The 54,460-nt window shown below is 64.1% G+C and carries 60 protein-coding genes and 1 tRNA gene (1 of these 61 cut by a window edge); 27 read left to right on the top strand and 34 right to left on the bottom strand.

Features of this window, described 5'->3' with window-relative positions:
* On the top strand, positions 1-2,111 hold a 2,111-nt coding region (locus tag KBY93_RS05095; RefSeq protein ID WP_255093168.1), incomplete at its 5' end, for a cation-transporting P-type ATPase.
* Between the two features lie 4 nt (positions 2,112-2,115).
* Entirely contained in the window at positions 2,116-2,796 is a 681-nt protein-coding gene (locus KBY93_RS05100; protein ID WP_399222651.1) for a DedA family protein, read from the top strand.
* Positions 2,797-3,286: 490 nt separating this feature from the next.
* Here the strand turns inward: KBY93_RS05100 and KBY93_RS05105 are convergent, their stop codons facing one another.
* Both KBY93_RS05105 and KBY93_RS05110 read right to left on the bottom strand, forming a co-directional pair.
* Positions 3,287-4,582 carry a hemolysin family protein gene (locus KBY93_RS05105; RefSeq protein WP_255093170.1) on the bottom strand — a complete coding sequence of 432 codons (1,296 nt, stop codon included), beginning with the start codon at positions 4,580-4,582 and terminating at the stop codon, positions 3,287-3,289.
* Positions 4,583-4,689: 107 nt separating this feature from the next.
* Positions 4,690-5,181 (bottom strand): 6-carboxytetrahydropterin synthase, encoded by a 492-nt coding sequence (locus KBY93_RS05110; RefSeq protein ID WP_399222597.1) that lies wholly within the window; start codon positions 5,179-5,181, stop codon positions 4,690-4,692.
* A gap of 48 nt (positions 5,182-5,229) precedes the next feature.
* Here KBY93_RS05110 and hisIE point away from each other — a divergent pair, with 48 nt between their 5' ends.
* Together hisIE and KBY93_RS16255 are read left to right on the top strand one after the other, a co-directional pair.
* On the top strand, positions 5,230-5,910 hold the full coding sequence (gene hisIE, locus KBY93_RS05115) for a bifunctional phosphoribosyl-AMP cyclohydrolase/phosphoribosyl-ATP diphosphatase HisIE (RefSeq protein ID WP_255093274.1): 681 nt from the start codon (positions 5,230-5,232) through the stop codon (positions 5,908-5,910).
* 131 nt (positions 5,911-6,041) lie between these two features.
* Positions 6,042-6,293: a hypothetical protein gene (locus tag KBY93_RS16255; protein ID WP_399222599.1), complete on the top strand. Its 252-nt coding sequence runs from the start codon at positions 6,042-6,044 to the stop codon at positions 6,291-6,293.
* Here the strand turns inward: KBY93_RS16255 and KBY93_RS05125 are convergent.
* Together KBY93_RS05125 and KBY93_RS05130 are read right to left on the bottom strand one after the other, a co-directional pair.
* Entirely contained in the window at positions 6,290-7,051 is a 762-nt protein-coding gene (locus tag KBY93_RS05125) for a matrixin family metalloprotease (protein ID WP_255093171.1), read from the bottom strand. The genes KBY93_RS16255 and KBY93_RS05125 overlap by 4 nt on opposite strands.
* A gap of 9 nt (positions 7,052-7,060) precedes the next feature.
* Positions 7,061-7,567, bottom strand: a complete 507-nt coding sequence (locus KBY93_RS05130) for a DUF2214 family protein (RefSeq protein WP_255093172.1) — start codon at positions 7,565-7,567, stop codon at positions 7,061-7,063.
* A gap of 211 nt (positions 7,568-7,778) precedes the next feature.
* Here KBY93_RS05130 and KBY93_RS05135 point away from each other — a divergent pair, with 211 nt between their 5' ends.
* From KBY93_RS05135 to KBY93_RS05155, 5 genes are all read left to right on the top strand, one after another.
* The gene (locus tag KBY93_RS05135; protein WP_255093173.1) at positions 7,779-8,702 is read left to right on the top strand and encodes a sigma-70 family RNA polymerase sigma factor; all 924 of its coding nucleotides are present in this window, start codon (positions 7,779-7,781) and stop codon (positions 8,700-8,702) included.
* A gap of 95 nt (positions 8,703-8,797) precedes the next feature.
* Complete coding sequence (locus tag KBY93_RS05140; protein ID WP_255093174.1) at positions 8,798-9,220, top strand: YkvA family protein; 423 nt, start codon at positions 8,798-8,800, stop codon at positions 9,218-9,220.
* Positions 9,220-9,582, top strand: a complete 363-nt coding sequence (locus KBY93_RS05145) for a hypothetical protein (protein ID WP_255093175.1) — start codon at positions 9,220-9,222, stop codon at positions 9,580-9,582. Before KBY93_RS05140 ends, KBY93_RS05145 begins: the two co-directional genes overlap by 1 nt.
* Before the next feature lie 117 nt (positions 9,583-9,699).
* Entirely contained in the window at positions 9,700-9,912 is a 213-nt protein-coding gene (locus tag KBY93_RS05150) for a hypothetical protein (protein ID WP_255093176.1), read from the top strand.
* A complete protein-coding gene (locus tag KBY93_RS05155; RefSeq protein ID WP_255093177.1) occupies positions 9,912-10,403 on the top strand; it encodes a phosphate-starvation-inducible PsiE family protein in 492 nt (163 codons plus the stop codon). Before KBY93_RS05150 ends, KBY93_RS05155 begins: the two co-directional genes overlap by 1 nt.
* Here the strand turns inward: KBY93_RS05155 and KBY93_RS05160 are convergent.
* Both KBY93_RS05160 and KBY93_RS05165 read right to left on the bottom strand, forming a co-directional pair.
* Positions 10,294-10,878 (bottom strand): Nif11 domain/cupin domain-containing protein, encoded by a 585-nt coding sequence (locus tag KBY93_RS05160; RefSeq protein WP_255093178.1) that lies wholly within the window; start codon positions 10,876-10,878, stop codon positions 10,294-10,296. The genes KBY93_RS05155 and KBY93_RS05160 overlap by 110 nt on opposite strands.
* Positions 10,879-10,888: 10 nt before the next feature.
* The gene (locus KBY93_RS05165) at positions 10,889-11,368 is read right to left on the bottom strand and encodes a GNAT family N-acetyltransferase (RefSeq protein ID WP_255093179.1); all 480 of its coding nucleotides are present in this window, start codon (positions 11,366-11,368) and stop codon (positions 10,889-10,891) included.
* A 165-nt stretch (positions 11,369-11,533) separates the two neighbouring features.
* Between KBY93_RS05165 and KBY93_RS05170 the strand changes: the two genes are divergently transcribed.
* Positions 11,534-11,767, top strand: a complete 234-nt coding sequence (locus KBY93_RS05170; RefSeq protein ID WP_255093180.1) for a DUF3136 domain-containing protein — start codon at positions 11,534-11,536, stop codon at positions 11,765-11,767.
* A 160-nt stretch (positions 11,768-11,927) separates the two neighbouring features.
* Positions 11,928-12,215 (top strand): c-type cytochrome, encoded by a 288-nt coding sequence (locus tag KBY93_RS05175; RefSeq protein ID WP_399222604.1) that lies wholly within the window; start codon positions 11,928-11,930, stop codon positions 12,213-12,215.
* Here the strand turns inward: KBY93_RS05175 and KBY93_RS05180 are convergent.
* Together KBY93_RS05180 and KBY93_RS05185 are read right to left on the bottom strand one after the other, a co-directional pair.
* Positions 12,212-12,481 (bottom strand): YciI family protein, encoded by a 270-nt coding sequence (locus tag KBY93_RS05180; RefSeq protein ID WP_255093181.1) that lies wholly within the window; start codon positions 12,479-12,481, stop codon positions 12,212-12,214. The genes KBY93_RS05175 and KBY93_RS05180 overlap by 4 nt on opposite strands.
* Positions 12,482-12,572: 91 nt before the next feature.
* On the bottom strand, positions 12,573-13,001 hold the full coding sequence (locus KBY93_RS05185) for a hypothetical protein (RefSeq protein WP_255093182.1): 429 nt from the start codon (positions 12,999-13,001) through the stop codon (positions 12,573-12,575).
* 251 nt (positions 13,002-13,252) lie between these two features.
* On the opposite strand from KBY93_RS05185, the gene KBY93_RS05190 reads away from it, so the two are divergent.
* Entirely contained in the window at positions 13,253-13,438 is a 186-nt protein-coding gene (locus tag KBY93_RS05190; RefSeq protein WP_094554496.1) for a hypothetical protein, read from the top strand.
* A 241-nt stretch (positions 13,439-13,679) separates the two neighbouring features.
* A complete protein-coding gene (locus KBY93_RS05195) occupies positions 13,680-13,907 on the top strand; it encodes a FeoA family protein (RefSeq protein WP_255093183.1) in 228 nt (75 codons plus the stop codon).
* On the opposite strand, the gene feoB is transcribed toward KBY93_RS05195, so the two are convergent.
* Genes feoB through KBY93_RS05220 form a run of 5 tightly spaced genes read right to left on the bottom strand, consistent with a single transcriptional unit; the run spans position 13,900 to position 17,809 of the window.
* Positions 13,900-15,708, bottom strand: a complete 1,809-nt coding sequence (gene feoB / locus KBY93_RS05200) for a ferrous iron transport protein B (RefSeq protein WP_255093184.1) — start codon at positions 15,706-15,708, stop codon at positions 13,900-13,902. The two genes, KBY93_RS05195 and feoB, sit on opposite strands and share 8 nt — an antisense overlap.
* Positions 15,705-16,358 carry a DUF938 domain-containing protein gene (locus KBY93_RS05205; RefSeq protein ID WP_255093185.1) on the bottom strand — a complete coding sequence of 218 codons (654 nt, stop codon included), beginning with the start codon at positions 16,356-16,358 and terminating at the stop codon, positions 15,705-15,707. Before KBY93_RS05205 ends, feoB begins: the two co-directional genes overlap by 4 nt.
* Positions 16,359-16,366: 8 nt before the next feature.
* A complete protein-coding gene (gene trpA, locus KBY93_RS05210) occupies positions 16,367-17,197 on the bottom strand; it encodes a tryptophan synthase subunit alpha (RefSeq protein ID WP_255093186.1) in 831 nt (276 codons plus the stop codon).
* Between the two features lie 43 nt (positions 17,198-17,240).
* Entirely contained in the window at positions 17,241-17,576 is a 336-nt protein-coding gene (locus KBY93_RS05215) for a DUF3007 family protein (protein WP_255093187.1), read from the bottom strand.
* Positions 17,573-17,809 carry an NAD(P)H-quinone oxidoreductase subunit L gene (locus KBY93_RS05220; protein WP_255093276.1) on the bottom strand — a complete coding sequence of 79 codons (237 nt, stop codon included), beginning with the start codon at positions 17,807-17,809 and terminating at the stop codon, positions 17,573-17,575. Before KBY93_RS05220 ends, KBY93_RS05215 begins: the two co-directional genes overlap by 4 nt.
* Before the next feature lie 75 nt (positions 17,810-17,884).
* Here KBY93_RS05220 and KBY93_RS05225 point away from each other — a divergent pair.
* Positions 17,885-17,968: transfer RNA gene (locus KBY93_RS05225), tRNA-Leu, on the top strand.
* 142 nt (positions 17,969-18,110) lie between these two features.
* Here KBY93_RS05225 and KBY93_RS05230 read toward each other — a convergent pair.
* Complete coding sequence (locus tag KBY93_RS05230; protein ID WP_255093188.1) at positions 18,111-18,755, bottom strand: hypothetical protein; 645 nt, start codon at positions 18,753-18,755, stop codon at positions 18,111-18,113.
* A 75-nt stretch (positions 18,756-18,830) separates the two neighbouring features.
* Positions 18,831-19,070 (bottom strand): DUF3136 domain-containing protein, encoded by a 240-nt coding sequence (locus tag KBY93_RS05235; RefSeq protein WP_255093189.1) that lies wholly within the window; start codon positions 19,068-19,070, stop codon positions 18,831-18,833.
* Between the two features lie 354 nt (positions 19,071-19,424).
* Between KBY93_RS05235 and KBY93_RS05240 the strand changes: the two genes are divergently transcribed.
* Entirely contained in the window at positions 19,425-19,832 is a 408-nt protein-coding gene (locus tag KBY93_RS05240; RefSeq protein WP_255093278.1) for a 4a-hydroxytetrahydrobiopterin dehydratase, read from the top strand.
* On the opposite strand, the gene KBY93_RS05245 is transcribed toward KBY93_RS05240, so the two are convergent.
* From KBY93_RS05245 to KBY93_RS05255, 3 genes are all read right to left on the bottom strand, one after another.
* The gene (locus KBY93_RS05245; RefSeq protein WP_255093190.1) at positions 19,772-20,668 is read right to left on the bottom strand and encodes a transglutaminase family protein; all 897 of its coding nucleotides are present in this window, start codon (positions 20,666-20,668) and stop codon (positions 19,772-19,774) included. The two genes, KBY93_RS05240 and KBY93_RS05245, sit on opposite strands and share 61 nt — an antisense overlap.
* A 475-nt stretch (positions 20,669-21,143) precedes the next feature.
* On the bottom strand, positions 21,144-22,157 hold the full coding sequence (locus KBY93_RS05250; RefSeq protein WP_255093191.1) for a sensor domain-containing diguanylate cyclase: 1,014 nt from the start codon (positions 22,155-22,157) through the stop codon (positions 21,144-21,146).
* Between the two features lie 79 nt (positions 22,158-22,236).
* Positions 22,237-23,439, bottom strand: coding sequence for a PQQ-dependent sugar dehydrogenase (locus tag KBY93_RS05255; RefSeq protein ID WP_255093192.1), 1,203 nt, complete (start codon positions 23,437-23,439; stop codon positions 22,237-22,239).
* Between the two features lie 4 nt (positions 23,440-23,443).
* Between KBY93_RS05255 and KBY93_RS05260 the strand changes: the two genes are divergently transcribed.
* Genes KBY93_RS05260 through KBY93_RS05270 form a run of 3 tightly spaced genes read left to right on the top strand, consistent with a single transcriptional unit; the run spans position 23,444 to position 26,729 of the window.
* Complete coding sequence (locus tag KBY93_RS05260) at positions 23,444-24,076, top strand: succinate dehydrogenase cytochrome b subunit (RefSeq protein WP_255093193.1); 633 nt, start codon at positions 23,444-23,446, stop codon at positions 24,074-24,076.
* Entirely contained in the window at positions 24,076-25,986 is a 1,911-nt protein-coding gene (locus KBY93_RS05265) for a fumarate reductase/succinate dehydrogenase flavoprotein subunit (protein ID WP_255093194.1), read from the top strand. Before KBY93_RS05260 ends, KBY93_RS05265 begins: the two co-directional genes overlap by 1 nt.
* Positions 25,983-26,729 (top strand): succinate dehydrogenase/fumarate reductase iron-sulfur subunit, encoded by a 747-nt coding sequence (locus KBY93_RS05270; RefSeq protein ID WP_255093195.1) that lies wholly within the window; start codon positions 25,983-25,985, stop codon positions 26,727-26,729. The genes KBY93_RS05265 and KBY93_RS05270 overlap by 4 nt, the downstream gene beginning before the upstream one ends.
* Here the strand turns inward: KBY93_RS05270 and KBY93_RS05275 are convergent.
* Positions 26,698-27,129 carry a DUF3479 domain-containing protein gene (locus KBY93_RS05275; RefSeq protein WP_255093196.1) on the bottom strand — a complete coding sequence of 144 codons (432 nt, stop codon included), beginning with the start codon at positions 27,127-27,129 and terminating at the stop codon, positions 26,698-26,700. The two genes, KBY93_RS05270 and KBY93_RS05275, sit on opposite strands and share 32 nt — an antisense overlap.
* Before the next feature lie 27 nt (positions 27,130-27,156).
* The gene (locus tag KBY93_RS05280) at positions 27,157-27,969 is read right to left on the bottom strand and encodes a transglutaminase family protein (protein WP_255093197.1); all 813 of its coding nucleotides are present in this window, start codon (positions 27,967-27,969) and stop codon (positions 27,157-27,159) included.
* 530 nt (positions 27,970-28,499) lie between these two features.
* On the opposite strand from KBY93_RS05280, the gene KBY93_RS05285 reads away from it, so the two are divergent.
* On the top strand, positions 28,500-30,053 hold the full coding sequence (locus KBY93_RS05285) for a bifunctional orotidine-5'-phosphate decarboxylase/orotate phosphoribosyltransferase (protein WP_255093198.1): 1,554 nt from the start codon (positions 28,500-28,502) through the stop codon (positions 30,051-30,053).
* 125 nt (positions 30,054-30,178) lie between these two features.
* Entirely contained in the window at positions 30,179-31,462 is a 1,284-nt protein-coding gene (locus tag KBY93_RS05290) for a cation:proton antiporter (RefSeq protein ID WP_255093199.1), read from the top strand.
* On the opposite strand, the gene pyrC is transcribed toward KBY93_RS05290, so the two are convergent.
* Both pyrC and KBY93_RS05300 read right to left on the bottom strand, forming a co-directional pair.
* Positions 31,459-32,529, bottom strand: coding sequence for a dihydroorotase (gene pyrC, locus KBY93_RS05295; RefSeq protein ID WP_255093200.1), 1,071 nt, complete (start codon positions 32,527-32,529; stop codon positions 31,459-31,461). The two genes, KBY93_RS05290 and pyrC, sit on opposite strands and share 4 nt — an antisense overlap.
* Positions 32,530-32,582: 53 nt before the next feature.
* Positions 32,583-33,920, bottom strand: a complete 1,338-nt coding sequence (locus KBY93_RS05300; protein WP_255093279.1) for a potassium transporter TrkG — start codon at positions 33,918-33,920, stop codon at positions 32,583-32,585.
* A 199-nt stretch (positions 33,921-34,119) separates the two neighbouring features.
* Here KBY93_RS05300 and KBY93_RS05305 point away from each other — a divergent pair, with 199 nt between their 5' ends.
* Genes KBY93_RS05305 through KBY93_RS05320 form a run of 4 tightly spaced genes read left to right on the top strand, consistent with a single transcriptional unit; the run spans position 34,120 to position 38,211 of the window.
* Entirely contained in the window at positions 34,120-35,190 is a 1,071-nt protein-coding gene (locus KBY93_RS05305; RefSeq protein ID WP_255093201.1) for an amino acid ABC transporter substrate-binding protein, read from the top strand.
* Positions 35,187-36,176 (top strand): ABC transporter permease subunit, encoded by a 990-nt coding sequence (locus tag KBY93_RS05310; protein WP_255093202.1) that lies wholly within the window; start codon positions 35,187-35,189, stop codon positions 36,174-36,176. The genes KBY93_RS05305 and KBY93_RS05310 overlap by 4 nt, the downstream gene beginning before the upstream one ends.
* A gap of 4 nt (positions 36,177-36,180) precedes the next feature.
* On the top strand, positions 36,181-37,464 hold the full coding sequence (locus tag KBY93_RS05315) for an amino acid ABC transporter permease (RefSeq protein WP_255093203.1): 1,284 nt from the start codon (positions 36,181-36,183) through the stop codon (positions 37,462-37,464).
* Between the two features lie 3 nt (positions 37,465-37,467).
* Positions 37,468-38,211, top strand: a complete 744-nt coding sequence (locus tag KBY93_RS05320) for an amino acid ABC transporter ATP-binding protein (RefSeq protein ID WP_315856387.1) — start codon at positions 37,468-37,470, stop codon at positions 38,209-38,211.
* A gap of 67 nt (positions 38,212-38,278) precedes the next feature.
* Here the strand turns inward: KBY93_RS05320 and KBY93_RS05325 are convergent, their stop codons facing one another.
* On the bottom strand, positions 38,279-39,856 hold the full coding sequence (locus KBY93_RS05325) for a glycine betaine ABC transporter substrate-binding protein (RefSeq protein WP_255093204.1): 1,578 nt from the start codon (positions 39,854-39,856) through the stop codon (positions 38,279-38,281).
* Positions 39,857-40,103: 247 nt separating this feature from the next.
* Here KBY93_RS05325 and KBY93_RS05330 point away from each other — a divergent pair, with 247 nt between their 5' ends.
* Both KBY93_RS05330 and KBY93_RS05335 read left to right on the top strand, forming a co-directional pair.
* A complete protein-coding gene (locus KBY93_RS05330) occupies positions 40,104-40,442 on the top strand; it encodes a P-II family nitrogen regulator (RefSeq protein ID WP_255093281.1) in 339 nt (112 codons plus the stop codon).
* Positions 40,443-40,506: 64 nt separating this feature from the next.
* Positions 40,507-41,256 carry a GAP family protein gene (locus KBY93_RS05335; protein WP_255093205.1) on the top strand — a complete coding sequence of 250 codons (750 nt, stop codon included), beginning with the start codon at positions 40,507-40,509 and terminating at the stop codon, positions 41,254-41,256.
* Between the two features lie 10 nt (positions 41,257-41,266).
* Here KBY93_RS05335 and KBY93_RS05340 read toward each other — a convergent pair whose 3' ends face one another.
* The 6 genes from KBY93_RS05340 to KBY93_RS05365 form a co-directional block, all read right to left on the bottom strand.
* The gene (locus KBY93_RS05340) at positions 41,267-41,668 is read right to left on the bottom strand and encodes a fasciclin domain-containing protein (protein WP_255093206.1); all 402 of its coding nucleotides are present in this window, start codon (positions 41,666-41,668) and stop codon (positions 41,267-41,269) included.
* A gap of 32 nt (positions 41,669-41,700) precedes the next feature.
* Positions 41,701-42,993 carry a CO2 hydration protein gene (locus tag KBY93_RS05345; RefSeq protein ID WP_255093207.1) on the bottom strand — a complete coding sequence of 431 codons (1,293 nt, stop codon included), beginning with the start codon at positions 42,991-42,993 and terminating at the stop codon, positions 41,701-41,703.
* Positions 42,990-44,426: an NADH-quinone oxidoreductase subunit M gene (locus KBY93_RS05350; protein ID WP_399222617.1), complete on the bottom strand. Its 1,437-nt coding sequence runs from the start codon at positions 44,424-44,426 to the stop codon at positions 42,990-42,992. The genes KBY93_RS05345 and KBY93_RS05350 overlap by 4 nt, the downstream gene beginning before the upstream one ends.
* A gap of 72 nt (positions 44,427-44,498) precedes the next feature.
* Entirely contained in the window at positions 44,499-46,325 is a 1,827-nt protein-coding gene (locus tag KBY93_RS05355) for an NAD(P)H-quinone oxidoreductase subunit F (protein WP_255093209.1), read from the bottom strand.
* 169 nt (positions 46,326-46,494) lie between these two features.
* Positions 46,495-48,921 carry a phosphoenolpyruvate synthase gene (ppsA, locus tag KBY93_RS05360; protein ID WP_255093210.1) on the bottom strand — a complete coding sequence of 809 codons (2,427 nt, stop codon included), beginning with the start codon at positions 48,919-48,921 and terminating at the stop codon, positions 46,495-46,497.
* A 27-nt stretch (positions 48,922-48,948) separates the two neighbouring features.
* Entirely contained in the window at positions 48,949-50,142 is a 1,194-nt protein-coding gene (locus KBY93_RS05365; RefSeq protein WP_255093211.1) for an ABC transporter substrate-binding protein, read from the bottom strand.
* Positions 50,143-50,215: 73 nt separating this feature from the next.
* Between KBY93_RS05365 and KBY93_RS05370 the strand changes: the two genes are divergently transcribed.
* Positions 50,216-51,022, top strand: a complete 807-nt coding sequence (locus KBY93_RS05370; protein WP_255093212.1) for a Tic22 family protein — start codon at positions 50,216-50,218, stop codon at positions 51,020-51,022.
* 30 nt (positions 51,023-51,052) lie between these two features.
* Here KBY93_RS05370 and KBY93_RS05375 read toward each other — a convergent pair whose 3' ends face one another.
* The 5 genes from KBY93_RS05375 to hemH all read right to left on the bottom strand — a co-directional run.
* Entirely contained in the window at positions 51,053-51,268 is a 216-nt protein-coding gene (locus KBY93_RS05375; RefSeq protein ID WP_255093213.1) for a GIVxVP protein, read from the bottom strand.
* Positions 51,265-51,651 carry a hypothetical protein gene (locus KBY93_RS05380; protein ID WP_255093214.1) on the bottom strand — a complete coding sequence of 129 codons (387 nt, stop codon included), beginning with the start codon at positions 51,649-51,651 and terminating at the stop codon, positions 51,265-51,267. Before KBY93_RS05380 ends, KBY93_RS05375 begins: the two co-directional genes overlap by 4 nt.
* 23 nt (positions 51,652-51,674) lie before the next feature.
* Positions 51,675-53,447: a biosynthetic-type acetolactate synthase large subunit gene (gene ilvB, locus KBY93_RS05385; RefSeq protein WP_399222655.1), complete on the bottom strand. Its 1,773-nt coding sequence runs from the start codon at positions 53,445-53,447 to the stop codon at positions 51,675-51,677.
* A 184-nt stretch (positions 53,448-53,631) separates the two neighbouring features.
* On the bottom strand, positions 53,632-54,141 hold the full coding sequence (locus KBY93_RS05390) for a M23 family metallopeptidase (RefSeq protein ID WP_255093215.1): 510 nt from the start codon (positions 54,139-54,141) through the stop codon (positions 53,632-53,634).
* Positions 54,122-54,460: the 3' portion of a ferrochelatase gene (gene hemH / locus KBY93_RS05395; RefSeq protein ID WP_255093216.1), read on the bottom strand. 837 nt of this gene lie beyond the right edge of the window; 339 of the gene's 1,176 nt are visible here — the last part of the coding sequence; its start codon lies off the right edge, out of view; it ends in the stop codon at positions 54,122-54,124. Before hemH ends, KBY93_RS05390 begins: the two co-directional genes overlap by 20 nt.

Here is a 54,460-nt window from a genome sequence, read left to right on the forward strand (position 1 = left end):
TGACCGCCACCGGCATGGGCACGGAGCTGGGCCAGATCGCCGAGCTGATCAACACTGCCGGGGGCGAAACCACGCCTCTGCAGGAACGGCTCGATGGGCTGGCCAACGTGCTGGTGGTCTCGGCGCTTGTGCTGGTGGCGCTGGTGGTGTTTGGTGGCTGGCTGCTGGGTCAGCCGTTGCTGGGCCTGCTGGAGGTGGCGCTCAGCATGGCCGTGGCGATAGTGCCGGAGGGCCTGCCCGCGGTGATCACCGTGACCCTGGCGATCGGCACCCAGCGCATGGTGCAGCGCGCTGCACTGATTCGCCGTCTGCCGGCGGTGGAGGCCCTCGGCTCAGTCACGGTGATCTGCACCGACAAGACCGGCACTCTCACCCTCAATCGCCAGGTCGTTGAGGAGCTGCGCTGCGGCAGTCAATCGATCGCCGTCAGCGGCCAGGGCTACAACCCCCATGGCTCCTTCACTGCGGCCGAGCTCCCCGTCCCCGAGGGTGCCGCAGCAGGCATCACCCCTGGAGCTAGGGATCTGCTGCTTTCGGCTGGTGTGCTCTGCAGCGACGCCGAGCTCAAGAAGGCAGAGGACGGCAGCTGGGATGTGCTGGGCGATCCCACCGAAGGAGCGCTGGTGGTGGCCGCCGGCAAGGCCAAGCTGGATGGCTTCGCCCTGCGCAGCCGCTACGAGCGGACGGCGGAGATTCCCTTCAACTCAGAGCGCCAGCTGATGGCTGTTTGGGTGCAGGACAGAGAAGGCACGCTCCAGGCACCGCTCGGAGATGTGGCGGCCGGCTCCAGCATCCTGGCGATCAGCAAAGGTGCTCCGGAGGTGATCATCGGCAGCTGCGACCGCTGGATCTCAGGCTCGGGTGTCAGCGCTCTGTCTGATCCGCAGAAACAGTGGTGGGCAGACCAGGCGCGCGATCTGGCCGCTTCCGGCCTGCGGGTGCTTGCCTTCGCCTGCGCGCCACACCATCACAGCCCCGAGCTTGAGCTCGACCATCTTGTGCTGCTGGGGCTGATGGCCCAGCTCGATCCGGCCCGCCCGGAAGTGGCCCAGGCCGTGTCCCGCTGCCGGGAGGCCGGCATCCGGCCGGTGATGATCACCGGCGACCATCCCCTCACAGCCCGCGCCATCGGCCAGGGCATAGGCCTGGTGGATGGTGATGCCGAGGTGGTGCTGGGCCGGGAGCTCGAACAATTCAACGACATCCAGCTTCAGGAGGCCGTAAGCCGCTGCAGCGTCTATGCCCGTGTGCCGCCCGAGCAGAAGCTGCGCATCGTCAAGGCCCTGCAGGCCAATGGCCAGGTGGTGGCCATGACCGGTGACGGCGTCAACGACGCCCCGGCGCTCAAGCAGGCCCACATCGGCGTGGCGATGGGCATCACCGGCACGGAGGTGAGCAAGGAGGCCTCCGACATGGTTCTGCTCGATGACAACTTCGCCACGATCGTCAATGCAGTCGAGGAAGGAAGGCTGGTTTACGCAAACATCCGCCGCTTCGTGAAGTACATCCTCGGTAGCAACGTGGGTGAGCTGATCACGATCGCCTCGGCGCCTCTGCTGGGCCTGGTGGGCTCTCCCCTCTCCCCCCTCCAGATCCTCTGGATGAACCTGGTGACCGATGGGGTCCCCGCTCTGGCGCTGGCACTGGAGCCTGGGGAGGAGGGTCTGATGCAGCGGCCTCCGGCTGAACCGGGCGAGTCGATCTTTGCGCGCGGAATCGGTAGCTACATCCTGCGCATCGGTGTGGTCTTCGCTGCGATCACTATCGTGCTGATGGTCTACGCCTTCAGGTCTGGGGCCCCCTGGCAGACGATGGTGTTCACGACCCTCTGTCTGGCCCAGATGGGCCATGCCCTGGCCGCACGCAGTGATCTGCCACTGGTGCAGGTGAATCCGTTCTCCAACCCCTGGCTGATCGGAGCCGTTGTGCTCACCTCCGCCCTGCAGATGGCATTGCTCTACGTGCCTGTCCTTTCAAACTTCTTCGAGACGACGCCACTGAGCCTTCAGGATCTGGCCATCTGCGTGGGGTTCAGCTTCCTGTTCTTCCTCTACCTGGAGCTTGAGAAGGTCTGGCGGCTGTGGCGTCGCCGCGCCCATGCCGACGCCTGAGCTGATGGTCGGCTCCCTGGTCCCGGCGGAAAGGTTGCAGCAGTGGGCTGAAGCAATTCTCACGCTGATCGGTGACACGGTCGAGACCAACCCCCTGCAGGGCTATGTCCTGATCGGCCTGGCGCTGCTTCTCGAGAACGTGATCCCACCGATTCCGTCGGAGCTGGTGATGCCCCTGAGCGGCTTTCTGGTTCAGCAGGGCAAGCTCCAGTTCGCTCCCGTCGTGGCTGCCGCTTTGATCGGCACTGTCCTCGGGGCCTGGTTCTGGTACGGGATCGGTCGCCTGGTGAATGAGCAACGGCTGGAGCATCTGATTGGTCGCCATGGCCGTTTCATCGGCCTCAAGGCTGCTGATCTGGCTGTCAGCCGGCGCTGGTTTGCCCGCCATGGAGCGGCGGTGGTGTTCTGGGGCCGGCTGGTACCAGGCATCAGACCCTTCGTTTCGATACCGGCCGGTATTGAACTGATGCCACAGCGCCCGTTTCTGTTCTGGACCAGTGCCGGAAGCCTGGTCTGGATCCTGGCACTCGTCAATGCTGGCCTCCTGCTGGGGGATAACTACCGACAGATCCTGGTCTGGATTGCTCCCTTGACCAGCCTCATGATCCGCCTGCTGCTCGTGCTCATCGCTGTGGTTGCGATCTGGCTCGGGGTCCGTGCCCTTCAGCGAAGGACTAAATCCTGAAAGTTCCTCCAGGACAATCCTCTCCTGGTGAGCTCCGAATCATTCCGCCCCTGGCTGTGCCTTCGACGGACGACCATCATGGTCGCTGAATGTATTGCTTGGGGCGAGGAGGGCTGTAAGCCCAGCAATCACTATCAGAACGAGAAGCAAGGTGATTGCGATCAGCATTTTGCCAACTCCCGTGTTTTGCGGGACGTCATCCACAGGCTGACCACAATCCACACAGATCATCTGGCCCTTTCCTGAGCTGGCTCTGGTGATCATGCGGCAGCCGCAACGTTGACAGGGCACGACAGGTGGATGCACTAACACCCTCAGATTATTGCAACCTAGCCGTGGTATCTGCTGCTTCAACCGCGACCAATAAACGCGGCCAATAAACGCGGCCAATAAAATGGAAGTCTGATGGCCTGTATGCAGCTATCGACGACTTATTGCTGGCTAGACGGGTAGTTGCAGGTTTCGTTGTGATGCAACATGCCTAGCTTGATCACTTCAGGGCAGGAGGGATTACAAGAATCTTGTCGACGCGCTTGCCATCCATATCCATCACCTCGAAGCGATATCCATGCCAATTGAAATGGTCAGATGCCTTGGGGATGCACTCCAATGCATGAATCACGAATCCAGCCATGGTGTGGTACTGCCGCTGTTCTTCTAAGCCGAGTAGTTTGCTGCCGATCCGATCATCGAAGTCATTGATGTCTAGGCTGCCGTCCACCAGCCAACTGCCATCATCGCGGATCACGAATGTAGGCTCCTCCTCGTCTTCCAGCGCTGGCAGGTCACCGACGATGCCCTCCATCAGATCGTTGAGCGTCACGAGACCCTCCACCCCACCGAACTCGTCGGTGACCAGGGCGATGTGGATGCCGGTGCGTTTGAACTGCTCCAACACCGTGAGGGAGCGGACCGATTCCGCCACATAGAGCGGCGGCTGGCAAAGCGCTTCCAGATCAAGGGGGTCGCTGCCCAGTTGGGCTGTGAGCAGGCTGCGAACTCGCACGATACCAATGCAGTCGTCAAGGCTGCCTCGCCCTACCGGGAAACGGGAGTGGTTCGACTCCTTAACTTCCGTGAGATTCTCCTCCAGGGATGACTCCAGATTCAGCCAACTGATCTCAGTGCGTGGCGTCATCATTGTCTTGATCGTGCGATCTCCCAGCCGCAGCACCCGCTGCACCATGTCGTGCTCACTTTCCTCGAAGACACCGGAATCAGCTCCCTGACGGATCAGGGCCTTGATTTCCTCCTCGGTGATGTCCGGTTCAGCGGAGGGGTCCACGTTCAGGAGCCTCAGCAGAGCATCGGTGGAGATGCCGAGCAGGTGAACAGCCGGGGCACTTATTCGTGAGAGCGAGCGCATGGCGGGGGCGATGCGGCAGGCGATCCGCTCCGGATTGGCCAGGGCAATGCGCTTGGGCACCAACTCGCCGATCACCAGGGAGAGGTAGGTGATCAGGGCCACCACCAAAGTGACACTCAATCCTTCGCTGTAGGGCTGCAGCGCCTTGATGCCATCAAAGACGGGTCTGAGATGCTGCGCCACCGTGGCCCCGGCAACGGCACCGCTGAGGATGCCGATCAGGGTGATGCCGATCTGCACCGTCGAGAGAAAGTCGTTAGGCGATTCCGCCAGGCGAAGGGCCGCTTGAGCAGATCGATTCCCTTTCTCGGCCAACTGCTGAAGCCGCAGCTTCCGGGCAGAAACAACGGCGATTTCAGAGCCTGAGAAGATCCCGTTGGCGATGATCAACAACAGGATGAAAAAGATCTCGAACGCCAAGCAGGGATGAAGACCCAGTCAGGGTATCCAATCTACTGCTCTGATCAGGTTGTCTACTCGTTGTTGTGGTGGCAGCCCAGTTGGCCCATCTGGCCACTCCACACCCATCACGGCCGCTCCAGTTCGAACCACTCGGGGGATGCCTCATAGCAGGCAGCGTTGCGTTCGTTCTCGCGCGCCTCCACTTTCCAGCAGCAGCTGCGGCCGTCGCCCTGGTCGTGGAGGAGCTCGTTGGCCCAGCCCCAGACCAGCTCGGCGCTGCTCTCCATCCCCACGTTGGCCATCACGCGCAGGTCGAGGGCTCCTTGATCATGCAGCGAGCGCCACTGCTCCAGCAGCGGGTCATCGGCATTCACCAGGAAGGTGTGGTCGAACTGGCCGGCCAGCCGGGCCTCCAGCTCCTTGAGACCCGAGAAATCCACCACGAAGCCGTTGGCATCGAGCTGGCGGGCGCGGAACCAGCAGGTGAAGCTGCGGCTGTAGCCGTGCACGAAGCGGCAGTGCCCCCGGTGCCGCCATTGGCGGTGGCAGCAGGGGTATCCGCTGAATTGTTTCGAGCAGGTGAACAGGGCCATCGCCGGGATGGGAGAGGATCGCATCAGCCGGACTCCTCTTCCTTGGAGGCATCATTTCAGCCCCCCAGACCGATCGCTGCCGATTCCGCCCCCTGGCTGGATCAGCTGCGCTTCGATGGGGCCGGTCTGATCCCCGCTATCGCCCAGGACTGGCTCGATGGAGCGGTGCTGATGCTGGCCTGGATGAACCGGGAGTCGATCCAGCAGACCCTGAACACGGGGGAGGTGCACTATTGGAGCCGCTCCCGGGCCGAGTTGTGGCACAAGGGCGCCACCAGCGGCCATCTGCAGCGCCTGAAGGGGCTCCGCTACGACTGCGACAGCGATGTGCTACTGCTGACGGTGGAGCAGGTGGGTGATGTGGCCTGCCACACAGGTACGCGCAGTTGCTTCTTCACCGCAGCTTCCGGCCAGGGGAGCACCGATACAGGTCGTGCTGATCCACCGGCCGACGCCTGCAGCGAACTGGCGCGGCAGATCCAGGACCGCCGCGATCAGCCGGTGGAGGGGAGCTACACCAATCGCCTGCTGGAAGGGGGTGACAACCAGATCCTCAAGAAGATCGGTGAGGAGAGCGTCGAATTCGTGATGGCCTGCAAGGACGACGAGGCCGATGGCATCGCCGGGGAAGCGGCCGATCTGATCTTTCATCTCCAGGTGGCCCTGGCCCACCACGGGGTCGACTGGCGCAGGGTGCTGGAGGTGCTTGCCGCCCGACGCGGCGCTCCGCGCCGGAGCCAAGGGCACGAATAGGGTCACAGAATTCGAGTCAGTACACCTTGCCTGCTTCGCCCGAGGACCCCTCCGTCAACTGTGGAGGCCGCCCACCGCTAATCGCCACCGGTGTAGCCCCCCTGGGGATCATCTCGATCGGAATCGTTCCCATGGGCGTGGTGGCCATCGGCGTGGTGCCGATGGGGGTGATCAGCGTCGGAGCCGTCTCGATGGGTCTCGTGTCGGCCGCGGTGGTGAACATGGGGGTGCTCACCGCAGGAGTGACCACCATGGGTGTGTGGTGGGCCGGCCTCGCGGGCCATGGACTGGTGCAGCTGAACAAACCGGCTACGCCGCCGATCTCCTTGCCGGTGGACCCTGCCAGGGATCCTGACCACCAACACCACCAGCACACGCCCTAAGGCGGTTTCCCGAAGCGGCTGGGCTGCTGGTACAGCCAGCGCACTGTGGCGCGGTCGCGCGCAGTGAGGCTGAGCACTGGCCTGGCACCGGGAACTGCCGCCATGGCATCGGCAGGCTCATCGCTGTGGCCCCAGAGCCCGATGGCGTGGCCGAACTCATGCAGGGCAGTGGCTTGCAGAGCTTCAAGACGCTGATCGGGGCTCAGCAGCACGAGCACGCGGGGTTCAAGCCGCCAGACAGCCTGGCGCTGAACCTCCAGCACCTCGAGCAGGGCCCGGCCATGGCTGGCCCGGCGGCGGCCCTGGGCATCCAGGAGCGGCGGACGTCGGCGCTGGACCAGGATGTGGGCCTGGTCGGGATGGCTCACCATCACCAGGGAGAGTTCGGAGCCCCAGCTGGCCAGGGCGCCAGTGACGGCCTGCTGCCAGCGTTCCTCGAAACGGGAGCCGGGGCTGGACTCCCCCAGAGGCTCAACCCACACGCACCAGTGATCAAGCCGAGGCCAGCCCCAGGGTGTGGTCTCCAGCAGGTGGCTGTAGTCGAGGCCGCTGGGAGCTGGAGCTGAGGCCGCTGCAAGCGCCGCTGGGGAAGACAGTCTGACGGGAGGACGGCTGGCGCTGGCCACCGGGCAGATCTGCTGACTCTCGGGTTCCGCAGCGGCAGGGGCTGCTCCAGCAAACGGAACAGCCAGGAAGATCCAGATCAGGCTCAGAACAAGCCTTTGTGGATTACGCCTGAGGGAAAAGATGGCTTGCACGCAGCAGCCTCAGCCCGGCAAGCCGACGCCGCGGGCCATCAGGGTCGCAAGCAGAGGAATGGTGGCGAAGCCCACGAGCTCAATGTTGAGAATCCAGCCCAGACGGCTGGCCAGACCCTGGCTGACCTTCGGCAGCTCCCCCTTGCGCAGAGGCAGGGCCCAGAGGATGTAAGTGACCGTGGGGTAGAGCGAAAGGGCCCCCACCGAGAGGTATACCCCAACCTTCCACCAGAACAGGGGATTCTGGGTGTAGAAGCTGCTGCCCTGGCCGTAATGCAGCACCCGCAGGATGCCGCTCAGCAGCACCAGCAGGGCAGCGATCCCGTAAACGATGTCGGTGATAACCATCGTGATGGCCACCGAACGATCCGGATCCGGTCGGATCAGGCGGCGCTCCAGGACCAGGGCCCCGAAGCAGACCATGAAACTGAGGTAATGGACATAGGCCACGGCCGCACTGGGCAGCACACCGGTGGGAAGCACCAGAGCGGCGGGCAGATGAACCAGTGCTGACATGGCCAGGGCTGTGCTCGGTTGACGCCATGACGGTAGCGAGACAGGGGAAGCATTGAGCCACCAGCCGAGCTGATGATTTCAACGGAATGTCCCGGAGCCAGAATCTGAATGAATTCCGAATACCGAAGCAAGTTGGAAGTCGGAAGCCTTTGTGATGATTTTGAGCGAATTGAGTTTTTGCTCTAAATTAAATAAGGTTACGAGGAAGGTCATGGCCAGTTCGTTGAGCGCCTTCCTCGGAGAGATCGGACGCCATCAACTGCTTACCCCATCCCAGGAGCTCACGCTCGGGCGAAAGGTACAGGCGATGATCGCACTCAACGAGCGGTGTGCTGAAGCCGGCGGCAGCGGCAAAGCCTGTGATTACAGCGATGTGGAGCGTCGCACGATCCGTACGGGTGAGCGGGCCAAGGATCTGATGATCACAGCGAATCTGCGCTTAGTGGTTAACCTGGCCAAGCGTTATCAGGGCAAGGGCCTGGATCTGCTCGACCTTATCCAGGAAGGAAGCTTGGGGCTGGTGCGAGCCGTCGAAAAGTACGACCCCACCCGGGGACATCGCTTCAGCACCTACGCCTACTGGTGGATCCGCCAGGGTCTGAACCGTGCGCTGTCCACCCAGAGCCGCACGATCCGCATTCCGGTGAATGTCAACGAAAAGCTCACCAAATTGCGCGCCGCTAAGGCACGGCTGCTGCAGGCCAATGGCCTTTCTGCCTCGCCAAGAGAGCTGGCCACCAGCATGAATCTTCCGCTCACGGAGGTGGAAGACCTGCTGGGCTGCGAATTGCGCAGTGTCACGGTCAGCTTGCAGGGAGTGGTCAAATCAAAGTCGGATCCCACCGAGCTGGTGGATGTGCTGGCCAGCGATGAAATGCCACCTATGGAGCGGGCCGAGCTGGCCGAGCGCAGCGCGTCGGTGTGGCGATTGCTCGACGGCTCAAATCTCACCCCACGCGAACGCACAGTGGTGATCCTGCGCTTCGGACTTGATGGCAGCCATGAATGGCGCACTCTGGCCGAGGTGGCCCGCCAGTTGGGCTGCAGCCGGGAGTATTGCCGCCAGGTGGTGCAGCGTGCCTTGCGCAAACTGCGTAAGGCAGGCGTCCAGAGCGGCCTCGTGGAAGCGGGCTAGGGCTGGATCACCGTCCTAAATCGGCCTGAAACCGTCCTTGTCTGGTCAGACTCAACTGATGATGATGACTCTGTCAATTGCTCCCAGAGCGAGCCATGGCTCCAATCGACGCCAGCCCCTCATATGCCTCCGATGGATCCTCTTTCCAGGGGGACTCAGAAGGGGCTGACCAGACCACCGTTGAAGCGGAAGTGCTGGAGAGCACAGTCGTCGATGAAGGGCTTCTGCAGCGGCTGTTGCGCAGAGCGGGCCGTGCCATCGCCTTACCCGCTCTGGAATGTCTGGAACTGCTGCTGGATGGCAGCACCCCGAACCAGGTGCGGCTGACGATGCTCGCCGCCCTCACCTATCTGCTGCTGCCCTTCGATCTCATCCCCGATTTCATCCCCGCTGCCGGCTTCAGCGATGATCTGGTGGCGCTCACGGCACTCCTGGGCCTGACAGGGCGCCATCTGACCCCAGACATCCGCACCAGGGCCCGGCGCAAGCTGGACCGCTGGTTTCCCCCCGGCCGTTGATGCCAGACCACAGCAGCTCACCAGTCAGCACGGCATCGGCCAGTGATGCATCCCTGAGCAGCGACCAGTTGGAAAATCTCCAGGCCTTCCTCAAAGACTGGCTTCGCCATCAGGGACGCACCCAGGCCGATCTCCGCCTGGCTCTGCGGGCTGAGTCGATCCGGATGCCGGTTCTGCTGGATACACTCCAGCAGCTCCATGCTCAAGGCGGACTCAGCGCCCTGGCGGACCGCCTCTGTGGCATTGAGGAGCTCTGGCAGCGGGAGGAGGGAGAACCTGGGCATGGGATCGAGTTCGGTGATGACCCACTCGGTCAGTTGGATCTTCTGCTTGAGGAGATCCGACAGGACAGGCGGATCTAGCTCCTGGAAGGCAGAGTGTCAGTAGCCACACTGCTCTCCATGGCACCCATCCCAACCAAGACTCTGGCGAGCCCAGGGCCAATGCCACCCTTTGCTGCCCCACTGGCTACGGCGGCCGTGGCCCTGATCTTGCTCGCCCCCTCGGATCTGCGGGCCCAGAGCCTGCGCTACAACCTCGGCCCAGGCAGCAACGTGGGTGAGCCGACCCAGGTGGAGTCCACCGATTGCGTCACCGATCCCAAGGATGGATCGGTGACTTGTAAAACCAAGCTCAAGAACCCTCCAGGGGACAGCCCAGCCCGACCCCAGTTCGAGCCCTTCAACAATTGATGGCCAGATTCTCCGGCCTGTTCGATGACAAGACGTTCCTTGCGCTTGTCGATCGTTTTGAGCGTCAACTGGCCAAGGCGCTCTCAGTTCTGCTCTGCGTGGTGCTGATCGCCGCCACCACCCAGCTGATCATTCAGGTGTGGCAGGAGTTTTTCAACCCCGACACCGGCTGGCTGGGTAACGATCTGATCCGGATCCTCGGTGATGTGCTCACCGTGCTGATCGCCCTTGAGGTGCTGCAGAACGTCACGGCCTACCTGCGCCACCATGTGGTCCAGATCGAGCTGGTGCTGCTCACCGCCCTCACCGCCGTGGCGCGGAAGGTGATCGTGCTTCCCCCCGGCGCGGAGGACAAACCCCTTCTGCTGCTGGGCTTGGGGATCACGGTGGTGAGTCTGTCAGCGGGCTACTGGCTGGTGCGCTCCTCCACCCTGATGGAGGAGGCGTCCAGAAGCAGGCGAGCCAGAGTGTTCCGGGATCCGGATCAGTAGCCACCACCCGGTGACGGCGCCCGGGCGTGATCAGGAGGCTGTCACCGACGGCCAGATCCCTCGCTTCGTCCTCATCCTCGAAGCGAAGCCTGGCGCTGCCGCGAAGCAGAAGCACCCATTCGGCCTCCGGCTGGTCGTACCACTGGCCTGGTGCTGTGCAGTGGGCACATGAGTGAATCCGCTCCAGGCGCAGGCAGGGGCTTTCCAGCAGCAGATCCAGCCTCTCCTGCCCCGCCGGCGGGCAGGGGCTTTGGAGCAGGTTGTCCGCTCCAGCGCGGCCCCCCTGAGCGGGGTCCGGTTCTCCCCAGCGCTTACCGATCTCATAGCCCTGCTCCCGGGCCAGGGCCACCACCTCGTGATGGTTGGAGCAGGCCGCGAGGGCGTCCCGCAGCTTGGGCCGGGCTTCGCTCAGGGCCACGAAGGCGTTGAGCTGGCGCACTTTCTCGAGAAAGGCCTGCAGCTGCTCCTCGGCCATGACGGAATGCTCAGTTTTGGAGCAGATCCTTGACCATACGGAAGCGACGAAAGGGCACCGAGGCGATCGTGAGTTCCTCGATCCAGGCGACGCTCCAGCCCTCCCGCTCGAACAGGGGGCGCGAGAGGAAGCTGGCTTCGGTGCGCAGCCGCTGGCTGCCGTAGCCACGGGCCAGGGCCTCCAGGGCACGCAGCAAGCTGGTGGCATGCCCCTGGCGGCTGGCCCGTCCGCGGCAGTAGAGCAAGGAAATGCGATCTAGGGGCTCCAGCACCGCGAATGCCTCGATCACCTCACCTGCGCCGGAGCAGCTGGCCAGGCCCACACCCTTCGCCAGGATCTCCTCGAACGGTGAGCTCTCCTGCACCACATCCGCCCAGGCCCTGACCTGCTCCGGGGTGTAGAGCTGTGGGGCCTGGCTGAGCACCGCGTCACGGTATACCTCACGCACCTCTTCGAGGTCTTGGTGAACGAGGGGTCGCAGGCTGTGCATCGGCTTGCCCCTGGCTGGTTGCTGGGACGGTATCGGGGCGGCCCAACCATTGAGACAACTTTGTTGCGGCCCCTTGGGTGTGGCCCAGAGCCGTACAACTGCTGCATAGCGTGGATCCAGGTTCAGCGTTTGGCCGTGCCGCCACGGCGAGCGCCGGAGATCCCCATGGCCGACTCACGTCCACTCAGCATCGGTGAACTGGAGGCGGGCTTTTCGGCCTACTGCCAGGCCCTGAGACGGCTTGTGGCCGACGGACACAGCATCGAGCGCATCGAGCGCACTCACTGCTGGCACAACCTCAGCGCCCTGCACAGCTCACTGCCCCAGCGCTACCGCTCACCAGAGGATCTCTATCGCCGCTACCTGCGGGCCCGTGCGGCTGAAAGCACGCCAGAGTGACCGTCTTGGCAAGGAGCGAGAGCGGGTGTCTTTGATCCAACCCTCATCGCCCAGCCATCCAACCTGGCGCCGGTGGCTGGGGATTCTGGCGTTGCTCGGTTTGCTACTGCTGGTCTGGTGGCCCCGACCGGTGTGGGGTGACTCCCTGGCTACTCCTGGCATGGCCTCAGGCGAAAGCCTGTTCGCGAACCATTGCGCAGGGTGCCACATCAACGGTGGTAACATCCTGCGCCGCGGCAAGACCCTCAAACTCAAGGCCCTGGAGCGCAACGGCATCACAGGCCCGGAAGCCATCGCCGCCATCGCCTCTGCTGGCCTGGGTCAGATGTCGGGGTATGGGGAGGTGCTGGGGCCAGGGGGGTCCGAGGCGGTCGCTGACTGGGTGTGGCAACAGGCTCAGCGGAACTGGAGCTCAGCGACCGCGCCCGAAGTCCTTGGAGACTCCTAAAACGCCTGAATCCAGGGGTAGACCTCCACGCTGGTCCAGATCCCCTGGCGCCAGTAGACATCCCCCTTCACCAGGGCTTCCACCTGCTGCTGGCTTTCGGCTTCATAGATGCCGAACACTCGGGTGGTGCACGCAGTGGGCCCGAGGGTGATCAGCACCCCCTCCTGCTTCTGCAGCCGCAGTCCGGCCAGGTGTTCCTCCCGATAGGGTCCTCTCCTCTCGAGCACATCGGCGCTGTAGGTGCCCCAGAGGACGAATCTGGCCATCGGTTGCTCCTATAGGTGCTTCTGGTGTGAGGGTCAGGAATGCCCTGGAGAGCTGATCCAGAGGTCACAGTGTGGATCAGCTCTGGGCCCCTCAGCTCTTCACGCCCCTTCCCAGGAGCAGGTCGCGGGCGCCGTTGACCAGCTGCATGGTGTCGTGCTGGCCGCCGCGGTCGGGGTGATGCTCAGCAGCGGCAAGTTTCCAGGCGCGGGTCACATCGCCGGCGGTGATCCGGCCGCAGCGAGGGAGGTGCAGGCGCTGGCGAGCGACGATGGCATCGAGGTCGGGATGCTTGCCCAAGGGGCCCCAATCGGCCTTGCTCAGGCAAGGGTTGCGTTTCTTGCCACCCTTGCCCTGGCCTTTGGCCTTGCCGGTGCTGGCTCCCGGCGCCCTGGTTGGTCCGAACCCCTGGCGAGCGCGGCTGCTCGAGCGGTTGGCCTCGGCCTCGAATGGGCTCGGCTCCTGCTCAGTGGGTCGGGTGCGCGCCAGGGGTGAGACAGGCTCGCGCAGGGTCTTGGGCATCACCGTCACCAATCGTGGCTCCAGCCTGCTCCATCACCAACCGCTGGCCGAGTGGCGCTGGCTGACAAAGGGTTACGTGTTCATCTACATACAGAGATGACCAAAAGATGACTGGCTGTCAAGCTAACGAAATACACCGTTACGTTGGCTCAGGTTCCGGCTCTACCCATGGCCGCCGTCACACTTCCGGTTGACAGCCTGCAGCCTCGAGGCGCTGGGGCCCAGACAGTCCAGAGAATGCTCCGCTTCCCATGACCCTTCACCAAGGCCAGATGGTCAGGCTCACCAACAGCCCCGATCACACCTATCAGGTGCTCAACATCGACGCCGACGCCAGCACCTGCTGGGTGCGCCGCTGGCCCCTCCTGCGCCATGGATCACGCCCATTTGCCCTTCCCCTCGATCAGCTCCAGCAGCTCGACACCGCCAGCAGCTGAACAATCTTGCCGTGCCTGAGGTCCATTCCTCCGTGCCTGAGGTCCATTCCTCCGTGCCTGAGCTCCATTCCAAGGAGACCCGTTGTGATTCCCATCCGCTTCCTGATCTGCTCCCGCCTCCTCGGCGGCACCACCCGCCTGCTCCTGCTTGGAGCGCTCACGGCCACCCTCGCCGAGCTGTTGGTTCACACGGGCCTCTGATCGCTGCGCTGCTTCAATCCAGACAGCCCTGAGCGAGGACATGAACCTGGCTGAAGCGCCGCTGGATCAGCCTCTGGAGCTGCTCAGCCTGCCAAGTCGTCCCAGCCTCGAGAGCCGCCTACGCGCCATGGGGGTAAAGCCAGGCTGCCACCTGATGGTGATGCGCCGGGGACACCCTGGCGGCATCCTGCACTTACGCATGGGCCTGCTCGATTTCATGCTGCGCCGAGCAGACGCCGCACAGATGGAAGCGCTGCCCCTCAGCTGAACCCGAGGCGCACACCCCCCTGGTAAAGGAGAAAAGACATCACCCAGGCCAGGCTGAACGACCACAGCAACGACAGCGCCACGAAGCGGCCGCTGCGACTTTCCCTCAGCTGCACCGCCACCGTGGAGAGGCAGGGGGTGTACAGCAGGGTGAACATCATGAAACTCAGGGCCTGCAGAGGCCTGATCGCTCCCACAACCACGCTGGCCAGCCCACTCTCGCGGGTGGCATAGATCACCGCCATCGCCCCCAGCAGAATTTCCTTGGCGATGAAGCCGAAGATCAGGGAGATCGTCAACTCCGGGTTCATGCCGATTGGACCAAGCAGTGGTTGCACCGCCCATCCGATCTGACCTGCCAACGATTGGCCGGAGAGGTGATCCACTTCAGGAGGTAGGTTGTTTAGCAGCCAGATGGCGATCACTCCCAGGATGATGAAGCGGCGGGTGGTGAAGAAGAAGGTCACCATTTCGCGCCAGGCGCGGCTGAACACCGTGCCCAGGCTGGGAGCTCGATAAGGTGGCAACTCCAAAACGAATCCTCCCTCACTGGGGAACACCTGTTTGAACAGAAGGGCGGTGAGCACCGCGGCAGCGAAGCTGACCACGTAAAAGCCGAAGATCACCGTTCCAGCTGCCCACCAGGGCCTTGGAAAAAAGGCGCCGGCCATGAACACGAACACTGTCAGCCGGGCCTGGCAAAGCGAAAACGGAATCATCAGCATCGCCAGCCAACGCTGGGGCCTGTCCCGAATCACGCGGGTGCCCATGATGGCCGGCACGTTGCATCCGAACCCCATGATCTGCAGCACGAAGCTGCGGCCATCAAGGCCCAGCCAATGCATCACCCCATCCATCAGGAAGGCCGAGCGAGCCAGATAGCCCGAATCTTCAATCAAACCAATCATCATATAAAAAAGAAAGATGATCGGCATGAAGCTGATCACCGTGGTGGCGCCCATCCACAGCCCTTCGCTGAGCAGCCGGCTGAAAAAATCCGGGAGCGCCAGGCTCTGCAGGGCCGGTTGCAACAAATTGGCCTCCAGGCCATCGAAGAGCGTCAGGAGCCTCTCTTGAATCGGTCCTCCCACGGCATAGATCAGCTGGAAGATCGCCAGCATCACCACAAAAAAACACAGCACCCCTAGCAGCGGGTGCAACAGCAGCCGATCCAGGCGGTCCCGCTGGGTATCCGGATTCGGGTGGTCGTGGCCTTCGATGCAGCTCGCCACCAGCCGGGCCCGCTGCGCCTCCAACTCCGCCTCAGGCAGCAGCCGGGGAGGACCTGGCTGGAGCTGGGCAAAGCCGTGGATGCGTTCCAGCAGCATTTCGAGGCCCTTCCCCTGGCGGGCACTGATCACCAGCACCGGCAGCCCCAGGTCCGCCGCCAGACGCTGATGGTCGATTCGCACCCCGAAGCGCTGGGCCTCATCACCCATGTTCAGCGCCAGGATCAGGGGCAGGCCGGTGGCCTGGAGCTCCAGGGCCAGCCTCAACTGGGTGTCGGCATGGCTGGCATTCAGCACCACCACGGCCAGATCCGGCCGGGTGGCGCTGAGAAACCGGCGCACGATTGCCTCGTCCTCACTGCTGCCGCGCAGGTCGTGGATACCGGGAAGATCGACCAGGTCATAGGGCCGGCCGTCGACGTCGGCAGGCAAGGAACCCCGCAGAAGCTCCACCGTGAGCCCGGGCCAGTTGGCCACATGGGCATGGCCGCCAGTGAGCCTGTTGTACAGCGTCGACTTGCCGGTGTTGGGCAGGCCCAGCAGGGCCACCTGCACCGCCGCGGCGGTGCTCATGGCTGGGGCTCGGACTCCTCAGCAGCAACCCGGCGGAACACCAGCAGCCGGTTGTTGGCGGGCATCGACACATCATCGATGGCCTGCAGACCGCAGTCAGCGGCCAGGGCGGCGAGCTCCAGGGCATCGCGCACGCCCATGGCGGGATCGAGGCTGCGCAAATGCTGATCAAAAGCGGCGTTGCTCGGGCTGGTGTGATGGCCGCCCTCGTGGAAGGGGCCGTAGAGCAGCAGCAGGCCTGAGCAGCGCAACACCCGGGCACTGCCCTCCAGCAATCTCGGAACGGCATTCCAGGGCATGATATGGGCTGTATTGGCGCTGAAGACCGCATCGAACGGTCCATCGGGCCAGAGCGGCTGGAGCACATCGAGTTCGACGGGAGGGAGCAGCCAGCCCAGGTGGGAGTTGGTCTGGCCCTCGATTTGGCAGCGGCGGCGCAGATCGCTCAGGTTGATGGTCCTGTCGCTGGGTTGCCACACCACCCGCAGATGGCGGCAGACATGCACAGCGTGCTGGCCAGTGCCGGAACCCACCTCGAGCACCCGGTTGCCTTCAGCCAACCACTGGCTCAGGGCCGCCAGGATTGGTTCCTTGTTGCGTTCGCAGGCCTCCGAGAAGGGCAGGGCAACGTTTGATTCCTCAGGTGCCATGGCCGGCCTCAGGTGTCGAGGGCCCGGCGCAGGCCGGCGATGAATGCCGCGGCGGCGTGGGCCGGATCAGTGCCCTCCTGATGAGCCGCAGCCATCACCTTCACCAGAGCACTGCCCACAATCGCCCCATCGGCGCCCCAGTCACGCACCTGCCTGGCTTGCTCGGGGCCCGAAATCCCGAAACCCACCGCCACGGGTCTTGTGCCCAGGCCCTTGAGCTGTCGCACCAGATCGCCCACCCGGCTCTCCAGACTGGTGCGCACCCCAGTAACCCCGGTCACGCTCACCAGGTAGGTGAAGCCGCGACTGGCCTCAGTGATTCTCGCCATCCGCTCGGCAGGGGTGGTGGGAGCCACCAGAAGCACCAGATCGAGGCCGTGGCCAGCGGCAATCGGCGAGAGGCGCTCCGCCTCCTCCAGGGGAAGGTCGGGTACCACCAGCCCAGCTGCACCGGCAGCGGCAGCTTCACGGCAGAAGTTCTCGAAACCGCGGTTCAGCAGCGGGTTGGTGTATGTGAAGAGCACCACGGGCAGCGTCAGTTCACCCTTCAAGCTGGCGAGCATCTCCAGTACAGCCGTGGGGGTGGTGCCGGCGGCGAGGGCCCGGCTTGCGGCGGCCTGAATCACCGGGCCGTCCGCCAGCGGATCGCTGTAGGGGATGCCCAGCTCGATCAGATCGCTTCCCTCGGCCTCAAGCGCCAGCAGAGTGTTGCGGGTGGTGGCCAGGTCAGGGTCTCCTGCCATCAGAAAAGGCATCAGGGCGCATCGCCCCTGCTGCCTGAGGTCAGCGAATCGCCGCTGGATCGGTGTGCTGGCAAGGGTGGCGGAAGCAGCACTCATCGGAGCCGTTGGGCGGGGGCGTTCAGGCTCCGAGCCTATGGGGTCAAGCTGCGGCGTCGTCCTGCCACTGGCCGATCTCCCGCAACAGCTTCTCCTGCTCCCCAGGGCTGAGGGCATCGAATTCTTTCTGCAATTCCTCAGTGGTGAGGGCATCAAAGGCCGCGCGGTACTGGCGCCGCTGCTCCATGAAACTCATCTTTCCGGTGACCACCCTCAGCAGGTAGGAGCCCGTCCAGCCCAAAACCAGCAGGATCAGCAGGGCCTCGGTGGCGATGCCGGCCGAAAAGCCCTCGAATCCCGCCGCTTTGAAGCCCCAATAGCCGAGCCCGCCGGCCAGGAACACTCCCAGCCCGATCAGAAGTGCCTGACCACGGTTCATTCTCCCTGACCCGCCATGCGCAGATTCAGAAAGGGTGCGAACAGGATCAGGCCGGGAAAGAACAGAAACACCAGGCCGTAGACGGCCGTCCGCTCGATCTTGCCCATCACTGTCCAGCGCTTGTGCATCCAGGCGTAGAGCGCCAGGGGCACCACCACCAGATAGGCACCAGCCAGAACCGCATAGGCGCCCAGCACCAACAAAGTGTCGGGGGAGACCATCCCGAGTGTCATCGTCATCGAACTGAGCAAGCCGGGCAGTGGCACGACCGTGAACTCAAGGTGACGCAAATCTAGGATCCAAAGGTCGGGGGCATGGCGAAATTGGTAGACGCAGCGGATTTAAAATCCGCAGACGGCGACGTTGTGGGGGTTCAAGTCCCCCTGCCCCCATCGCCTCAGTGCCTTCTGGCCTGGGCCCATGCCGGTCTTTCATTCAGCTCCGCTGGGCGCCCAAACCGGCGGTTGCATGTGTACGCAGCAGATTGGGTTCTGCTCCCCAGCGGCTATCTGGGGGTGCTTTGAACCCCCTCGCTCAGGGTGCTGGCAGGGCGGCTGGCTTGGCAGCTGGCTTGACGGGGCCTGGGCTGGCCTTCGGTTGGCTGGCAGCGCCAGGCTGGGCCGGGGCTTCGCTGGGGGTATTGGCCAGCGGCCGGGCATTGGCGCAAAGGTTGGCCACCATCTGGTCCTCGCCTCCTGTGGCCGCCGATTCGCTCAGGCTCAACGGCAGCCGCCATGACTCCCACTGGGCGTCGGCGACCTGTCGGCTGATGCGCAGGCTGGGGCAGAAAACCGCCACATTGCCCGTGATCGGCGGGTCTCCGCAGCGGAAGTTGGTGGTACGAACCCCTTTTGCGCTCAAACGCCAGGCGGTCCAGTCGTACTGGCAGGCCCCGAAACTGCGCCAGCGGGGGGCCTTGAGCTTGCGGATCTTCTCAAGCAGCTCCTTTTCCCTCGCGGTGGGGGCATCAACTGGCTCAGGAGCGGCCACCACCGCCGGCGTGGTCACAGCTGGTGCCTCCGCGGACTCTGCCTCTGGGGGAACGTCCTGCTGGGCCAGGGCATGACCACTGACCAGGTCAGGGAGGGTCAGCAGCACGAAAAGCACAGCGCCGAACCAGGAGGCCGCCCTGAGAGGGTGCAGCGACACCGGCAACCTGCTGGATGCTGTGAGTTTCATCCGTCGGGGGCTGAGGTGGCACCCGTCAGCCTGTAGCAGCGCGGGCAAACTGACAAGGAGGTTGCTTGGAGCGGCTTATTTAGGACCCTTCTTCTGCATATGCTCACGCCGCAGCAATGTAAAGAGATAATCTGGCGCCTTATACATGCTCGGCAGGCAATTGTGGAGCGTCTCCAGGCGACTCCAGCACACTGTCCGTTGAATTTCCTGAGAAGTTCTCTCCTCCATGATCAACATTTTCATGGCTTTGCAATAGAGGTGATAGTTCGCCTCAAGCTCGCCGACCGTCAGGGAGGCTGCTTCAGTCATGGCCATTCAGAACCGGTTTTTCAAGGGGATTGGATCGCTTGGATCCTGGACGGGAAACTGGGTCGATCAGAACATCCGTGGGCCGAGATCGATCCGGCATTCAGCAGCTCACGGATGCAAACCACCTTAAACCTTTGCTGGGGCTGCGCGCTCACCGGCATCTCGCTCAGCGCCGATCAAGCCCACATTGGAAGGCCTACAGTGACAGAGCTACGACTAGGGACTGGCCGCACAAGCAGCCAATAGTTGAAAGATATCGTCACCGGAGCTAGCCACTATCAGCTCCATTCCTGAGAGGAAATACCTAGAGATGCAGGGTTCCAGCTTCTTCGCCAGACTTGAAACCCTGACGTGCACAGCATGGAATTGAGCGACGAGCGCTGCGTGCCCTGCCGCGATGGCGCCCCCACTCTCACCAGCGAGGAACTCGACGACCTCCTGCCCAGCCTGAGCGGGTGGCGGGTAGTCGACCACCACCATCTCCACAAGGTCTGGTCATTTCCCGATTTTCAATCGGCACTCAACTGGCTCAACCGGGCCGGGGCGGTCTGTGAGGCGGCTGGTCACCACGCCAATTTCTGCCTAGGCTGGGGCCGCGTGGAGGCTGCCATCCGCACCCACGATGTGGATGGACTCACGCGAGCGGATGCGGATCTTGCCGCCAAGCTCGATGCCATCGGCGAAACGCCGACCAACCCCTACGGGGGCTATGCCGCTGCCTCGCCGGGTTCGGGCTCTGGGTCGGAGACCTTGAGCTCAATGATGTAGCTGAGCTGGGAGCCAACGTCGGTGCCCCGGTAGGTGCCGGTGGTGGGAGCGGCCATCAGGTGGTCGGGCGAAGCCGCCAGAGCCACATGGCCATCCGCCACCGCCAGCCCCAGGCTGGGGTCGTAGCCGCGCCAGCCACCACCCGGCAGGTAAACCTCGGCCCAGGCATGGAGTTCATGCTCGCTCACCTCCGGAGGGTGATGCATGGAGTAGCCGCTCACAAACCGTGCTGCCAGACCCTGGCTGCGGCAGGCCGTCACATAGAGCATCGCCGTGTCACGGCAGGCTCCGCAGCGGCTGGAAAGGGTCTCCTCCGGGCTGAATGGCTCACCATCCAAGCGGCCGATGTGGTGAAAGCTGTGGTGAATGTCGTCAGCCAGCCGCATCAGAAAATCCGGGGTGGAATGCTCCACCTCAGCGGCAATTGCCGCTGCCCAGGAAGCTACAGGTGTCGAGCCAGGTTCTCTGGACCCTGACGTGGTGGAGAGGCTGGGAGCCAGGGAGACCGCTTCAGCGGCGGGATAGGAGGCCGGCAGTCGTTGCGCCTGGGGGTGAGTGAGGATCCAGTCGAAAGGATTACAACGCAGGGTCTCCACCACCGAGTGCACCTGAAGGTGCAGATGCTCTCGCTTGTCGCTGAACCAGAGCACCCGAGCGTCGGTGCCATCGGGTTCGAGGATCAGGCTGTGACCTGCCGGAGCCTCGGTCACTGTCAGCTCATGGGAGATCAACCGCTGGGTCACGTCCTGGCGTGGACTGAGCCGCACGATCATCGGCTCGAGAAAAACCGGCCGCTCATAGCTGAACCGAATGGAATGGCGGATCTCGAACAGCATGCCGATGGTTGCGTGGGCTGAAGGATTCCACGCCTCCGTGACCAGTGCCAGTCAGAGGCGGGATACTGCTGTCCGGATCAGCGCCGGCCGAGCAAATCCTCCCAGCTGGGAGGAGATTGGTGCTGGGAGCCTGTTGACTTGAGGCTCTTACGTTTGGCGTTGGCCTGGTTCAGGCTCTGGCAGGAGAAATGTCTGATGGAGCGTTCAGCGGAAAGCAGTCCCGCTGGGGAAAGGTTGATGGTCATGGGGGAACAAATGTGATCTGGTCATGGTTTCGGCACCGGTCCTCACCCGCAGATCCTGGTGGGACCGTCGTAGCGGATGGATTTGGGAACCTGATGGCCGCCCCGGGAAGCAAAGGGGCTGGCGCGTTGCTGGGTCAGGCTCTGTGCGAGCTGCGCGGCTCGCCGGCTTCAGCCTGACTTAGACACCATAACCCCATAAGGCCGTCAGCCGGCTGCGCGCTTGCATTCAGTCATGAACTGAGCAAGGAGACGATCTGGTCTCGGCCATTGGTCTTGGCCAGCTCCAGGGCTCGCTCGGCCCGCTGCACCAGGTCGCCGAAGCTGGTGTCGTCGTGGGCAAAGGCTGACACTCCGCCGCTGATGCTCAGGTGGTAGCCGGAGCGGGAGAACACACCGTTCATTCGGCTGACGGCGTCGCGAATCCGCTCGGCCAGTTGCAGGGCAGCATCGCTGTCCCGGCCGATCAGCAGGATCACGAATTCCTCATCACCAAGACGGGCGATGAAATCCTGCTCACGCAGAAAACCCTTGCAAAGGCGACTGAAATCGAGCAACACCTGGTCGCCGGCAGGATGTCCCCAGCGATTGTTGATCTGGCGAAAGTTATCAATGTCGAGGCAGATCAGGGCCATGGATTCAGCACCGCTGCGGGCCTGCTCCATCTCCCGTTTGCCAACGCTGAACAGGGCGCCGCGGTTGGAGAGCCCCGTCACGGGGCAGAGGCTGGAGTCGTGGCGCCATTCGATTTCGCGCATCACCACGTCGGCCAGCATTCGCAACTGCTGCTGCTGCTCCGTGCTGAACTCCCTCGGTTTCTGATCGATCACGCAGAGCGTGCCCAGGTTGTGGCCGTCTTTGGTGCGCAGGGGGGCCCCGGCGTAGAAGCGGATGCCAGACGGGGAAAGCACGAGGGGGTTGCTGCTGAAACGTTCGTCCTGGAGGGCATCGGGCACGACCATCACCTCATTGCCGGCAATGGTGTGCGCGCAGAAAGCCACTTCCCGCGGGGTCTCGCTGACCTCCAGCCCTTCGCGGGAAAGGAACCACTGCCGGTCGTGATCCACCAGGGAGATCAGGGCGATGGGCATGTCGAAGATAGCGCTAGCCAGTTTGACGATCCGATCGAAGTGTTGATCGCCGTCATGATCGAGCAATTGATGGCGTTGCAGCTCCCGCAGGCGCAGGCCTTCATCGGCTGGAACCGGGTAGGAGCGGGCCAACCCATCGCTTGCTGTCTGGTTCACGTCGTCTCCCCGCAGTCCTGGTTTCAATGTAGGCAGAGCCGATCCGCCGGGTAGGCCCGGGGCCAGGAGGGATACGGCTTCAGGGTGAGGTGCTGGATCCAGCCGGCTCAAGCCGGATCAGGGCTCCATCGCCTGCCCCGTCGGTGAGCACGTGCAGGTGGCCGTCGGGACCTTCACGCACATCCCTCACCCGATCTCCCACCGGCAGAATGGTTTGCCTCAGCACCTCCCCGGACGGGTTGAGCTGGATGCGGCGCACATCGCCAGAAACGAGTCCGCCGGCAAACAGGTTGCCCTTCCACGATTTGACCGCCCGGCCGCTGCCCACCGCCAGACCCGAGGGGGCGATGGCCTGCATCCAGACCAGCCGAGGGTCCACAAGGCCTGGAGCGCTCCTGAGCGACGTGATCTCAGGACCGGAATACTCACGACTGTGGGTCACCGTCGGCCAGCCGTAATTCCCCGCCGCCACCACCAGATTCAGCTCATCCCCGCCGCGAGCGCCGTGCTCGCTCGCCCAGATCCGCCGATGCAGCGGGTCGTAGGCCAGCCCCTGAATGTTGCGGTGACCGAGGCTCCAGACGGCCGGATCGGCTCCGGGATCCGATCGGAAGGGATTGTCGGCTGGGATGGTGCCGTCGTCGTTAAGCCGCAGGATCTTGCCCAGGCCGCTGCCCCGGTTCTGGGCCTGAAGCCGGATCGCCTTGCCCTCCAGTTCAATGGGCGGATTGCCTCCGTCTCCCACCGAAACGAGCAAGGTGCCATCTGGAAGCCAGAGCAGGCGAGAGCCAAAGTGCTGGCCGCCGGTCTTGGCTGGTGTCACCGCATGAAGCATGGTCAGCTCCTCGAGGCGGTGATCGACCAGGCGAGCCCGAGCCACCCGGGTCTGATTCGCCTGGGCATTTCCCGCCGCATAGGTGAAGTACACGAGCTGATTGCTGGCAAAGCGAGGATGCACGGCCACATCCAGCAGGCCTCCCTGACCCAGGACCAGTAGAGGCGGAAGTCCGGAGATAGGCCTGGGGTCGAGCACTCCCTCGCGTACCAGGCGCAGCCGCCCTGGCCGTTCCGTGATCAGCAGGTCGCCATTGGGCAGCCAGGCCATGCCCCAGGGGTGCTCCAGACCTCGCACCAGCACCGTTCGGCGCAGCTCGGACTCCGTGGCCGTGGCCTCCGGCTTTGCCCATGAGCAGCCCGGGGCGACACCCAGGACCAACACCGCCAGCAGCAGCAGCTTCGTTAAGATCGCTTCAGGCCATTGCGTGGGGTGGAGGTCAGTCACTGGTATGGCCCAGGCGATTCCGATCACGGCAGCGATTCTGATTCTGTTTGTCCTGGCCCATGGGTTGGGTGCATCTCTGGCGCTCCTGGATCCAGCTGGCTTCGAGAGCTATGCAACGGCATTGCATCACGCTCCATGGCTGCCGCCCCTGGAGCTCACCCTGGCCCTGGTGGGCCTTATCCACCTGGCCCTCACCCTCCAGCGGGTGATCACCAACCGCCGAGCCCGGGGAACGGCGCCATACGGCCTGTGGCGCAGCCGGCGTCTTCAACCTCTGACGGCCCTGGCTGGTCGTACAGCTCCGTTCAGCGGTGCACTGCTGCTGCTTTTCCTTGCCGTGCACTTGGTCCAGCTGCGCTGGCACAGGCCAGGGGATGGCCTGGAGCGGCAAGCCCTTCTGCTGGCGCTGGCCTCTCCCTGGGCCCTGGGGCTCTACGTGCTGGCGGGAGTGGCCCTTGGTATCCATCTGCTTCACGGTGCCGAAAGCCTGTTCCGCTCTCTGGGCTGGTTGGATGAGACCAACGCCTCAGGGCTGCGCCTGGCCAGCCGTGCCTTGGCGGCCCTGATCGGTGGTGGCTTCGCCCTGCTGCCCCTGGCTCTGCGGGCCACAGGCGCTCTGGCAGGGGCTGGGTTCTGATGCGGCTCGATCCCCAGCTGCCGCCGGGCCCGGTGGCTGACGCCTGGAGCCGGTGCCGTCAGGATTTAGCGCTGATTGCGCCGGCGAATCGGAGCCATTTCAGGCTGCTGGTGGTGGGCAGTGGCCTGGCGGGCGCATCCGCCGCCGCCAGCCTGGCTGAGCAGGGCTTTCACGTGCGGCTGATCACCTACCACGACAGCCCCAGAAGGGCCCATTCGGTGGCGGCCCAGGGGGGCATCAACGCAGCCCGCAACTATCAGAACGACGGCGACAGCGTTGAGCGGCTGTTCCGCGACACAGTTCGGGGCGGTGATTTCAGGGCGCGCGAGGCCGGCTGTCACCGACTGGCTGAGATCAGCGGTTCGATCATCGATCAGTGCGTGGCCCTGGGGGTCCCCTTCGCCCGTGAATACGGCGGAACCCTCTCCAACCGCAGCTTCGGTGGCTCCCAGGTGAGCCGTACGTTTTACGCCCGCGGTCAGACGGGCCAGCAGCTGCTCTACGCCGTGGTCCAGGCCCTGCTGCGGCAGGTGGAGGCTGGCCGGGTGGAGCTCTGCCCCCAGCGGGATCTGCTCGATCTGATCACCCACGAGGGCGTGGCCCGCGGCGCCATCTGCCGCCACCGGCTCAGCGGTGCCCTCGAGACCCACACGGCCCATGTGGTGCTGCTGGCCAGCGGCGGCTACAGCAACGTGTTCCACCGCTCCACCAACGCTGTGCGCTCCAACGCCAGCGCCCTCTGGCGCGCCCATCGCCGCGGTGCCCTGATGGCGAACCCTTGCTTCACCCAGATTCACCCCACCTGCATTCCCAGCGGCGATCCCGACCAGAGCAAGCTCACCTTGATGAGCGAAAGCCTGCGCAACGACGGGAGGGTCTGGCTGCCGCGGCAGCCGGGGGATCAGCGACGGCCTGATCAGGTACCGGAGGCTGAGCGGGATTACTTCCTCGAGCGGCTCTACCCCAGCTACGGAAACATGGTTCCCCGCGATGTGGCCTCCAGGCGCGCCCGCGAGCTCTGCGGGGCCGGCCATGGGGTGGGGCCGGCCGGCCGCTCGATCTATCTGGATTTCAACGAGGCGATCGAGCGCCAGGGACGCGCCGTGATTGAAGCCCGCTACGGCAACCTCTTCGCGATGTACGAGCGCATCACCGGAGCCGACCCCTACCGGGAGCCGATGCGCATCTATCCAGCTCCTCACTACACGATGGGTGGCCTTTGGGTGGACTACCACCTGATGAGCACGATCCCGGGCCTGTTCGTGCTGGGGGAGGCGAACTTCTCCGAGCACGGCGCCAACCGGCTCGGTGCCAGCGCCCTGATGCAGGGTCTGGCCGATGGCTTGTTCATCGCCCCAGCCACCGTGCCGGCCTGGCTGGCCGAGCATCAGCACCCCGTGATCGACCGCGACCACCCCGCCTGCCGTGCGGCCTTGGAGGGCGTGCGGCAGCGCATCACCCGACTGCGGTCCAGCAGCGGCGCCCAGCCGGCGGAAGCGCTGCGCCGTCAATTGGGGGCCCTGCTGATCGAGAGCTGCGGCATCAGCCGCTCGGCCGCTGGTCTGCGCTCGGGGCTGGCAGAGGTGGCAGCTCTGCGGGCAAGCTTCGATCAGGACCTGCTGCTCCCCGATCCCGGCACACCCCTGGATCCAGAGCTGGAGAAGGCCCTGCAGCTGGAGGATTACCTCGAGCTGGCTGATCTGATGCTGCGCGATGCCCTGGCGCGAGAGGAGTCGTGCGGGGCCCATTTCCGCGAGGAGCACCAGAGCGAGAGCGGCGAGGCCCTGCGTCGCGACGCCGAGTTCAGCCACATCGCGGCCTGGGAATGGCGGGCTGATGGCACACCCATCCGCCACCAGGAACAGCTGCACTTCCGTCTGATCAGCCCCACGGCTCGCAGTTACCGATGAGCGGTCCTTCCAGCCTCAGCCTCACCCTTCGAATCTGGCGTCAGCGCCGGGACGAGCCCAGCGGACACATCCTCGACCATCTTCTCACGGACCTGAGCCCGGATCTCTCCCTGCTGGAGGCCCTTGATCGCCTCAACCAGCAGCTGCTGCTGGCGGGCGAGCGGCCGGTGTACTTCGATCACGACTGCCGTGAGGGCATCTGCGGGTCCTGCGGATTCATGATCAATGGCCAGGCCCACGGGCCCCGGAGCGGCACGACTGTTTGCCAGCTTTACCTGCGTGACTTCAGCGATGGCCAGGTTCTCACTCTCGAGCCGTGGCGGGCTCGGGCCTTCCCCCTGATCCAGGATCTGGCGGTCGATCGCTCCTCCCTCGATCGGCTGCTGATGGCCGGGGGGTATGTGTCGGTGAACATCGGCAGCGCCCCGGAGGCCAATGCCCTGCCGGTCGGCCTGGATCAGGCCGCCCAGTCCTTCGACGCCGCCAGCTGCATCGGCTGTGGGGCCTGCGTGGCAGCCTGCCCCAATGCGTCGGCCAGCCTGTTCGTGGCGGCTAAGCTGGCCCATCTCGAGCTCCTGCCCCAGGGCAAGCCGGAAGCTCCCCGGCGCTCCAGACGGATGCGCCAACGCATGGAGACAGAGGGCTTCGGAGCCTGCGGCAACCAGCTGGAGTGCTCGGCGGTCTGCCCGAAGGAGATTCCTTCCAGCCTGATCAGCCGGATGAACCGCGAGGCCAGCGATTGAAAAACCAGGGGGTGACCGCCCTATCCGGCTGGGTGTGGGGATGGATGCGGCGAAGGGCCTTCTGATGCGGCTCGGCGGCCCGGACGTCGATCGCAACCTTCAGGATTGGGCCATGGGGCAGCACCATCAGCTCCAGCGCCGATTCGAACACCAGGCGGGTGGGGATCCCGGCGATGCGTGGCCGCAGCCATTCGACCTGGTCGTCGTCGAAGATCAGGCTGGCGAACAGAACCTGTGCGCCCTGGAGCGCCGCTTCCACCTCGGCTGGCCGGCCTGCCAGATCCTGATCGCTGAAAATGCGGATCTCCAGCGCCGGAGACCGGCCCATCGCCGCCTCTGCTGCATGTCGATAAAGGCCGGCGTTGAAAGACTCGAGCTGGCCGAGCTGAACTTCTGTCAAACCACGAGCCGGTGATCGAGCTTCCGCTCAGACTGCCGCCAGGGCTTGGGTGATCACCTCGAACCTGGTCAGGTCGTGGGGGCCGAAGGAATGCAGGAACGGCACATCGCCGGCATCGCGGCCGCGGCCGATCAGCACCCGGCCGATCCGCGGGGTGTTGTAGCGGGCATCGAAGACGTGCCAGCCCCCCTCCAGATAGGCCTCGAACCAGGCGGAGAAATCGATCGGTTCCGGCCCGCGCGGCACCCCTGTGTATCCCACATAGCCGGTGCAGTAACGCGCCGGAATATTCAGGCTGCGGCAGAAGGCGATCGCCAGATGGGCGAAGTCGCGGCAGACACCCTGCCCCTCCTCCAGCACCTCGAGCGCGGTCTTGGTGGGGCGGGCCTGGCCCATGTCGAAGTGGATGCGGGTGTGCACCGAGTCGCAGATCGCCTGCACCTGTGGCCAACCCGCGGGGATCTCGCCAAACAGGTCCCAGGCGGTCTGATCCAGCCGGTCGGTCTCGCAATAACGACTGGGGCGCAGGAACTGATAGGTCTCAGGTGGCAGGGCCTCCACGGGAACCGCACTGAGATGGGGGAGCACCGGATCGGGCTTGCCGCTGCACTCCACCAACGCCCGCTGGCTCAGCTGGGTGTCACCTGCCAGGGCCACCAGGCAACAGCATCTATTACCGAACCCATCCACAAACTCCGTCACCGGTACGGCAGGGTTCGAGACCAGCGGATCGGCGGTAACCAGATCAACCCGGCGGCTGGTGTGGGGCTGCACCATCAGCAGCAGGGGTGTGGGCTGCTGACAGGCAACCGTCAGATCGCAGCCGACCGTGATCCTCATTGCGCTGTGGGGATACGACCCGGTCTTGAATCTGCAAGGAGTCTGGCGATGGCCCCACGGTTGCGCGAGCCGATGTCAGGAGATGCGGCCCCAGACTTTCCGGTGCGGGGCCGATCGAGAGGTCCGATGGGAACTTCTGGGGATCTTGCGGCAGCCTTGCCCATCAAGGCCCCCTGCAGACTGCCTCTAAATTCTCAAAAAAGGACTGAGACCTCAGGCAGCAGGGGGATCGATTGATCTGAACTCCTCAAGCAGCTGGCATTAAACGGGAAAGACACGATCTCACACTGTCCCTGGTACTGGACGTCGCTCAAGAGGCGCGTTCTGCTCATCCATCGCCAAGGATTGGCAGTACCACCGCCAACCGGAGCTGCACCTCATACATTGCACCGTTTCTGCCCTCACCCCAACGAGCGCAACTCGGTTACCCATGTCAGCACTCGATCTCCGAAGGCCATCGACGCACCGGGCCAACGGTTGAGCGGTCGGGGGGTGGCCTGCACTGCCATGCTGGCCCAGGGGCAGGCGCCATGAGCTTTTTCGTCAAACTCACCGAAGCGATGGCCAGCCGCCAGTCGCTGCTGATCACCGGCTTGGATCCCAATCCGGAGATGCTGCAGACCTGGACGCGCCACAACGCCGGCAGCGGTTCATTTCTGGCCCAGGCCCGCCGCTGGATCAAGGCGGTGATCGAGGCCACCTCCGACAACGTCTGCGCCTACAAACCGAGCCTGGGCTTCTACCAGGCCCTGGGGCCGATCGGCCTGGAGTTGCTGCGGGAGGTGCGCGAACTGGTGCCGCTGGAGCTGCCCCTGATCCTCGATGCCAAGCACGGCGATCTCAACAGCTCCTCGGCCCTGGCCCACTACATCTTCCGCGACCTCGGCGTGGATGCGGTCACCCTCTCCCCTCTGGCGGGGCAGGACATCGCCGCCCCCTTCCTGCTCTATCCGGACCGGGCGGTGGTGCTCACCTGTCACAGCTCGAATCCCGGCGCCCGGGTGGTGCAGCACCATCCCAACGAGGACGACCCGCTCTTCATCACGATCGTGCGCGAAACCCAGCTCTGGGGCACCCCGGAGCACCTGTTGCTGGAAGTGGGAACCAGCGATCCGGCCATTCTGGCGAGAGTGCGGAGGGAAGCACCAGAGCGTTTTCTGATCCTGCGCAGCCTCTGGGGGGAGGAAGAGCGGCTGGAGGCGTTGCTTCAGGCGGGTCTCAACGCTTCCGCCGATGGATTGCTGCTGCCCCTGCCCCAGCACCTGCTGGTGGAGGAGGGCATGGCGGCGGGCACCCAGGCCCTGCGAGAGCAGATCGAGACGATGCGGGCCAACTGGGATGGAGGAACTGCCGACCGCTGCGAGCTCTGGTTGCCCGCGCCCAGGGCAGCGGCGGCGGCAAGCAGCCTGCTCGACGCCAAGAGCCTTGAGCTGCAACGGCTGGAGGATCAGGACCTCGATGAGCAGCGGATCGATGAGCTGCTGGTGGATCTGTTCGACATCGGCTGCCTGCTCTTCGGTGAGTACGTGCAGGCTTCAGGTGCCGTCTTCAATTACTACATCGATCTGCGCCGGATCATCTCCGATCCGAATCTGTTTCACCGGGTGCTGCATGCCTATGCGCAGCCACTGGCCCGCCTTCAGTTCGATCGAATCGCCGGCATTCCCTACGGATCCCTGCCGACGGCCACGGGGCTGTCACTGCAGCTGCATGTGCCCTTGATCTATCCGCGCAAGGAGGTCAAGGCCCATGGGGCCCGGCGCCTGATCGAGGGGGATTTCGAGGAGGGCGAAACCGTCGTCATCGTCGATGACATCCTGATCACAGGCGGAAGCGTGCTGGAGGGCATCGCCAAGCTGGAGTCGTCGGGGCTGAAGGTGCGCGACGTGGTGGTGTTCATCGACCACGGGGGTCAGGCTGTCTCTCGTCTGGCCGCTGAGGGCTACACCTGCCATGCGGTGGTGGGCATTGAGCGGATCACCGCTGTCCTGCGCGCAGCTGGGCGCCTCAGCCAGGAACAGGCCGACCTGCTGGCGGAACACACTACGGCAGCCCCTGCCCCAGCCACACAGGCCAAGGTCTGATACCACTATCAAAATTACTTGCCACTGATCAGCGGATGCTCCACTCACCAACGTTCTTCCAGCTTCTGGCCTCCGTTTCCTCGGATCAGGCGAATGCCCTGGACCTCCCCATCCAGGCTCAGCTGTTGTTCATCGGGATTCTGTTTCTTGGAACCCTGGCCATTAGCCGCTTCTCTCCAAAGATCGGTATACCCGCCATCCTGGGAGTGCTGCTGCTGGGCCTGTCGATCAACGTAAGCAGCCTCGACATAACCCATGCCCAGGCGGCAAACTTTCAGATGCTCGGATTGGCACTACTGTTGTTCTATGCCGGGCTTAAGACTGATCTGGCGGCGATCAGAGGATTCTTCGAATACGGAATCATGCTCGCCGTTGGTGGTGTGGTGATTTCTTCATTGTTGTTGGGTGGGATGATCTGGCTTGTAGGTTCTCCTTACGCCAGCACCATCAGCATGGGGCGAATCGAAGCCATTCCTCTGGGTGCGGCGATGCTGGTCGCCGCCTGCCTTGGCTCCACCGACGCGGGAGCCACCTTGAGCGTGTTGCGATCGGTGCGGCGCAAGGTTCCCATGCGACTTCAGCACCTGCTGGAATTTGAATCCTCTGTGAATGATCCCTCTGCTCTGCTCTTCTACGGGCTGGTGGTGGGCATCTTTGTCAGCGCCGGTGCTGCCGCCGGAACCTACAGCCTGGAGAGCACGGTGCTCACCCAGGTCAAGATCTTTCTGCAGCAGATTGGCATCGGCCTGATGGTGGGCTTTGTGTTCGGTTACATGGCCCGTTTTGTGATCAATTATCTGGTGGAGGATCGCGCCCAGCTGCTTGTCGTGGCTGTCTCGATCGCCTTTGTCGTCTATGGCGTCACAACACTTCTTGGGGGTTCAGGATTTATCGCCATCTATGTGAACGGACTGTTTCTCACCAACACCGTCTATCGCTCGCCTGAGATCAATCACATCACCATCCAGGAGGTCCTTCTTCCCTTCAATACAATGACGGAGATCGCGATCTTCCTGGTCTTCGGTCTTCTGGTCTACCCCCCCGATCTGATCGATGCACTGCCGATCGGCATTCTTGCGGCATTGGGTCTGATGCTCGTGGCACGACCCATTAGTGTGCTGATATTTCAGCCTTTCTCACCCTTCAGCATCAAGGAATCGTTATTGGTGTCGTGGTGCGGTCTTCGCGGCGCTGTTCCCCTCGCTCTCGCCCACGATCTCAGCCTGGCGATCCCCAGAATCCGGGGCATCGATCAATCCATCGTCGCAGAACTCAGCCAGAACGCCCAGAGCATCATCTTCATCGTTGTGGTGATCAATCTATTCGTCCAGGGCATGAGCCTGCCCTATCTGGCCCGTTTCCTCGGGCTGGTGCCTTCCTCCTCGGCCAGACCCGAGCTGATTTCCTAGCTGGATGGTGCCCTGATCTGCCAGGACAAGGTTTCGCCGGCCTGAAACGGCACCAGCGGCTGGAGCGAATCTCCCTCGCCCCCCAGCTCCAGCATCAGGGGAACCTGCAGGGGCTGGCGCACCAGTTCGATAGTGCCACCATTTAGCGGCAGACCGTAGAAGCGGGGCCCGAACACCGAAGCGAAATCTTCCAGCCGCTCCAGGACACCCTCCTGCTCAAACACCTGTGCATAACTCTCGAGAGCGTGGGGCGCATTGAAGATGCCGGCGCAACCGCAGGCGGATTCCTTGGCGCTGCGGGTGTGTGGGGCTGAATCGGTGCCCAGGAAAAACTTCGGGTTGCCGGAGGTGGCGGCCCCCCGCAGGGCGATCCGGTGCAGTTCTCGCTTGGCCACCGGCAGGCAGTAGGCATCGGGACGCAGTCCGCCCAGGAACATGGCGTTGCGGTTGATCTGCAGGTGGTGAGGGGTGATCGTGGCGGCCAGGGTGGGCGCTCCTCCCTCAACGAAGGCCACGGCCTCGGCGGTGGTGATGTGCTCGAAGACCACCTTCAGACCCTGGTGACGCTCCAGCAGGGGTTGAAGGTGGCGCTCGATGAACACCGCTTCTCGATCGAACACATCCACTTCGGGGTCAGTCACCTCCCCGTGGATGAGCAGAGGCATGCCGATTCGCTCCATGGTCTCCAGCACAGGCGCAATGCGGGCCGGATCGCTCACCCCGGCCTCGGCATTGGTGGTGGCCCGGGCCGGATAGAGCTTGGCAGCTGTGAAGACACCGTCTGTGAAGCCGCGCTCCAGCTCACCAGGATCGATTGTGTCTGTCAGGTATGCCGTCATCAGGGGCTCGAAGTCATCGCTTTGAACCACCGCCGAGAGGATGCGCTCGCGGTAGGCCGCTGCAGCCGCTGCCGTGGTGATCGGTGGCAGCAGGTTGGGCATCACGATCGCCCGACGGAACACGCGGGCCGTGCTGGGGGCCACGGCCCGCAGTATCGCCCCATCGCGCAGGTGTACATGCCAGTCGTCTGGTCGGCGTATCAGCAGTCGGTCGGGAAGAGCCGCCATGAAACAGGTGCCACGCGCAGACAAGTCATTCTCCGCCCCGGCGGTCGACTTGCTCAGAGATACAGATCTTCGTGCTGGTAGGCGATGCGCGACGTGGGATGGCTGCCGAAGATCGCGGAGAGCAGCAACAGGATGCCGATCCGGCCCACGAACATTCCCACCATCAGCACCAGCTGGCCCCAGCGGTTCAGCTCTGAGGTGACCCCCACATCCAGGCCCACGGTGGCGAAGGCGGAGATGCAGGTGAACAACTTCTCCAGAAAGGAGAACGACTGACCGTCGCTGCCGGCGGCACGATCAAGAACCAGCACCAGGGCCATCAGCAGCACGAACAGCAGGGAGGCCAGGGTCACCCCCACCGCCCGCAGGATCACCTTGTCTGAGATGGCCCGGCGTCGGATCACCACGGTGTCCTCACCCCTGAGGGTGGAGCGGGTTGCCGCCACCAGGCTCGCGAAGGTAGTGGTCTTGATGCCACCGCCGGTCCCGCCGGGACTGGCGCCGATGAACATCAGCGTCATGATCAGCAGCAGACCCGCTTCAGAGATTGCATCCACTGAAAGAGGCACGGTGTTGAAGCCGGCGGTACGGGCGCTTACCGACTGAAAGAACACCACCTGCAGCTGCTGCCACCAGGTCAGGGTCGTGAGTCCACTGGAGCGGGTGAAGTGCTCGGTGAACAGCAACCCCGCCGCACCGATCACGATCAGGGCGATCGTGCAGCGCACCACCAGACGGGTGTGCAGGCTGAAACTGCGGATCAGCCGCACCTTGAAGCGTTTCTGCCACAGGTCGTTGGTGACCCGGTAGCCGATCCCTCCCGAGACGATCATCACCATGATCACCAGGTTCACGACCGGATTGGCCCTGTAGCCCATCAGGCTGTCGCTCCAGAGCCCGAAGCCTGCGTTGTTGTAAGCGCTGATGCAGTGGAAGAGAGCGGCCCAGAGCCGCTCGCGCGGCACGGCGATGTCACGAAAGCCGACGGTGAAGAGCACGAGAGTACCCATGCCGATCACCCAGGCTGCGGTGATCAGGATCGAGTGAAACGTGTTGCCGATGCCGCCCACGCCGAATTCGTCCATGGCCCGGCCGCGATCAAGCCGGCGCCTCAGACGCGAGCCCCGTTGAACGAAGCCCTGCAGAAAGGTGGTGATGGCCATCAACCCCAGCCCACCAGTAAGGATAAGTAGGGACAGCAGCACCTGCCCGGGGAAGGTGAGGTCCTTGCCCACATCCACCACCGAAAGCCCTGTCACGGTGATGGCGGAAATCACCGTGAACAGGGACTCCCACAGGCCGACGCTATCGCTGGAGAAGACAGGCTGGGCCATCAGAACCGTGCCCACGGCAATCACCAGCAGGCCGGTGAGCACGGTGAACTGGGGCACAGTCAGGCGTGAGCGTCGTTGCTGGAAGCGATCCAGCAGCTCGCGGATGGGATTGGGGCTCGTGCTGGTGGATGGCCTGAGGGGGGAACTGGCGCTGCCTGGCACCCATCGATTCCGCAGAGAGCCCATTATCAGCCCGGGTTATCGGCATGTCCGTGGCAGAGCTGGCAAACTGCGCCCACTGCTTTGCTTCCGGTTGATGCAACCCTCGCCCCGCTGGCTCCTCGCCCTCCCCTTGCTGTTGGCATTCACCCTCACTGGTTGCGCCGACGACAGTGGCAGCGGAGGCGGTGTTCAGAGCATGAAGCTCTCCACCATCCGAGGTCGCGACAAGCTTGTCTGCGGCGTGGACGGGAAGCTGCCAGGCTTCAGCTTCCTCGGCCCCGATGGCACCTACAGCGGGCTCGATGCAGACACCTGCCGTGCTGTGGCGGCGGCTGTGCTGGGGGACCCAGCCAAGGTGGAGTACCGCGACCTCAACTCCAGTGAGCGCTTCGCGGCACTGGCCAGCGGTGAGGTGGACATGCTGGCCCGTAACACCACCATGACCCTGAGTCGTGATTCGGCCGGCGGAAACGGCATTTCGTTCGGGCCCACCACCTTCTTTGACGGCCAAGGCCTGATGGCCCCGGTGGCAAGCGGCATCAAGACCCTCAAGGATCTGGCCGGCAAACCGATCTGCGTGGAGAGTGGCACCACCACCGAACTCAACCTGGCCGATCGCATGCGTGAGCAGGGCATCGCCTACACCCCGCTCAAGTTCCAGACCGGCGACCAGACCTACGCGGCTTACCTCGGCGGCCGTTGCGTCGCCGTCACCAGCGACCGCTCCCAGCTGGCAGCCAAGCGCAGCAGCTTCCCCAAACCTGATGAGCACATCCTGCTGCCGGAGGTGATGAGCAAGGAGCCACTCACCCCCGCCAGCGTCAATGGCGACCCCGCCTGGGCCGATGCCATGCGCTGGACCGTATTCGCCCTCTTCCAGGCTGAGGAGCTGGGCATCACCAAGGCCAATGTGGCCGCCAAGGTGGCCGAGGCCAAGGCAAACAAGAACCTGGCCGACCTGCGCCGCTTCCTGGGGGTGGAGGGTGATTTCGGCAAGCAACTGGGTCTGCCGGCCGACTTCGTTCCCAAGACGATCGCAGCGGTTGGCAACTATGGCGAAATCTTTGAGCGCAACGTGGGCAGCGGCTCCCCGCTCAAGCTCGAGCGGGCCGAAAACCGCCTCTGGAGCAAGGGTGGTCTGATCTATTCGCCGCCCTTCCGTTGAGCACCACCCTCGAGCGAATCCCCTGGTGGCGTGACCGCCGGGTAGTGCCCTGGATCGTTCAGGCGGTGGTGGGCCTGGCATTGCTCCTGGTGATCACCCTGCTGGTGGGCAACCTGGTGCGCAACCTCACTGCAGCCGGGCTGTTGCTGAGCTGGCGCTGGCTGGGCCAGCCGGCCAGCTTCGATGTGGCCGAGAGCCTGATCCCTTTTGACGCCTCGATGCCCTACTGGCGTGCCCTGCTGGTGGGATTGGTCAACAGTCTGCGGGTGATTCTGGTGGGACTGGTGGGGGCCACCCTGCTGGGTACGGCCATGGGTATGGCCTCCTTCAGCGGCAATGGCTTGCTGCGGCGGCTGGCCCGGGTGTACGTGGAGGTGATCCGCAACATCCCCCTGCTGCTGCAGCTCTTGTTCTGGTATTTCGTGGTGTTCCTGGCCCTCCCCAACGGCACCGCCGCCTTTCAGCTGCCTGGCATCGTGCTCTCGAAGTCGGGGCTGTATCTGGCTTGGTTTGCCCAGGGCCTCAGCTGGCTGGGACCGGAGCTGGTCAATGGAGTCTGGCAGGCACCACTGCGCCTCTCGGTGGAGTTCACAGCCCTGCTCACCGGCCTGATCACCTACACCGGCGCGTTCGTGGCCGAGGTGGTGCGGGGCGGCATCGCCTCCGTGCCGAAGGGCCAATGGGAGGCGGCTACCTCACTGGGCTTGCACTGGAGCGCCAGCATGCGCTCGGTGGTGCTGCCCCAGGCCCTCCGGGTGATCGTGCCTGGCCTGAACAGCCAGTACATCTCCCTGGCCAAGAACTCCTCCCTGGCGGTGGCTGTTGGATATGTGGATCTGTATTCCGTGTCGGAAACCACCCTCAACCAGACAGGACGGGCCCTGGAGGTGTTTCTGCTTCTCCTGGGCTCGTACCTGATCATCGATCTGCTGATCTCCGCCGTGATGAACGGCGCTAATCAGCTGGTGCAGATCCGGGAGCGCTGAGCCGATGACCCCCATCCAAACCGGACCGGAGTCCGGAACCACCCCACCCCTTCGCCCAGCTAGGCCGGCACCGGAGTCGGTTCAGCCCAACTGGGCCGGTGCCCTGCGCCAGGAACTTTTCGCAAGCCGCACCGATGGCCTGGTTTCGGTGCTGCTGATCATGGTGATCCTGGCGGCGGCGCTGGGGCTGCTGCGCTGGGCACTCGCTCAGGCCCAGTGGGCCGTGATCCAGGCCAACACCAGCCTGTTCGCCATCGGGCGCTACCCCGTCCAGCAGCAGTGGCGCCTCTGGCTGCTGGTGGTGCTGGTGGCAGCGCTCAGCGGCGTGAGCTGGGGCTTGCTCCGGGCTTTTCCGCGGGCAGATCGCAGCGGCGAGATCTGGCCGTTCAACGACCGGCTGGTGGTGGCCCTGCTCGGTTTCCTGGCGGCCTGGCTGCCGGCGGCCCTGGCCCTCGGTCTTCCCCTGCAACTGCGCTGGTGGGTGATCACAGCCCTGCTGGTGACCATGCGCTGGCTGGCGGGCCACTGGGGGCGGAGCTTGCCTTCGCGGCTGGTGAAGCTGGTGCCCCTGTCCTGGCCGCTGCTCTACCTGTTCGGCATGGTGCTGATCGCCGGCGGCCTGGGCCTTCCCAGGGTGCCTCCTTCCGAGTGGGGCGGGCTGCTGCTCACTTTGCTGATGGCCAGCTTCGCGATCCTGCTCAGCTTTCCGATCGGCGTGGTGGTGGCCCTGGGGCGCCGCAGCAGCCTGCCGTTGCTGCGCTGGAGCTCGGTGCTCTACATCGAGTTCATCCGTGGGGCCCCGCTGATCACCCTTCTCTTCCTGGGCCAGAACATCCTGGGCTACATGCTCCCCGGCGGCTGGGCTCCGGATCGGGTCTGGCGGGCCGCCTGGGTGCTCACCTTCTTCTGTGGCGCTTACCTGGCAGAAGCGGTGCGCGCCGGCCTCTCTGCCGTTCCCCCCGGCCAGCTGGAGGCGGCCCGTTCCCTGGGCCTCTCGATGCCCCTGGCCCTGCAGCGCGTGGTGCTGCCCCAGGCCCTGCGCATTGCCCTGCCGGCCGCCGTGGGGCAGTTCATCTCCCTGCTGCAGGACACCACCCTGCTGTCGCTGATCGGCTTACTCGATCTGCTCGGCACCGCCCGAACCGTGATGGCCAATCCCGAGTTCCTGGGCAAGAACGCCGAGGTGTATCTCACCCTGGCTGTGCTGTTCTGGTGCTGCTGCGCCGCCCTCGGGCTGGGCAGCCGGGCCCTGGAGCGCCGCCTAGATCCCACCCATTCCCCCGTCTGAGCCATGCCGTCCACCCAGCCGATGATCGAGGCCCGTGGGGTGCAGAAGTGGTACCCCAATGGCTTCCACGCCCTGCGCGGAGTCGATCTGAGCGTGTCGAAGGGAGAAGTGGTGGTGATCATGGGGCCCTCGGGCTCCGGCAAGAGCACCTTCATCCGCACCTTCAACGCCCTTGAGGAGTTCCAGGAAGGTTCCATCAGCGTTGATGGGATCGCCCTCTCCAACGACCTGCGCAACATCGATGCGATCCGCTGCGACACCGGCATGGTGTTTCAGCAGTTCAACCTCTTCCCCCACCTCACGGTGCTGGAGAACCTCAGCCTGGCCCCGGTGGTGGTGCGCAAGCGGCGGCGAAGTGAGGTGGAAACCCAGGCCATGGCCCTGCTTGAGCGTGTCGGCATTGCTGAGCAGGCCAGCAAGTACCCAGGCCAGCTCTCGGGCGGCCAGCAGCAGCGGGTGGCGATTGCCCGCTCACTCTGCATGGAACCGAGGATCCTGCTCTTCGATGAACCCACCAGTGCCCTGGATCCGGAGATGGTGGGCGAGGTGCTGGAGGTCATGCGCGGCCTGGCCGCCGAAGGCATGACCATGGTGGTGGTGACCCATGAAATGGGCTTCGCCAGGGAGGTGGCCCACCGGGTGGTGCTGATGTCGGAAGGACAGATCGTGGAGGAGGCCGCTCCTGAAACGTTCTTCACCAACCCCCAGCACGAGCGCAGCCGTCAGTTCCTGGCCCAGATTCTCTGAGGGTCCAGAGGCCTGGAGTACTTCCGAAGGCCGCGGGTTCACTTGGCCCTGTTTCCGGGCTGGACTCTCAATGAACGCCGGACGTCTCGAGGTCGTCGAGGAAGCTGCGCACCACCTGCCCCACAGCTTCTCCGTTCTGGTCCACACGGGCATTCAGCCTCTGCATGGTCTGGGCGTTGAGTTTTCCCTCAAGACTGCCAAGGGCGCGGCCGATCTCCGGGTGACGCCGCAGGCTGGCGCCATTGACCACTGGCACAGCCTCGTAGGGCGGAAAGTAGTGGCGGTCGTCCACTAGCGCCGTCAGCCTGAGACTGGGAATCAGGCCATTCGTGGAATCTCCGGCAATCAGATCCACCTGAGAATCGGCCAGAGCGCGATAAAGCAGGCCCAGGTCCATCGAGACCGGGCGCGTTGCAAAACGCAGGCCATAGCTGCTGGCCAGGCCCTTGTAGCCATCGGGCCTGTTCAGAAATTCATAGCCGAATCCAGCTCTCCAGCCGGGAGTGTGGACGGCCGCCTGAGAGATCGTTGCCAGCCTGAGGCGCCGGGCGGTCTCCTGACGCACCAACACCGCAAAAGTATTCTCGAATCCCAGCGATGGGAACACCTCCAGATCAAAGCGGTCCCGGTAGAGCCGGCGGGTCCGCTCCCCCACCGTCCTCGCCTCATGCATGGGCGGTTGCTGCAGGATCGTCATCCAGGCCGTGCCGGTGTATTCCACGTAAGCGGCGATGCGACCGCTGCGTACAGCCTCCTGGCAGATCGCCGTTCCCCCCAGACTGAACTGCCTGTCCACCTTCAGGCTGCTGTTGCGCTCGATCTGCTGAGCGAGCAATTCCCCCAGCAGGATCTGCTCGGTGAAACTCTTGGATCCGATCGTGATACGCCCGGCCACTGCAGGGCGGACCGAGAAGGGTCCGAACCCCAGGAAGGTAGCTGCAACCAGAGCAACCACGACGCCCCCCAGGCCGGCAGCCAGCCAGGAGCGACGACGTCCCCATCCCCATGGCTTCAGCGGCCAGCGCCTTGGCGTGCGTCCCTGCAACAGGCCGATGGCGGTGTCGGCGCCCAGGGCCAGCAGCGCAGCTGGAATCGCCCCCGCCAGGATCAGACCATTGTTCATCGTGGCCAGCCCGCGGAAGATGAACACTCCGAGCCCACCTCCACCGATCGCGGCGGCGATCGTGGCGACCCCCACACTGATCACTGTGGCCACCCGGATCCCGGCCACAATCACCGGCAGGGCCAGGGGCAGCTCCACGTGGCGCAGCACCTCTCCCTTGCTGAGACCCAGGGCCTGGCCGGCTTCGCGCAGGCCCGGGGGTACGCCGGACAGACCCGTCACGATTGAGCGCAGCAAGGGCAAGAGCGCGTAGAGCACCAGCGCCACCACAGCCGGCACCGGCCCGATGCCCCCCAGAACGGGCACCGTGATCAGCAGACCGAAGATCGCCAGGCTGGGGATGGTCTGGATCATTCCCGCCATGGCCAGCAGCGGGCCTGACCAGCGGGGGCGAGACTGAATCCAGAGGCCGGCAGGCAGGCTGATGGCCAGGGCTAAAGCCATGGCCAGACCCACCAGCACCAGGTGTTCGCCGGTGCGTTGCAGGATCTCGGCGATCAGATCCCTGCCGGGGGCGGCCATGGGTGAAAACACTGCAGGCGATTCTTCAGCTTCGCAGGGGTGTGGTGAGAGCCCCACTGGCCCGGATCCAGTTCCTGCCGAAAATCGTCATCCGAATCAGCTCCAAGAGGCCGCAGGGCTGAATTCTGTCTCGACAGCTACAGAGAAGAGCCGCCTTGACCCGCATTGTTCGCTTGAATGCCCGTGCGGCTGGGTGTTCCCCACCGTGCTTCCATCACTTCACATTGTCATTCCACTGTCTTTCATCATGAAAAAGGTTGAAGCCATCATTCGCCCAGTCAAGCTCGACGATGTCAAAACGGCTCTCGTCGATGCGGGCATCATCGGCATGACCATCACGGACTGCCGTGGCTTCGGCCGCCAGAAGGGGCAGGTGGAACGTTATCGCGGCACTGAATTCACCGTGGAGTTCATCAACAAGGTGAAAGTTGAGGTCGTGGTCGACGACGACAAGGTAGATGCTGCCATCGAAGCGATTGCGGGTCCTTCCCGAACCGGCGAAATCGGAGATGGCAAGATCTTCGTGACGAATGTGGAGAAAGCTGTACGCATCCGCACGTCGGAAACTGGCACCATCGCCCTCTGAGCAGCCACCGGCCCCTCGCGCTCCGGGGCGCCAGACCAGTACGGTCGTTGACGTCACTTCGGCGTTGGCGCCCCCTGTGCCCAGCCTTGATCTGTTCGGCCCTGCCCCCCACCTGAGCGCTGCTGCGCTGTTTGGTCAGTCATCACTCTTCGGGTTCGGCATTGCCTTCAGCCCGTTGCACATTGCTGTTGTGGTGCTGCTTCTGCTGGGAGAATCCCCGCTGAGGCGTGCCTTGGCCTTCGTGAGTGGTTGGGCCAGTGCCAATGGACTGGCGATCGTGGCCCTGATGGTGGTGGGAGACAACCTCTCCCTCGCTCTCAACCACGGAGAACGGGGTCAGGTGATCATCGATCTGGTCGGTGCGGCCGTATTGATGGCACTTGGCCTCTATCAACTGACTCCGGCCGCTGCCATCGGCGAGCAGGGTATGGCGATGCGTCTGATGAGTCGGCTGCCTGACTTCAGCACACCGATGCTCGTCCTGATTGGCGCGGCCAGCGCCCTGCTGACCCCAGAGAATCTGGTCTTCTACCTCAAGGAAGCCGGCTTGTTGTTGATAAATCAGCCGGGGGTCAGCACCGACCTGGAACTCACCGGTGTGTTCGTGGCGGTGGCCAGCTCATTGTTGCTGCTGCCTCCCCTGGCCTGGATCGCCACAGGAGGTGGCATCCGTGTCCCCCTCAGCCGACTTGAGGGATGGATGGAGCACCACGGCGAGTGGCTGGTTGGTGTTTTGGCCCTTTTGATCAGTGCATATCTGATCTGGGAGGGCCTGCATGGACTCTGGTTGATGCAGGGAGCCGCACCCCTTTGAAAAGGAGATGTCAGCCCGGCAGCATCACCCGGTTGATCACGTGAACGATGCCGTTATCGCAGACCACATCAGCGGCATTAACACTGGCATTTTTCACCTCGAATGGATCGGCGCGGCGGATCGGTAACGGCGCTCCTTCCAGGGTGGTCCATTCCGGTTGGCTGACCAGCTGCTCGCGGGTGTACTGACCCGAGAGCACGTGATACTTAAGGATCCTCGCCAGTTGGGGTGGGTTCTGCACCAAGGTCTGAACTGTGCCGGGCGGCAAGGCAGCAAAGGCTTCATCCACCGGGGCGAACACGGTGAACGGCCCCGGGCTGGCCAGGGCTTCAAGCAACCCTCCAGCCTCAACGGCCGCCAGCAGAGTCTGAAAACAGCCGGCCGCACGGGCGGTGTCGAGAATGTCAGGCACGGTGGTGGTTGTCAGAGGGACTGTGGATCAACTCAGCGGTAGTCCTGGGTCTGCACATCCCGCAATCGGGCTTCAGGCCTCAGGAAGCGATCCATCTGGCTTTCGAAGAAACGGCGGTTGGCGAGAAGATGCTCTGGATCGGGATCATCCAGGGGATAGAACAGTGCCGCCCTCAGGGCCTGGATCACCGCTGAGGTTACGTTGTACATCGAGCGCTGAAAAGTGATGCCCAGCTGAATCAGCTGATCTTCCTCGCCGCGACGATGCTTGAGATAAATATCCTTGAGATAGGGGGGCAGGAAATGCACCATGTCCTGCATCAGCAGGGTGGGTGGAATACCGGCAGACCCCACCGGAAACACATCGGCATAAAGGATGCCATAGTGAAAATCGGCCTGCTGATCTGGCACTTGTCCAGCTTGGGCATTATAAGACTTGGTGCCACGAAACGGTGCAGTGCGATAGAAGACAGCCTCCACATAGGGTAGGGCAGCTTCATAGAGCCAAGTGAAGCCTTCTGATTTGGGAATGATCTCCAGACACTCTCCATCTATGTAGACATGATGGTAAATCGGACGTCCCGCCACGGCAAAGATGCCATTCACCAGGAAGTTCATGGCGTCAGGCACCCCGGCAAAGCCCCCTTCGTCGTAGATATCGCTCATCTCGAAAAAGACCGGTGCCATCACCTCCCAGAACAGGCCGAGATTGGCGTAGTAACTGAGCTTGCGCACCTGTTCCAGAAACATCTCCGGAAACAGCTTGTGCAGACCCAGCATCAGGGGATTGCCCTTGAAGTAGGCCTTAATTGCCCGATCGGCATTGGCCTTATAGGTGTCGCTCTCCAGGTAGTCGTAGAAGCGCCCGCCCATGCCCTGGTGCCAGAACATGGCATCCATGCAGGCCTCCGCGAACTCCATGTTGATGCGGTCGTGCCACAGGTGGTGAAGCAGCTTGGGCATCCGCCGCGTTTCACCTTTCGCCATGAACTCCAGCAGCTCGGGGTGAGCTCCGGCCTCGCCTCGCCAGATGCGCAGGTCGGCGCTCTCTCCGGCATAGGAATTGGGGAGATCGAGGTACTCCTGGCTGGGAAAGTATTTGAACGCCGGCAGAGGATTGAGGAATACACGCTCGGCGATGTACAGGAGATCCCGCCAGTAGAAGTCCATCGGCACGGCGTAGGCCTTGTAGATCCCGATGATCTGGAGGAGGTTTTCCGGGGTGTCAGGCAGCATCGAACCACCGGCTTCAAGCCTCTCCACCACTTCGGCGAAGGGGTGGGTGGACGGGGGGAGCAGCGTTGGCCTGGGGATCAGCACCGTCATGAGGGGAGCTCCTGAAGGAGTGAGGTGGCAGGGAGGGACGCGATCAGTGGGTGGTGCAGAGCCAGGGGTGTGGTGACGGATTCACTCCAGCCCAGGGTGAGCGGCGGCCAGAGGCCACCCACCAGCACCAGAGTTGATAGGGCCAGGGCAGGTAGCCGCTCGGACCAGGTGGTGGCGGGATAGAAGGCCTTGGCGTTGTCGAGCTTGCCGAAGCCCACCCTGTTGAACAGGCGAACCGCGTACACCGCCGTGAGTCCGGAGGCGAACAGGCAGCCGAGGGTGGGCAAGGGGAACACGGTCCAGCTGCCCTGGAACACCACCAGTTCCGCAACAAAGCCGACCATGCCGGGCAGACCTGCTGCGGCCATCAGGGCCAGGAGGAACAAACCAAGGGTGAAGGGCAGTCCCCGCAGGGGGTTGAGCAGACCGGAGAGTTCGGCGATCTCGGTGGTGCCGGTCTTGGCTTCGATCAGACCAACCACGCAGAACAGCAGCGAGGAGATCAGGCCGTGGGCCAGCAGCTGGGCGACCGCTCCCTGAAGGCTCAGGGGGGTGGCGGCAGCCATGGCCAGAAGCAGCAGACCCATGTGGCCGAGGGAGCTGTAGGCCACCAGCCGGCGCATGTCGGTCTGGGCGATGGCGTTCAGAGCTCCATACACAGCACCGGCGGTGCCCGCCACAGCGATCAAAGGCGACCAGGCCTCCCAGGTGTCACCCATGAAGCCCACCCCGAAGCGCAGCAGACCGTAAGCCCCGAGCTTGGAGACAGCTCCGGCCAGCAGCATTGCCACCGGTGAGGAGGATTCGCTGTAAGCCAGGGGCTGCCAACCATGCAGGGGCACCGCCGGTAGCTTCAAGCCAAAGGCCAGGATCAGCAGCCCCAGGATCCAGAACTTGGAGCCCTGGGGGAGCACCGCTGTTGCCAGGTCGTCGTAGGCGAGGCTGAACCCATTGGTATTGAGCAAGCCGAGGGCCAACACCGCCGCCAACAGGGCCACTCCCGAAGCGGCGCCGTAAAGCAGGTAGCGAATGGCGGCCTCGCGGCTGCGCTCATGGCCCCAGATCGCGATCAGCAAGGTGGTGGGAATCAGGATCAGCTCAAAGGCCAGCACGAAGAGCAGGCCGTTGCGGGCGAGCAGTGCCCCCTGAAGCCCGAGGTTGGTGGCCATCACCAGGGAGAAGAACAGCCGCTGCCGCGGCATCTCCAGGCTGGTGGCAGCAACGGCCATCAGGGTCAGCAGGGAGGTCAGGCCCACCAGGGGAAGTGAAAGGCCATCCTGGCCGAGATGAAAGTCGAGGCCCAGCTGGGGCAGCCACGCCACCCTCAGGTCGCTGGCGGGCTGCATCACCATCCTGACCAGAAGCAGCAGCTGCAGACAGGGGATCAGAAGGGCCAGACGTCGGGGCCAGGGCCCAGCTGGAGCGACGACCATCGCAAGCGCGGCCGCCAGCGGAAGCAAGAGGAGCAGAAGCAACATCGGAGTTGACGGCTGGGGAGTCGGGCTTCAGAAATGAAGTGGGGAGGGTGCCAGGGCCAGCTGACGGACGAGGAACCAGACCCCCATCAGCAGCACGCCCACGAGCACGGTGAGGGCATAGCCCTGCACCCGGCCTGAGGTGCTGTAGCTGAGCCGGCGAGCCCCTTCCATGGTCAGACCGCCGCTGCGGTCGCTGAAGCCGTCGACCAGACGGCGATCCACCCAGCTGCTGGCCGCTGCCAGCACCACCACCAGACCCACCACGGTGCGGCGGTAAAAAGTTTCAGTGTGCAGATCGGCCGCCAGCCAGTGCTGCAGGCCGTCGAGCGGATGGGGTAGCTGCTGCCAGGTAAGGCCTCCTCCCAGCAGGGTCGAGGCCAGCAGAGGCACGGTCATGGGGCTCCAGTTGACAGCGCCGAACTCTGTGGGTGCCAGCAGCACAGGCAGATGCAGCACCATTCCCGCCCCAACCATGGTGGGGAGCACCATCAGCCAGAGCACTTCGGCCGAGCGGATTGTGAACACCGAGGGGGTTCCTCCCCAGATCCGCCGGAAAATGCGAACCAGTCCGGCGCTGATCAGGGCGTTGGTGAGCAGCAGGACCGCCACCAGGGCGGCTGGAGCAGGCCCATCGAAGAGGGAACCGGCCAGTTGGTTCAAGGCTCCAAAGCCGGCCAGGGGAGGCAGGGCCACAAGGCCGGCCGCACCCACGAGAAAAGCCAGGCCCGTGAGCGGCCGCCTCGACCAGAGTCCCCCCAGCTGGGTGAGGTCCTGGCTGACATTGCTGGTGATCACCGTGCCCACCGCCATCAGCAGCAGAGCCATCGGCAGGGGATAGATCAGCAGCATGTGCCAGGCCGCATCCACGGCCCCGCAACCCACGGCCATGAACAACAGGCCGAACCAGCTGCTCACCAGAAACGACAGGGCGCGTTTGATGTCAACCTGGGCCAGGGCGATCAGGGCACCCACCAGAGCCGTGGTGCCGCCCACCACCACAAGAAAAGCCTGGGCTGTAGGGCTGATGGCCAGCAGGGGTTGAAGACGAAGCAATACCCAGGCGCCACCGGCCACCACCACCGAACTGCGCAGGATCGTGGAGGGCAGAGGACCCTCCATGGCCTCATCCAGCCAGAGGTGGAGAGGAATCTGGGCGCATTTGCCCATCGGCCCTGCCACCAGGGCAATCAGGATCAGGGTGAGGACCGGCGAAGGCTCAGCCTGAGCGGCCCACACGGCCAGGTCATTGAAGTTCCAGCTGCCCGCCAGCGGCAGCAGGGCGATCACACCCGCGAGCAGCACGAGGTCGCCCACCCGTTTGGTGAGGAAGGCATCCCGGGCCCCCTTGACCACCAGCGACTGGTTGTACCAGGTGCCGACGATCAGGTAAGTCCCCAGGGTTAGCAGCTCCAGGACGACATAGGAGAAGAAGAGCGAATCGGTGAGCACCAGGGCGCAGAGGCCTGCTTCGAAAAGATTCAGCGAACCAAAGAAGCGAGGCCAACCCCAATCCATTTCCAGGTATCCAATCGCATAAACCTGTGCGAGGAGATGAACGCCGCAGATCATCGTCATGGCGATCAATACGCTGCGATCGATCGTCGCGTCAAAATTGATCGTGAGCCCGGCGGTGGACAGCCAGGTCCAGCTGAAGCTCAGCGAGCGGCCTGAACACCCCATCCAGGCAAGGAGGCCATGACCGAAGGCCAGACCATTCATGAGCAGGTTGAGATACCCAGCAGGCCTCGGACCGCTCTGGCTGATCAGGCCAGGGGACCAGAGGAAGGAAAGCAAACCGCCGAGCAACGGGTATAGCGGAATCAGCCAGGCCGTCTCGAAGAAGGGGACGGTCATCGCGTTGTGCGGTGCGCGGGAGATTCGCAGAACCTTAGGGCTTCCGGTGCGCTGCGGAGAGCCAATGAAGTTGCATTGCCTATGGCTCCGTTAAGCGTTGTTGATCGGCTACAGCCCCGATCAGAGCTCCCGACTCAGGACCTGTCCCGGCTAATTCCAACCAGCTGCTTCAGCTTGCCGCGGCCAGTTCGGCCTCGATCGCCGCGATCGCCAGACGGGTAGCGATCACCGCATCGGGATTGAGGCTGATCGAATCGATGCCTTCCTTCACGAGAAAGCGGGCAAACTCGGGGTAGTCGCTGGGGGCCTGGCCGCAGAGGCCGATCGGACGACCGCAGCGGTGGGCGGTGTGGATGGCGAGACGGATCATCTCCTCCACGATCGGATGACGTTCATCGAAGAGGTCCGCCACCAGAGAGGAGTCGCGGTCGATGCCGAGAGTGAGCTGGGTGAGGTCGTTGGTGCCGATCGAGAATCCATCGAAATGCTTCGAAAAGGCTTCGGCGCCGATCACGTTGCTGGGCAGCTCGCACATCACATACACCTTGAGATCGTCCTTGCCGCGCACCAGGCCGTGGCGGGCCATCTCCTTGAGCACCCGCTCACCCTCCTCCGGGGTACGGCAGAAGGGCACCATCGGGATGGTGTTGCGCAGTCCCATCTGGCGGCGAACCCTGAGCAGGGCGCGGCATTCCAGGCCGAAGGCGGCCCGGAATCCCGGGGAGGTGTAACGGGCAGCTCCCCTCCAGCCGATCATCGGATTGGCTTCGCTGGGCTCGAAGGCCTGGCCACCGAGCAGGCGCGCGTACTCGTTGCTCTTGAAGTCGGAAAAGCGCAACACCACCGGCCTGGGATGGAAGGCCGCCGCGATCCGCGCCATGCCCTGGGCGAGCCGATCCACGTAGTACTCAGTGGGATCGTCGTAGCCGGCAGTCAGGTTGGCAATGGCCTCGCGCTCCGCTGGATCGCTCACCCGCTCGGGCTGCAGCAAGGCCATCGGGTGAACCCTGATGTGGTTAGCGATGATGAACTCCAACCGGGCCAGGCCGACGCCATCACAGGGGATGGCCGCGAAGCGGAAGGCCTTCTCCGGGTTGCCCACGTTCATCAGGATGCGGGTGCGCGTGGGGGGCAACTGCTCGAGCTTCTGCTCCTCCTTCTCGTAGCGCAGCAGTCCCCGGTAGACCATGCCGTCCTCCCCTTCGGCGCAGCTGATCGTGATCGCTTCACCATCCTGGATGCGCTCGGTGGCGTCACCACAGCCCACCACGGCGGTGATGCCCATCTCCCGGGCAATGATTGCGGCGTGGCAGGTGCGCCCCCCCTGGTTGGTGATCACCCCCCGGGCCTTCTTCAGGATCGGTTCCCAGTCGGGATCAGTGCGCTCGGTCACCAGCAGATCACCCACCTCAAATCGGTCGATGCCACTGGGGTTGAGGATCACCCGGGCGCGGCCACTGCTGATCGAGGCGCCGATGGCGCGTCCATGGGTGATCAGCTCCGCCTGATGGGGCTTGAGATGCCAGCGGCAGAGCACCGATCCCGAGCGTCTGGATTCGACCGTTTCAGGACGTGCCTGAAGAATGAAAAGCTCACCGCTTTCCCCATCGCGGGCCCACTCGATATCCATCGGTGTGGCCGTCCCATGGCGAGCGCTGTAGTGGTCCTCGATCAGGCAGGCCCAGCGGCCCAGGGTGAGGGCCTCTTCATCGCTGATGGCATAACGGCCGCGCTCCGGGGGCGGCACAGGTTCGTTGCGTACCGTGCCGCCTTCGCCGTACACCATGCGAATCGCCTTGCTGCCCAGGCGCTTGCTCACGATTGCGGCATAGCCCTCACGCAGGGTGGGCTTGAACAGCAGGATTTCGTCGGGATTCACCGCTCCCTGAACCACGTTCTCGCCCAGGCCATAGGCCGCGTTCAGCAACACGGCGTTGCGGAAGCCGGTTTCGGTGTCAATTGTGAACATCACTCCAGCAGCGCCCAGATCGGAGCGCACCATCCGCTGAACACCGATCGAGAGGGCCACCTCCAGGTGGTCGAAGCCATTGATCTGGCGGTAGGAGATGGCTCGATCGGTGAACAGTGAGCTGTAGCAGCGCAGGCAGGCGGCCAGCAGATCCTTCTCTCCGCGCACGTTCAGGTAGGTCTCCTGCTGGCCGGCGAAGCTGGCGTCAGGCAGATCCTCCGCCGTGGCACTGGAGCGCACCGCCACCGCCCCGGCCCCCAGTCGGGCGTAGGCCGCCGCCACGGCATCGCGGAGCTCCGGCGGCAGGGCTGCCCCAAGGATCAGCTCCCGTGCTCGCTGGCCGGCCTGCTGCAGAGCTGTGAGATCGCCGCTGTCGAGGTTCCCCAGGATGGCCCTCAGGGTGGGCTCCAGGTCATTGCGCCTGAGAAACAGGCGGTAGGCGGCTGCAGTGGTGGCGAAGCCACCAGGCACCTTCACTCCCTGACTGGCCAGCTCCCGGATCATTTCCCCCAGAGAAGCGTTCTTGCCGCCCACTTCAGCAATGGCGTCGATGCCCACCTCCTCAAAGGGCCTCAGCAGGGGGGCTTCGCTCAGGGGAGAAGTGAGGGTGGCCTGGTTGGGGTCCATGGCGATCGGCTCGCACAGAAACTGACGTTAGGAACGGCTGGCACCCGGGTCGGCCTTCAGCGGAGTCAGCCGCAACTCCCCGGCCGGAGGAGTGCCGGGCGCTAGATCAAGGCGGCTGGCGGCCCCGCGCAGGGCTACCGGCTTGCCGGCCCTGCGGGCTTTGAGGGCGTCGCAGAGATCGAGGGGTTTGGCTTTGGAATCCAGCCAATCCAGCGTCCAAATCTTCGACGTCTGCCCTTCGAGGGAGGAGACCGCCACCAGCTGGCCCGTGTCGAAGCCGGCGGCCTCCACCAGCCCAGGGGTGTAGCCATGGCGTTGCTTGAAGGCCAGCTCGAAACGGTCCCAGCCCGGCCCGCGGCTGAGCGAGTCGACCCCCAGCTGAGCCATGGGCAAGGGTTCACGCACAGGGAACGGCCAAGCCAGGGTCAGGTTCTCCGGAAGGTCGAGTTCGGCTACAGCCCGGGCCAGGGGGCTGCCGGGGGTTGTCATCACCACCAGGGAGGAAGGGGTGTACCAGCCCACGTCATCGCGCAGCTGGGCCAGCACCTTGGCGTCGGGATCCACGATTGCCTCGGGCTCGTTGGTGGGACCCACGGTCCAGCCTCCGCTGCCTTGGATCGTCTCCACGAAGCGATCGGCCAGGGCGGCCTGCTCCGCTCCGCCGTCATGAATGACCATCACCTTGCCCTTGTTGTTCTCCAGCAGGCCCCTGGCCAGGCGGTCGGCCTCGAGGCTGCGGGACGGCAGAACTGGCCAGATTCTGTCGGCTCCCACCTGACTGGGCAGCCGTTGCAGGGAGTAGCCCCGTTGCAATGGCAGCAGCACGTTCACTTCCCGGCTCTGGGCAAGCCGTCCGAAGGACAGCAGATTGACCGCAGGGGGAGCGATCAACAGCTCAGGCATCGGAACACCGAGCAACAGAGCTTCCGGATCCTGCTCCGGCGGAAGCCAGCCCAGTCCCAGGCTGGGGGGTCGAAGGCCACAGGTTGTGGTCTCCTCCATGGCCAGTCCGTAGCCGCGGCGCAGGCTGTCTCCCACCCCCGCCAGCAACCCCTCACTGGGCAGCAGCATCAGCACCTCCTGGGGGAAGGGGGTGCTGGCCGCCAGGCTCTGAACCCCGACGAGTACGGCCGCCAGGCCGACACCGACACTCCAGAGGGGAAGACGCAAACCGTGCTCTGGGGAGGGTGGTGGCCCGCTTCCCAGTCCGCCAGTGGTCATGGCCCATACCGTCCAGCCCAGCGAGATTAGGTGCAGCTCCGTTCCTAGGCTCAATCTTTTCGTTGAGGGACGCATGCCAGGCCCCACCGTTCCACTGCAGGATTCGCATCTGGCCTCCCCAGCAGGGGGATCGAGCCGCCGCCGCCTGATTGCTCTGCTGACCAGCTGCGGTCTGGGCTGCGCGGGGCTAGTGGGCCTGTTTCAGCCCCTGCCGGCGCTGGCCATTCCTCAGCAGGAGGCCATGAAGAAACTGGCTGTGATCCCGGTGTTCGTGCTCACCGATTCCAAGGGAGTCCCCCTGCCGCTGCAACGGGACAAGGCCCTGGTGCTGCCCCTGTTCCTTGATCGGGGCAAGGCCGAGCAGGAATTGGCCGCCTTTCTCAAGGCCAACCCCACCATCAAGGCCGGGGTACTGCCCATGCCCATGAACGTGGCCCTGGAGCGGGTGCAGGAGCTCAACAAGTCGCTGAAAGACCGCAAACTGCTTTCACCGGTGATTCCAGCTCCTTCCGACCTGAGCCAGGCCCGTATTCTGCTGGGCAAGCAGGGCCTTGATCAGAAAGCGATCCAACAAGGTCTCTCCGTGCCGGTGTTCTTCACCACGCCACTGATCACGGTCAAAACGCCCCAGGGGGAACGCGGGCTCTTCTTCTTCGACTACGCCTCGTTGCAGAAAGCGATGGCGACCATTCCCGATCGCAACAAGCTCACGATTAAGGCCGCGGATCTCAGTGCCGTGATGGATCAGATCGTGAAACAGAGCAAGGACACCTATTCCTTTTACCCAACACCGGAGTACTTCCGCTTGGTGCAGCAACAGTCCAGAACCCAGGGGGCTGGCCCAGCTGTGGCTCCCCCGGCAGTGGCCCCACGCCGATGAAACGGATCAACGTCGGCTGAGCCTGAGCGCCTAATCCGAGCTTTCCTCCGGTTCAGTCTCCGGTTGGGCCTCAGGCAGCAGCTGGGTGAGCAGACCTCCGGCCAGGAGCACCGCAGCGATGGCCAGAGCCAGGGGACGGTTGGCTTCCGACCCTTCGCCGTTCCAGAGGGCCGCGCTGAGAAAAGCACCTCCAAGCAACAGGGTTGGGACCAGCACGATGCCTTTGGCAGTGCGATTCAGGCTCATGGTTGCTTGGGGTCGTCCTCGCTGGACGGGCAGCCTTGTGGGCGAATCAGCGACGGCAAGGGCTGGGCCAGGCCAGCGCTGATCAGGCCTGAGCCCAGGTCATCCCCTCCCCGCAGCACCTGAACACGGGCGAGCAACACACCATCTGCAGAGCCCAGGGGACGCAGGTTCACCCGGGTGCGGCGTGGAAGCTCCTGGCGCAGCCAGTCTTCAGCGGCCCTTGACTGCTCGGGTGTGACGCTGATGCAGCCAAGCTGAACCGGGTAGCTGCGGTTCTGATCGCCCACCTGGAGCAACACGCCACTGCGCACCTGCAATACCTCAGCGGCAGCTGCCGGCAGGGCGCTCAGGGGGTCGAGCAGCAGGCCCAACACCAGGATCAAGGCAAGAAGCAGGGGAAGGGGACTCAGAGCTTGGCGCCGCAACTGGGACAGAAGAGATGGGCACTTTCGGTGCTGAAGCCACAGGAGCCGCACTGGCGCGTGGTGTCGATCGCCAGCTCAGGATGGGTGGGAAGGCCCACCATCTGGGCATTGCTGGCGCCGGGAGGCACCATTGGATAGCAGTTTTCGTTGCGGCGTACGCGCACGTCGATCAGGGCAGGGCCTGGATGGGCCAGGGCCTCAGCCAGCTGCTCGCGGAAGCCGTCTCGCTCGCTGATTCCCACCCCTCTCACGCCGAAGGCCTCGGCCAGACGGGGGAAATCAGGCATGCCGCGGGTCATCTCCGAGGCGGAGTAACGCTCGCCGTAAAAGCTCTCCTGCCACTGCCTCACCATCCCCTGCCAGCCGTTGTTGAGGATCACCACCTTCACGGGCAGGTCGTACTGGGAGAGGGTGCCCAGTTCCTGGATGTTCATCAGGATGCTGGCGTCGCCGGCCACACAGATCACCTGGTCGCCCGGGAAGGCAACCTGCACGCCCATGGCCGCCGGCAGCCCGAAGCCCATGGTGCCGAGGCCGCTGCTGCTGATCCAGTGGCGTGGTGGATTGTTCAGGTACTGGGCGGCCCACATCTGGTGCTGGCCCACATCGGTGGTGACGAAGGCATCCGGAGCCAGATCGCGCAGGGCAAGCACCACCTCCTGGGGGGCGATGGCCCCTTCCGGGGTGGGGATCACCAGCGGGTAGTGGCGTTTCCAGCGGTTGATGCGCTCCAACCAGGGACCGGTGCGACCGTGATCGGTCTCACCGGCCGAGGCCTCCAGCAGCGCCTCCAGGGCCAGACGCACATCAGAGACGATCGGCACGTCAGGCAAGCGGTTCTTACCCACCTCGGCCGCATCGATATCGATGTGGATCACCTGGGCACGGGGGGCGAAGCTGTCGAGCCGTCCGGTGACCCTGTCGTCGAAGCGGGCCCCCGCTGCGATCAGCAGATCGCATTCGGTGACGGCGAAATTCGCATAGGCGGTGCCGTGCATCCCCAGCATGCCCACCGCCAGGGGATGGCGCTCATCAAAAGCCCCCTTGCCCATCAAGGTGGTGGTGACCGGTAGCTGGAAGCGCTGGGCCAGGGCGATCAAAGAGGTGTGGGCGCCGGAGCTGATGGCGCCGCCACCGACGTACAGAAGCGGGCGGCGCGCCTGGCGGATCAGCTCGATCGCCTGGGCGATCGCATCAGGGGCGGGACCGCTGGGCAGCAGGTATCCCGGCGGGATGGCCGCTCCCGGCTCCACGGGGGTGTAGTCGAATTCCTCGAGCCCCACATCCTTGGGGACGTCGATCAGCACCGGACCAGGCCGGCCCGTGGAGGCGATCAGGAAGGCCTCGGCCACGATCCGGCCGATGTCCGCGGGGTCGCGCACCACCCAGGAATGCTTCACGATCGGCAGGGTGATGCCGAAGATGTCGGTTTCCTGGAAGGCGTCGGTGCCGATCGAGGCGCGGGGAACCTGACCGGTGATCACCACCATGGGCACCGAATCCATCTGGGCTGTGGCGATGCCGGTGACCAGATTGGTGGCCCCGGGTCCAGATGTGCCGAAACAGACACCGACCCTGCCGGTGGCCCGGGCGTAAGCGTCAGCGGCGTGGGCGCCCCCCTGCTCGTGTCGGACCAGCACATGCTTGAGCCAGCCCCGACTCTCGGCCTTGTGCAGGGCGTCGTAGATGGGCAGAATCGCTCCGCCGGGGTAGCCGAACACGTCGGTGACGCCGTGGCGATGGAGCGCATCCATCAGGGCGTCGGCGCCGCTCAGCCTCCCTGGCACAGATGGTGCAACAGCCTCAGCAGGAATCAGAATCTGATCCGCCGGGACGGGCGCTGCTGTGTTGGCCGAGGTGCTGACAGTTGTCGAGGTCACGGTGGTCACGGTCACTGTGGCGGGCAACACACGTAACGAAGACTGCCAGCGTAGGAGCTCAGTTCCGACCTTGGGAGAACTGTTGCGGGGACTGTGGCTTCAACCGCCGGCCGCGCACCATGGCGCGCAGGATCAGACCCGGATCGAGCCAGGTGCCCCGGTAGCGGATTCCCCAGTGCAGGTGGGGGCCCGTGGTGCGCCCGCTCAGGCCCAGATGAGCGATCAACTGACCGGCCCGCACCGTCTGGCCGGGGCGCAGCAGCACCGGGCCACTGGCGTAGACGCCGCAGCCGCCGTCATGGAAGACGTCCGCCACCCTGCCGCCCCACCAGTTGCGGATGGGGGAGCCCAGGGGAGCGGCGATGTCGAGGCCGGAATGCATCTCCCGGCCACCACCAGGCCCGTTGCGACGGCCGAAATGACTCGTGTAGCCAGCGAAGTGGACGATTGGAAACACCCCGCGCGCCCAGCGCAGATCCGAGCGGGCAGGCGGGATCAGCACAAGCGCCAGCTGCAGACCAAGCAGCCCGGTCGCGATGCCTCGGCGTTTAGAGAAGGCCGAGGGCATGGAGCGGACCACGTCCACTCAGGAGCTCCAGCAGGAAAGCCGAGAACCCGAGCATCGCCAGACGGCCATTCCAGACCTCGGAACTGTTGTTCCAGCCCCAGGCCCACTTGTCCTGGGGGTAGAGCTTCACCTGGGTCGCCAGGGCGGCAGCCTGATCAAGATTCACTTCGGGGCCTGCCTGGGCCTGTTGCACCAGATCGGCCAGGCCCTTGATGAAAGTGGGATAGGTATCAAGGGCGGGCACGCGCACGAAATTTCTGATGCCGGCTTCCGTAGCTATTTCCCGGTATTCGATATCGATTTCCTCGAGGGTCTCGAT

The sequence above is a fragment of the Synechococcus sp. J7-Johnson genome (assembly GCF_024345795.1).
In the GTDB taxonomy this organism is placed as follows: Bacteria; Cyanobacteriota; Cyanobacteriia; order PCC-6307; family Cyanobiaceae; genus Regnicoccus_A.

Bases quoted from the DNA above. Each gene is read 5' to 3' on its own strand.
- KBY93_RS05100 (WP_399222651.1), top strand. From the start codon at position 2,116: ATGGTCGGCTCCCTGGTCCCGGCGGAAAGGTTGCAGCAGTGGGCTGAA.
- KBY93_RS05110 (WP_399222597.1), bottom strand. From the start codon at position 5,181: ATGCGATCCTCTCCCATCCCGGCGATGGCCCTGTTCACCTGCTCGAAA.
- KBY93_RS16255 (WP_399222599.1), top strand. From the start codon at position 6,042: ATGGGCGTGGTGGCCATCGGCGTGGTGCCGATGGGGGTGATCAGCGTC.
- KBY93_RS05130 (WP_255093172.1), bottom strand. From the start codon at position 7,567: ATGTCAGCACTGGTTCATCTGCCCGCCGCTCTGGTGCTTCCCACCGGT.
- KBY93_RS05135 (WP_255093173.1), top strand. From the start codon at position 7,779: ATGGCCAGTTCGTTGAGCGCCTTCCTCGGAGAGATCGGACGCCATCAA.
- KBY93_RS05140 (WP_255093174.1), top strand. From the start codon at position 8,798: ATGGCTCCAATCGACGCCAGCCCCTCATATGCCTCCGATGGATCCTCT.
- KBY93_RS05145 (WP_255093175.1), top strand. From the start codon at position 9,220: ATGCCAGACCACAGCAGCTCACCAGTCAGCACGGCATCGGCCAGTGAT.
- KBY93_RS05155 (WP_255093177.1), top strand. From the start codon at position 9,912: ATGGCCAGATTCTCCGGCCTGTTCGATGACAAGACGTTCCTTGCGCTT.
- KBY93_RS05160 (WP_255093178.1), bottom strand. From the start codon at position 10,878: ATGGCCGAGGAGCAGCTGCAGGCCTTTCTCGAGAAAGTGCGCCAGCTC.
- KBY93_RS05165 (WP_255093179.1), bottom strand. From the start codon at position 11,368: ATGCACAGCCTGCGACCCCTCGTTCACCAAGACCTCGAAGAGGTGCGT.
- KBY93_RS05170 (WP_255093180.1), top strand. From the start codon at position 11,534: ATGGCCGACTCACGTCCACTCAGCATCGGTGAACTGGAGGCGGGCTTT.
- KBY93_RS05175 (WP_399222604.1), top strand. From the start codon at position 11,928: ATGGCCTCAGGCGAAAGCCTGTTCGCGAACCATTGCGCAGGGTGCCAC.
- KBY93_RS05180 (WP_255093181.1), bottom strand. From the start codon at position 12,481: ATGGCCAGATTCGTCCTCTGGGGCACCTACAGCGCCGATGTGCTCGAG.
- KBY93_RS05185 (WP_255093182.1), bottom strand. From the start codon at position 13,001: ATGCCCAAGACCCTGCGCGAGCCTGTCTCACCCCTGGCGCGCACCCGA.
- KBY93_RS05190 (WP_094554496.1), top strand. From the start codon at position 13,253: ATGACCCTTCACCAAGGCCAGATGGTCAGGCTCACCAACAGCCCCGAT.
- KBY93_RS05195 (WP_255093183.1), top strand. From the start codon at position 13,680: ATGAACCTGGCTGAAGCGCCGCTGGATCAGCCTCTGGAGCTGCTCAGC.
- feoB (WP_255093184.1), bottom strand. From the start codon at position 15,708: ATGAGCACCGCCGCGGCGGTGCAGGTGGCCCTGCTGGGCCTGCCCAAC.
- KBY93_RS05205 (WP_255093185.1), bottom strand. From the start codon at position 16,358: ATGGCACCTGAGGAATCAAACGTTGCCCTGCCCTTCTCGGAGGCCTGC.
- trpA (WP_255093186.1), bottom strand. From the start codon at position 17,197: ATGAGTGCTGCTTCCGCCACCCTTGCCAGCACACCGATCCAGCGGCGA.
- KBY93_RS05215 (WP_255093187.1), bottom strand. From the start codon at position 17,576: ATGAACCGTGGTCAGGCACTTCTGATCGGGCTGGGAGTGTTCCTGGCC.
- KBY93_RS05220 (WP_255093276.1), bottom strand. From the start codon at position 17,809: ATGACACTCGGGATGGTCTCCCCCGACACTTTGTTGGTGCTGGGCGCC.
- KBY93_RS05230 (WP_255093188.1), bottom strand. From the start codon at position 18,755: ATGAAACTCACAGCATCCAGCAGGTTGCCGGTGTCGCTGCACCCTCTC.
- KBY93_RS05235 (WP_255093189.1), bottom strand. From the start codon at position 19,070: ATGGCCATGACTGAAGCAGCCTCCCTGACGGTCGGCGAGCTTGAGGCG.
- KBY93_RS05240 (WP_255093278.1), top strand. From the start codon at position 19,425: ATGGAATTGAGCGACGAGCGCTGCGTGCCCTGCCGCGATGGCGCCCCC.
- KBY93_RS05245 (WP_255093190.1), bottom strand. From the start codon at position 20,668: ATGCTGTTCGAGATCCGCCATTCCATTCGGTTCAGCTATGAGCGGCCG.
- KBY93_RS05260 (WP_255093193.1), top strand. From the start codon at position 23,444: ATGGCCCAGGCGATTCCGATCACGGCAGCGATTCTGATTCTGTTTGTC.
- KBY93_RS05265 (WP_255093194.1), top strand. From the start codon at position 24,076: ATGCGGCTCGATCCCCAGCTGCCGCCGGGCCCGGTGGCTGACGCCTGG.
- KBY93_RS05270 (WP_255093195.1), top strand. From the start codon at position 25,983: ATGAGCGGTCCTTCCAGCCTCAGCCTCACCCTTCGAATCTGGCGTCAG.
- KBY93_RS05280 (WP_255093197.1), bottom strand. From the start codon at position 27,969: ATGAGGATCACGGTCGGCTGCGATCTGACGGTTGCCTGTCAGCAGCCC.
- KBY93_RS05285 (WP_255093198.1), top strand. From the start codon at position 28,500: ATGAGCTTTTTCGTCAAACTCACCGAAGCGATGGCCAGCCGCCAGTCG.
- pyrC (WP_255093200.1), bottom strand. From the start codon at position 32,529: ATGGCGGCTCTTCCCGACCGACTGCTGATACGCCGACCAGACGACTGG.
- KBY93_RS05305 (WP_255093201.1), top strand. From the start codon at position 34,120: ATGCAACCCTCGCCCCGCTGGCTCCTCGCCCTCCCCTTGCTGTTGGCA.
- KBY93_RS05315 (WP_255093203.1), top strand. From the start codon at position 36,181: ATGACCCCCATCCAAACCGGACCGGAGTCCGGAACCACCCCACCCCTT.
- KBY93_RS05320 (WP_315856387.1), top strand. From the start codon at position 37,468: ATGCCGTCCACCCAGCCGATGATCGAGGCCCGTGGGGTGCAGAAGTGG.
- KBY93_RS05325 (WP_255093204.1), bottom strand. From the start codon at position 39,856: ATGGCCGCCCCCGGCAGGGATCTGATCGCCGAGATCCTGCAACGCACC.
- KBY93_RS05330 (WP_255093281.1), top strand. From the start codon at position 40,104: ATGAAAAAGGTTGAAGCCATCATTCGCCCAGTCAAGCTCGACGATGTC.
- KBY93_RS05345 (WP_255093207.1), bottom strand. From the start codon at position 42,993: ATGACGGTGCTGATCCCCAGGCCAACGCTGCTCCCCCCGTCCACCCAC.
- KBY93_RS05350 (WP_399222617.1), bottom strand. From the start codon at position 44,426: ATGGTCGTCGCTCCAGCTGGGCCCTGGCCCCGACGTCTGGCCCTTCTG.
- KBY93_RS05355 (WP_255093209.1), bottom strand. From the start codon at position 46,325: ATGACCGTCCCCTTCTTCGAGACGGCCTGGCTGATTCCGCTATACCCG.
- ppsA (WP_255093210.1), bottom strand. From the start codon at position 48,921: ATGGACCCCAACCAGGCCACCCTCACTTCTCCCCTGAGCGAAGCCCCC.
- KBY93_RS05365 (WP_255093211.1), bottom strand. From the start codon at position 50,142: ATGACCACTGGCGGACTGGGAAGCGGGCCACCACCCTCCCCAGAGCAC.
- KBY93_RS05370 (WP_255093212.1), top strand. From the start codon at position 50,216: ATGCCAGGCCCCACCGTTCCACTGCAGGATTCGCATCTGGCCTCCCCA.
- KBY93_RS05375 (WP_255093213.1), bottom strand. From the start codon at position 51,268: ATGAGCCTGAATCGCACTGCCAAAGGCATCGTGCTGGTCCCAACCCTG.
- ilvB (WP_399222655.1), bottom strand. From the start codon at position 53,447: ATGGATGCGCTCCATCGCCACGGCGTCACCGACGTGTTCGGCTACCCC.
- KBY93_RS05390 (WP_255093215.1), bottom strand. From the start codon at position 54,141: ATGCCCTCGGCCTTCTCTAAACGCCGAGGCATCGCGACCGGGCTGCTT.